The sequence below is a fragment of the Corynebacterium sp. CCM 9203 genome (genome assembly GCF_041357675.1).
Lineage (GTDB): Bacteria > Actinomycetota > Actinomycetes > Mycobacteriales > Mycobacteriaceae > Corynebacterium.
Genome location: NZ_JAUERY010000001.1, coordinates 1 through 57,671, shown reverse-complemented (window position 1 = coordinate 57,671; position 57,671 = coordinate 1). Strand labels below are relative to the sequence as shown.

At 58.5% G+C, this 57,671-nt stretch carries 49 protein-coding genes (1 of these 49 running past the window's edge); 25 read left to right on the top strand and 24 right to left on the bottom strand.

Going from position 1 to position 57,671, the window contains the following annotated elements; genetic code table 11:
• From QWU44_RS00245 to QWU44_RS00225, 5 genes are all read right to left on the bottom strand, one after another.
• On the bottom strand, window positions 1-286 hold the 5' portion of the coding sequence (locus QWU44_RS00245) for a hypothetical protein (RefSeq protein ID WP_370913716.1). 8 nt of this gene lie to the left of the window's left edge; only the first 286 of its 294 coding nucleotides appear in the window; its start codon is at window positions 284-286; the stop codon falls past the left edge of the window.
• Window positions 287-445: 159 nt separating this feature from the next.
• Complete coding sequence (locus QWU44_RS00240) at window positions 446-1,702, bottom strand: hypothetical protein (RefSeq protein ID WP_370913715.1); 1,257 nt, start codon at window positions 1,700-1,702, stop codon at window positions 446-448.
• Window positions 1,703-1,912: 210 nt separating this feature from the next.
• On the bottom strand, window positions 1,913-2,137 hold the full coding sequence (locus QWU44_RS00235) for a hypothetical protein (RefSeq protein WP_370913714.1): 225 nt from the start codon (window positions 2,135-2,137) through the stop codon (window positions 1,913-1,915).
• Between the two features lie 43 nt (window positions 2,138-2,180).
• A complete protein-coding gene (locus QWU44_RS00230) occupies window positions 2,181-2,441 on the bottom strand; it encodes a M3 family metallopeptidase (RefSeq protein WP_370913713.1) in 261 nt (86 codons plus the stop codon).
• Window positions 2,442-2,878: 437 nt separating this feature from the next.
• Window positions 2,879-3,418 (bottom strand): hypothetical protein, encoded by a 540-nt coding sequence (locus QWU44_RS00225; protein WP_370913712.1) that lies wholly within the window; start codon window positions 3,416-3,418, stop codon window positions 2,879-2,881.
• A gap of 306 nt (window positions 3,419-3,724) precedes the next feature.
• On the opposite strand from QWU44_RS00225, the gene QWU44_RS00220 reads away from it, so the two are divergent.
• Genes QWU44_RS00220 through QWU44_RS00210 form a run of 3 tightly spaced genes read left to right on the top strand, consistent with a single transcriptional unit; the run spans window position 3,725 to window position 8,220 of the window.
• Window positions 3,725-5,110, top strand: coding sequence for a carboxylesterase family protein (locus QWU44_RS00220; protein ID WP_370913711.1), 1,386 nt, complete (start codon window positions 3,725-3,727; stop codon window positions 5,108-5,110).
• A 45-nt stretch (window positions 5,111-5,155) separates the two neighbouring features.
• Window positions 5,156-6,946 carry a maltose alpha-D-glucosyltransferase gene (gene treS, locus QWU44_RS00215; RefSeq protein WP_370913710.1) on the top strand — a complete coding sequence of 597 codons (1,791 nt, stop codon included), beginning with the start codon at window positions 5,156-5,158 and terminating at the stop codon, window positions 6,944-6,946.
• An 11-nt stretch (window positions 6,947-6,957) separates the two neighbouring features.
• Complete coding sequence (locus QWU44_RS00210) at window positions 6,958-8,220, top strand: hypothetical protein (protein ID WP_370913709.1); 1,263 nt, start codon at window positions 6,958-6,960, stop codon at window positions 8,218-8,220.
• Here the strand turns inward: QWU44_RS00210 and idi are convergent.
• Window positions 8,213-8,770 carry an isopentenyl-diphosphate Delta-isomerase gene (gene idi / locus QWU44_RS00205; protein ID WP_370913708.1) on the bottom strand — a complete coding sequence of 186 codons (558 nt, stop codon included), beginning with the start codon at window positions 8,768-8,770 and terminating at the stop codon, window positions 8,213-8,215. The genes QWU44_RS00210 and idi overlap by 8 nt on opposite strands.
• Window positions 8,771-8,817: 47 nt before the next feature.
• Here idi and QWU44_RS00200 point away from each other — a divergent pair, with 47 nt between their 5' ends.
• Window positions 8,818-9,903, top strand: coding sequence for a polyprenyl synthetase family protein (locus QWU44_RS00200; RefSeq protein WP_370913707.1), 1,086 nt, complete (start codon window positions 8,818-8,820; stop codon window positions 9,901-9,903).
• Window positions 9,896-10,774, top strand: a complete 879-nt coding sequence (locus QWU44_RS00195) for a phytoene/squalene synthase family protein (protein ID WP_370913706.1) — start codon at window positions 9,896-9,898, stop codon at window positions 10,772-10,774. The genes QWU44_RS00200 and QWU44_RS00195 overlap by 8 nt, the downstream gene beginning before the upstream one ends.
• Window positions 10,775-10,794: 20 nt before the next feature.
• Here the strand turns inward: QWU44_RS00195 and QWU44_RS00190 are convergent, their stop codons facing one another.
• Window positions 10,795-11,346, bottom strand: a complete 552-nt coding sequence (locus QWU44_RS00190; protein ID WP_370913705.1) for a hypothetical protein — start codon at window positions 11,344-11,346, stop codon at window positions 10,795-10,797.
• A gap of 146 nt (window positions 11,347-11,492) precedes the next feature.
• On the opposite strand from QWU44_RS00190, the gene QWU44_RS00185 reads away from it, so the two are divergent.
• Together QWU44_RS00185 and brnQ are read left to right on the top strand one after the other, a co-directional pair.
• On the top strand, window positions 11,493-12,620 hold the full coding sequence (locus QWU44_RS00185; RefSeq protein ID WP_370913704.1) for a MalY/PatB family protein: 1,128 nt from the start codon (window positions 11,493-11,495) through the stop codon (window positions 12,618-12,620).
• Between the two features lie 171 nt (window positions 12,621-12,791).
• Entirely contained in the window at window positions 12,792-14,420 is a 1,629-nt protein-coding gene (gene brnQ / locus QWU44_RS00180; RefSeq protein WP_370913703.1) for a branched-chain amino acid transport system II carrier protein, read from the top strand.
• A gap of 583 nt (window positions 14,421-15,003) precedes the next feature.
• Here brnQ and QWU44_RS00175 read toward each other — a convergent pair.
• Window positions 15,004-15,336: a hypothetical protein gene (locus QWU44_RS00175; RefSeq protein ID WP_370913702.1), complete on the bottom strand. Its 333-nt coding sequence runs from the start codon at window positions 15,334-15,336 to the stop codon at window positions 15,004-15,006.
• On the opposite strand from QWU44_RS00175, the gene QWU44_RS00170 reads away from it, so the two are divergent.
• Both QWU44_RS00170 and QWU44_RS00165 read left to right on the top strand, forming a co-directional pair.
• The gene (locus tag QWU44_RS00170; protein WP_370913701.1) at window positions 15,335-15,958 is read left to right on the top strand and encodes a hypothetical protein; all 624 of its coding nucleotides are present in this window, start codon (window positions 15,335-15,337) and stop codon (window positions 15,956-15,958) included. The two genes, QWU44_RS00175 and QWU44_RS00170, sit on opposite strands and share 2 nt — an antisense overlap.
• A 111-nt stretch (window positions 15,959-16,069) precedes the next feature.
• Window positions 16,070-17,662, top strand: a complete 1,593-nt coding sequence (locus QWU44_RS00165; RefSeq protein WP_370913700.1) for a hypothetical protein — start codon at window positions 16,070-16,072, stop codon at window positions 17,660-17,662.
• 49 nt (window positions 17,663-17,711) lie between these two features.
• Here the strand turns inward: QWU44_RS00165 and QWU44_RS00160 are convergent, their stop codons facing one another.
• The gene (locus tag QWU44_RS00160; protein WP_370913699.1) at window positions 17,712-19,541 is read right to left on the bottom strand and encodes a BCCT family transporter; all 1,830 of its coding nucleotides are present in this window, start codon (window positions 19,539-19,541) and stop codon (window positions 17,712-17,714) included.
• 170 nt (window positions 19,542-19,711) lie between these two features.
• On the bottom strand, window positions 19,712-20,635 hold the full coding sequence (locus QWU44_RS00155) for an AEC family transporter (RefSeq protein ID WP_370913698.1): 924 nt from the start codon (window positions 20,633-20,635) through the stop codon (window positions 19,712-19,714).
• A 94-nt stretch (window positions 20,636-20,729) separates the two neighbouring features.
• Here QWU44_RS00155 and QWU44_RS00150 point away from each other — a divergent pair, with 94 nt between their 5' ends.
• From QWU44_RS00150 to QWU44_RS00135, 4 genes are read left to right on the top strand one after another with little or no spacing between them, the layout of a single operon-like run.
• Window positions 20,730-22,286 carry an ABC transporter substrate-binding protein gene (locus QWU44_RS00150; protein WP_370913697.1) on the top strand — a complete coding sequence of 519 codons (1,557 nt, stop codon included), beginning with the start codon at window positions 20,730-20,732 and terminating at the stop codon, window positions 22,284-22,286.
• The gene (locus QWU44_RS00145) at window positions 22,286-23,227 is read left to right on the top strand and encodes an ABC transporter permease (protein WP_370913696.1); all 942 of its coding nucleotides are present in this window, start codon (window positions 22,286-22,288) and stop codon (window positions 23,225-23,227) included. The genes QWU44_RS00150 and QWU44_RS00145 overlap by 1 nt, the downstream gene beginning before the upstream one ends.
• A 50-nt stretch (window positions 23,228-23,277) precedes the next feature.
• Window positions 23,278-24,072 (top strand): ABC transporter permease, encoded by a 795-nt coding sequence (locus tag QWU44_RS00140; protein WP_370914269.1) that lies wholly within the window; start codon window positions 23,278-23,280, stop codon window positions 24,070-24,072.
• Complete coding sequence (locus QWU44_RS00135) at window positions 24,069-25,688, top strand: dipeptide ABC transporter ATP-binding protein (protein ID WP_370913695.1); 1,620 nt, start codon at window positions 24,069-24,071, stop codon at window positions 25,686-25,688. The genes QWU44_RS00140 and QWU44_RS00135 overlap by 4 nt, the downstream gene beginning before the upstream one ends.
• Before the next feature lie 1,559 nt (window positions 25,689-27,247).
• Here the strand turns inward: QWU44_RS00135 and QWU44_RS00130 are convergent.
• From QWU44_RS00130 to QWU44_RS00120, 3 genes are all read right to left on the bottom strand, one after another.
• On the bottom strand, window positions 27,248-28,171 hold the full coding sequence (locus QWU44_RS00130) for a hypothetical protein (RefSeq protein WP_370913694.1): 924 nt from the start codon (window positions 28,169-28,171) through the stop codon (window positions 27,248-27,250).
• 1,728 nt (window positions 28,172-29,899) lie between these two features.
• On the bottom strand, window positions 29,900-30,472 hold the full coding sequence (locus tag QWU44_RS00125) for an HAD-IIIA family hydrolase (RefSeq protein ID WP_370913693.1): 573 nt from the start codon (window positions 30,470-30,472) through the stop codon (window positions 29,900-29,902).
• Window positions 30,459-31,352 (bottom strand): hypothetical protein, encoded by an 894-nt coding sequence (locus QWU44_RS00120; protein WP_370914312.1) that lies wholly within the window; start codon window positions 31,350-31,352, stop codon window positions 30,459-30,461. Before QWU44_RS00120 ends, QWU44_RS00125 begins: the two co-directional genes overlap by 14 nt.
• Here QWU44_RS00120 and QWU44_RS00115 point away from each other — a divergent pair.
• Together QWU44_RS00115 and QWU44_RS00110 are read left to right on the top strand one after the other, a co-directional pair.
• Window positions 31,293-32,213, top strand: a complete 921-nt coding sequence (locus tag QWU44_RS00115) for a glycosyltransferase family 9 protein (protein WP_370913692.1) — start codon at window positions 31,293-31,295, stop codon at window positions 32,211-32,213. The two genes, QWU44_RS00120 and QWU44_RS00115, sit on opposite strands and share 60 nt — an antisense overlap.
• Window positions 32,189-33,199, top strand: coding sequence for a hypothetical protein (locus QWU44_RS00110; protein ID WP_370913691.1), 1,011 nt, complete (start codon window positions 32,189-32,191; stop codon window positions 33,197-33,199). The genes QWU44_RS00115 and QWU44_RS00110 overlap by 25 nt, the downstream gene beginning before the upstream one ends.
• On the opposite strand, the gene QWU44_RS00105 is transcribed toward QWU44_RS00110, so the two are convergent.
• From QWU44_RS00105 to QWU44_RS00075, 7 genes are all read right to left on the bottom strand, one after another.
• Entirely contained in the window at window positions 33,157-34,203 is a 1,047-nt protein-coding gene (locus QWU44_RS00105) for a Gfo/Idh/MocA family protein (RefSeq protein WP_370913690.1), read from the bottom strand. The genes QWU44_RS00110 and QWU44_RS00105 overlap by 43 nt on opposite strands.
• Window positions 34,200-35,144 (bottom strand): NAD-dependent epimerase/dehydratase family protein, encoded by a 945-nt coding sequence (locus QWU44_RS00100; protein ID WP_370913689.1) that lies wholly within the window; start codon window positions 35,142-35,144, stop codon window positions 34,200-34,202. The genes QWU44_RS00105 and QWU44_RS00100 overlap by 4 nt, the downstream gene beginning before the upstream one ends.
• Window positions 35,144-36,505 (bottom strand): adenylyltransferase/cytidyltransferase family protein, encoded by a 1,362-nt coding sequence (locus tag QWU44_RS00095; protein ID WP_370913688.1) that lies wholly within the window; start codon window positions 36,503-36,505, stop codon window positions 35,144-35,146. Before QWU44_RS00095 ends, QWU44_RS00100 begins: the two co-directional genes overlap by 1 nt.
• Entirely contained in the window at window positions 36,489-37,091 is a 603-nt protein-coding gene (locus tag QWU44_RS00090; RefSeq protein WP_248095472.1) for an SIS domain-containing protein, read from the bottom strand. Before QWU44_RS00090 ends, QWU44_RS00095 begins: the two co-directional genes overlap by 17 nt.
• On the bottom strand, window positions 37,078-37,875 hold the full coding sequence (locus tag QWU44_RS00085) for an aldo/keto reductase (protein ID WP_370913687.1): 798 nt from the start codon (window positions 37,873-37,875) through the stop codon (window positions 37,078-37,080). Before QWU44_RS00085 ends, QWU44_RS00090 begins: the two co-directional genes overlap by 14 nt.
• A gap of 107 nt (window positions 37,876-37,982) precedes the next feature.
• Window positions 37,983-38,864 carry a hypothetical protein gene (locus QWU44_RS00080; RefSeq protein WP_248095478.1) on the bottom strand — a complete coding sequence of 294 codons (882 nt, stop codon included), beginning with the start codon at window positions 38,862-38,864 and terminating at the stop codon, window positions 37,983-37,985.
• Between the two features lie 1,136 nt (window positions 38,865-40,000).
• A complete protein-coding gene (locus QWU44_RS00075; protein ID WP_370913686.1) occupies window positions 40,001-43,348 on the bottom strand; it encodes an exonuclease domain-containing protein in 3,348 nt (1,115 codons plus the stop codon).
• A gap of 115 nt (window positions 43,349-43,463) precedes the next feature.
• Here QWU44_RS00075 and QWU44_RS00070 point away from each other — a divergent pair, with 115 nt between their 5' ends.
• The 4 genes from QWU44_RS00070 to QWU44_RS00055 all read left to right on the top strand — a co-directional run bounded on the left by QWU44_RS00070 (window position 43,464) and on the right by QWU44_RS00055 (window position 47,418).
• Window positions 43,464-44,174, top strand: coding sequence for a 6-carboxyhexanoate--CoA ligase (locus QWU44_RS00070; RefSeq protein WP_370913685.1), 711 nt, complete (start codon window positions 43,464-43,466; stop codon window positions 44,172-44,174).
• The gene (locus QWU44_RS00065) at window positions 44,175-45,338 is read left to right on the top strand and encodes an aminotransferase class I/II-fold pyridoxal phosphate-dependent enzyme (protein ID WP_370913684.1); all 1,164 of its coding nucleotides are present in this window, start codon (window positions 44,175-44,177) and stop codon (window positions 45,336-45,338) included.
• Between the two features lie 93 nt (window positions 45,339-45,431).
• Window positions 45,432-46,409: a sugar-binding transcriptional regulator gene (locus QWU44_RS00060; protein WP_370913683.1), complete on the top strand. Its 978-nt coding sequence runs from the start codon at window positions 45,432-45,434 to the stop codon at window positions 46,407-46,409.
• Window positions 46,410-46,500: 91 nt separating this feature from the next.
• The gene (locus QWU44_RS00055; RefSeq protein WP_370913682.1) at window positions 46,501-47,418 is read left to right on the top strand and encodes a Rib/alpha-like domain-containing protein; all 918 of its coding nucleotides are present in this window, start codon (window positions 46,501-46,503) and stop codon (window positions 47,416-47,418) included.
• 56 nt (window positions 47,419-47,474) lie between these two features.
• Here QWU44_RS00055 and QWU44_RS00050 read toward each other — a convergent pair whose 3' ends face one another.
• The 3 genes from QWU44_RS00050 to QWU44_RS00040 all read right to left on the bottom strand — a co-directional run bounded on the left by QWU44_RS00050 (window position 47,475) and on the right by QWU44_RS00040 (window position 51,210).
• Window positions 47,475-49,307, bottom strand: a complete 1,833-nt coding sequence (locus tag QWU44_RS00050; RefSeq protein ID WP_370914268.1) for a flavin-containing monooxygenase — start codon at window positions 49,305-49,307, stop codon at window positions 47,475-47,477.
• Between the two features lie 234 nt (window positions 49,308-49,541).
• Window positions 49,542-50,756 (bottom strand): NupC/NupG family nucleoside CNT transporter, encoded by a 1,215-nt coding sequence (locus QWU44_RS00045; protein ID WP_198737008.1) that lies wholly within the window; start codon window positions 50,754-50,756, stop codon window positions 49,542-49,544.
• Between the two features lie 40 nt (window positions 50,757-50,796).
• On the bottom strand, window positions 50,797-51,210 hold the full coding sequence (locus tag QWU44_RS00040; RefSeq protein WP_370913681.1) for a cytidine deaminase: 414 nt from the start codon (window positions 51,208-51,210) through the stop codon (window positions 50,797-50,799).
• A 175-nt stretch (window positions 51,211-51,385) separates the two neighbouring features.
• Between QWU44_RS00040 and QWU44_RS00035 the strand changes: the two genes are divergently transcribed.
• The 6 genes from QWU44_RS00035 to QWU44_RS00010 all read left to right on the top strand — a co-directional run bounded on the left by QWU44_RS00035 (window position 51,386) and on the right by QWU44_RS00010 (window position 57,143).
• Window positions 51,386-52,678, top strand: coding sequence for a thymidine phosphorylase (locus tag QWU44_RS00035; RefSeq protein WP_370913680.1), 1,293 nt, complete (start codon window positions 51,386-51,388; stop codon window positions 52,676-52,678).
• Between the two features lie 24 nt (window positions 52,679-52,702).
• On the top strand, window positions 52,703-53,365 hold the full coding sequence (deoC, locus tag QWU44_RS00030) for a deoxyribose-phosphate aldolase (RefSeq protein ID WP_370913679.1): 663 nt from the start codon (window positions 52,703-52,705) through the stop codon (window positions 53,363-53,365).
• A gap of 39 nt (window positions 53,366-53,404) precedes the next feature.
• Entirely contained in the window at window positions 53,405-55,123 is a 1,719-nt protein-coding gene (locus QWU44_RS00025) for a phospho-sugar mutase (RefSeq protein WP_370913678.1), read from the top strand.
• A 175-nt stretch (window positions 55,124-55,298) separates the two neighbouring features.
• Window positions 55,299-56,207, top strand: a complete 909-nt coding sequence (locus QWU44_RS00020) for a fumarylacetoacetate hydrolase family protein (RefSeq protein WP_370913677.1) — start codon at window positions 55,299-55,301, stop codon at window positions 56,205-56,207.
• 50 nt (window positions 56,208-56,257) lie between these two features.
• The gene (locus QWU44_RS00015) at window positions 56,258-56,608 is read left to right on the top strand and encodes a MauE/DoxX family redox-associated membrane protein (RefSeq protein WP_370913676.1); all 351 of its coding nucleotides are present in this window, start codon (window positions 56,258-56,260) and stop codon (window positions 56,606-56,608) included.
• Between the two features lie 25 nt (window positions 56,609-56,633).
• Window positions 56,634-57,143: a hypothetical protein gene (locus QWU44_RS00010; protein WP_370913675.1), complete on the top strand. Its 510-nt coding sequence runs from the start codon at window positions 56,634-56,636 to the stop codon at window positions 57,141-57,143.
• A gap of 122 nt (window positions 57,144-57,265) precedes the next feature.
• Here QWU44_RS00010 and QWU44_RS00005 read toward each other — a convergent pair.
• The coding region (locus tag QWU44_RS00005) for an LPXTG cell wall anchor domain-containing protein (protein ID WP_370913674.1) at window positions 57,266-57,671 on the bottom strand (406 nt) is incomplete at its 5' end.

The window sequence follows — 57,671 nt, the reverse complement described above, 5'->3', positions numbered from 1 at the left end:
CCGGCACCTCCGGCTCCGACGCCGACACGATCCGAACGCCACCGGAGGCCCTCGATCCTGAATACGGGACAAGCTGCGACGGTGCCACACCCCCATCTCCACGGCCGGTCACCAGCTCCACCATGTTGGCCGTCATATTGACGAACTTGAGCAACACCGCAGCAAGTGGCACACAGATCAAAATCGCCGCAAACATCACCAAAGGCGTCTGTACCCACAATGGTGCACCGGTGAGCCACTGACCAACCTGGTCCAGCACCGAAGTGACAGTCGTCTGAATGTTCATGATGATGTGGAGTCTAGTGTCAACAGGAAGATAGTTATAGAACCTTCACCAAGCCTGCACTTTGCCAACCCCTGCCCCCACTGAATCGACGGATGACCCCGATAGCGGGCAATTCTACACTCCGCTGTCGAGGTATTCGTCGATCAAAAGACCATACAGTCAGGTCCGGTCCTCTACATGAAGAGAGAAGTTCGGAAGCACGCTACGCATAGCGCCAGTCAACCATGCGAAGAAACCTCCAAGAAGGCCGAGTACACCCAGCAAACCAACAACCATCCCAACCCCACTAGAGGAACCATCTGGCGTAGACAGTACATTCAGTTTTCCGGCGGATCCCGCGCTCGATCCGCTGGAACTTCCTCCGGAATTCAACGAACTTCCGTCAACACCAGGCGAGGGGTCCGAGGGATCCGAAGGTTCCGAGGGGTCCGAGGGGTCCGAAGGTTCAGAGGGGTCCGAAGGTTCAGACGGTTCCGAGGGTTCAGACGGCGGTGCGTCATCACCCAGTACCAGGTACGGAAGTGAATCCTTCAGAGACACCGTACCGGCGTCACCTCCGTAATCTTTCAGTCCATCGGCAGTTATGCTGCCATCGAGCCACAAGTTGCATGTCCCCTGCAAGTCATACCACTCATAGCTGCCAAGAGGTTGCTTGTCTTTTGCCGCAGCCACTTCGCCCCAGGAACGCTCCTGAAGATCTTTGACATAAGCCGGGAATTCGGGGAACATCTCATCAAAAAGCTCCCTGTCTTTCGCCGTACCAACTAGAGCAAAATCATTAATCAAATCATCCAAGTCCCTGGACTTGAATTCTTTGAATGATTCCTCCGATTCCAGCCATTTATCCAGCTTGTAACGAATCGTATCCGGATACTCCAAGACATAGATAGAATCGTAGCTTGGATAGTCAATCAGATCGTACCACTTGAACAGTAGGACATCTGTCAACATACCATTTCCATCAGCAAGGTATCGAGCCTTGTTTGAACTATCCCTGGCCGCTTCCACAAAATCGGGTATTATGACAGATGATTTGATGATGGTATCTGCCCACTTCGGAGAAAAGCCTAGATCGAGAAGATTGACCTTAGCCTCCTCCTTCTGCCTATTGAACCTACTCTGGATACCATATCCACCACTTCCGTATCTATTCGCCGATCTGCGTAAATCACTCAGGAGTTGCTGAGTCCGCACATTTCCGATTGGACGATCGCTGATCTTGAGTGGCACTTGTCGGGACACCATCATCAGGCCAGACAGGGTAGCGTCAACCCCGGTCAGCTCCATTACACAGATAGGTCGACCATCAGAAGCAGTACCGGTTTTTGTAACAACACCAGCAGAAGCCGGAGCGACAGCAGTAGAAGCCATTAGAGCCACGCCAGCAGAAACGACAGTGAAACGACGGAAATTCATGAAAGACCCCCCTCCGTTTAGAATGGTATGACTTGTAGACATTTGCCGACCCAATCTTCATTAACAGTCAGCACTTGTCACTAATAAAATAAGTGATTCTTCTACAGAACTCCAGCCAACGGAAAGCAATCACCCCCTCCAAATACACCCAATACCCTCCATTCACCAATTTGCTCCGCATTCTAAATGTAGGCGACCTTACATTATTGTTTACAGAACCATTCCATTGAAACTTTCCAACAAATCACGCCGGGACAAAAGCAGCGAGACATCCTTCCGACATCCATGGAAAGCGGCGAATGCGATCCCGAAGTCGTCGACATCAACATGGGGCAGAACGAGATCTGTCACAGCGGCCAGGTACTCACCGGCGGCGAAACCCCGACCGAGCCGCTGGGCGTCGCTGATCGCGGTGAGCAGACGCCCCAAAGTCACCTCACCCGTGTCAACGTTGCGCGCGTACTTGATGACCGTTGGCTCAAAGGCCCAATTCTCGTTTATCTGAGACGGGATCACCCCAGTCGCGAGGTATGTTTGTGTCAGAAAACATCGGATAGCGGACGTCGGCGAGTAGTCCGTACAGCCCATGCCCAAACTCGTGAAAGATGGTGATTCCCTTGTCGAGGGTGAGCAGTGGTTCGGATCCGTCGATCGGGCGGACGATGGACATCACGTTGATGTTGGTAACGACGGGGTGCTCCCGGACAGTCTGGACTGCTCGGTGAAGCTGGCCATCCACACTCCACCACGTTTACCGGCCAAGCTAAGTAGTCAGTGATGAACAGGCCAAGACTGGCCACGTCAACGTCCCGCGCCTCCCAGACATCGGCACCCGGGCGGTACTCCTCCAGACCAGAGCGATCGGTCACCGTAACGTCGTAGAGGCAGTTCACCACGAAGAAGACGCCGTCGTGCAGCACCCGGCCCAGCGGGAAATGGCGGCATAGCCTCTCCTTGTCGAGGTTCGTAGTCACGTACCTTTAGCTTCGCTCCTCAGAAGGCCAGTCCACACCGGTGACCTCGGAGCCAGCGAGTTCGCTGAGGATGTTTGCGCATCGCCGCCGCGTTCGCTGCAGCAGCAGGCTCAAGAGCTGTGAGCATTCGACGGACGGCATCCGCAGTTCCAGCGGCCCCTTCCTCGATAACGTAGTCGGAGTGCGGATCGCACCCAAGAGGTTACGCGCGGTGCGCCCCGAGTTTCACCATCTCCAGAAGGACGGTCGGATTCACCGCCCAGCGGCGCTGTCTGACCTCGTGGAGCGCAGCCCGGGTCATTGGATCGGTGAAGTCGATCATCATGGACTGCACCGTGAGCAGTTCGCGGGTCAGGAGGTATCCGTTCTCCACTTCCACTTCAACGGCGTTACGGGAGGCGCAGATCCGAGCCACGGGTAGAGCACCCTTCGGGTATCGCAACATCGGCGACATAGAGGGCGTGTGCGCCGGGTCGGCGAGTAGGTTGTTGCCAAAGGCGGCTGAGAGCACGGACAAGCGCTCGTTGATAGACGCGAGTTCCCGCTGGCACCGCGGCGGGCGAACCGGCGCAGCAGGAACGGCGGAGCCGCAGGCTTTCCCTACCCCGTCAGGTGCGGTGACCGCCCTGAGCCGGGCATCCATAGCGGTGTCGGTGTACAACACATTACTGTGCGCGGAAAATTCCTGGCTGACCTGCTTGGTGGTCTTCTGCCCGGTCCCCGTCGAGTCGGTGCCAAGCATGTTGAACAACTATGCGGTGCGGCGGTCCACCTCTTGCCGGAGGCCTCGAGCACCTCGACGGTGTTCTACCAGGTGGGATAATCCACGTTGTCGGCGATCGCACGGATTTTCTCGCGGTGCCTGCGCAGAGCTTCAGGAAAGGCGTCCCAGACCAGGTCATCGTCGATGTTAGCGAACCGGGACAATCCGTGTTCTAGGGTCGGCGGATTGAGGATCGGAGATGACTGCTGGGCTCGAGTACATGGGGAGCAATCCTGGCGGCACAGCGCGGGGCACGACTCCCCTCTGGTTGCTAGCCTGAGAATCATGCATTCCTCCCCAACTCTGAAGGTCCAGGCTCCTGATACGGTCGCCACTGGTGTAATCAGTTCCCCTTCAGGTGGAGGACGACAGCGGGACCGGGACATCGTCACGTTCTATTCGCTGCCCTACTCGCACATCCCGTCCCCCTTCGCATCCCCGGAGCCGTTGCGGGAACGGGTCACCGTCGATGCGACGGTTCCGAAGACGCGCCAGGTGGGTCTGACGGTCAGCGCCCCGGTGTCGGCTGTCCGGGCGGCCTCGGATACCTCATCACTGCCGCCGGATCTGCCCGTGATCGCTTTTCTCCACGGCGGGCGCTACGAGTCGGGGCACCATGACGGGTCCTGGTACGGCGGTCAGGCCTTCGCCCGGGATGAGGTGGTGTTTGTCTCCATCGGGTACCGGATGGCGTTCGAGGGGTTCGCTCATTTCGATGATGAGGAGCCGTCGCACTACCGGGGCACCGATGACGCCATCATGGCGTTGGAGTGGATTCAGCGGAACATCGAGGCTTTCGGCGGTGATCCGACGAATGTGACGTTGATGGGTCAGTCCGCGGGTGGGGGTATGGCCGTGTGGTTGGCCCGCCGGGACCACTACCGGGGTGCGTTCCGCCGGATCGTCGCACTGTCCCCAGGGTATCCGCGCCGGTCCTTCAATCAGCGGTGCCGCGTACTGCCCTTCCTCGGTGGTTCCGCAACCCGGAAGAAGCTGACGTCCCTCTCCCCGAAACAACGCTCCGCTCTCTATCGTCGCTACCGTACGTGTTACATCACGGACCCGGCGGTCGGGCCGAGTCCTTTCGATGGTGGCCAGCTCGTCGACGTTCCTATCCTGCTGACGCACACCTCCGATGAATTCTATCTCGAGCCTGTCGGTTCCTGGTGTGACGCCCGGGGTATGGGGGCGGGTTTCGCCCGTTTGTTCGCTCGTCATCTTGGGGCAACTCTTGATCCCGGCGCGTACATCGACGCCTGCCGAGAGATCGACGCGGGCCGCATCGCGGGCCGGTTGATCGGTGATTCAACGATTCGACGGTGGGTGAGCTCCATCGCGGAGACCGCACCGGGGCCACTGTGGATGCTGGAGTTCACTGGCGACGGCAACCAGCCAGCACTGCATTGCGCGGAGTTGCCGTTGGTGTTCGATTGCCTGGGTACGCTTCCCGCGCGTGTCGACGCTCTTCTGGGTGTCGGTGCCTCCGGGCGCCTGCAGCCGGTTGCTAACCGGGTACATCGGATGGTTCTGGATTTCGCCGCCTGTAAGCGCCCGGGGTGGCGGGAGTTCGACACCGACGGCGACAGGTACAGTCGTACTCTCGACATCACCACCGGTGAAACAAGTTCCACGGTGGACCCCCTGGGGTATGTCCGGAGGGCATTTCCTTGACCCCGGTTCTGCACGGGGGGCATAGGGTTTTCTAGTCTGGTGGGCATGGCTGACGATCCCTTGAAACTGCACACCACTGAAGAAGCTCCCGAGCCGGAGATCAATGCGGAGGGTCTCGTTGTCGAGCATTCTTCCGACGAGTTCGATACTCCGGCACCGGCGCCGGGTGATGCACCGAACGAGAAGTCCGAACCCGAGTGGTACAAGCAGGCCGTGTTCTACGAGGTTCTGGTCCGGGCGTTCAATGATTCGACGAACACCGGATCCGGTGACCTGAAAGGTTTGACGGAGAAGCTCGACTATCTCCAGTGGCTCGGTGTGGACTGCCTCTGGCTTCCGCCGTTCTACGATTCCCCTCTGCGGGACGGCGGCTACGACATCCGTAACTTCCGTGAGGTTCTCCCCGAGTTCGGTACGGTCGACGATTTCGTTGAGCTCATCGACCAGGCGCACCGGCGTGGTATTCGGGTGATTACGGACCTGGTTCTCAATCACACGAGTGATCAGCACCCGTGGTTCGTGGAGTCGAAGCGTGACCCGGATGGCCCCTACGGTGACTTTTACGTGTGGAGCGACTCGGACAAGAAGTACGCGGACACCCGCATCATTTTCATTGACACGGAGACCTCGAACTGGGCGTGGGACGCTGAGCGTGGCCAGTACTACTGGCACCGTTTCTTCAGCCACCAGCCTGACCTGAACTACGACAATCCGGACGTGTGCGAGGCGATGCTCGATGTCCTCCGGTTCTGGCTTGATCTCGGTCTGGATGGGTTCCGTCTGGATGCCGTGCCTTATCTCTATGAGCGGGAGGGCACGAACTGTGAGAATCTGCAGGAGACCCACGAGTTCCTCAAGCGGTGCCGCGCTCTCGTCGAGGATGAGTACCCGGGCCGGGTGCTGCTCGCGGAGGCAAACCAGTGGCCGGAGGATGTCGTCGAGTATTTCGGGGAGAAGACCACGGGCGACGAGTGCCACATGGCGTTCCATTTTCCACTGATGCCCCGAATCTTCATGTCGGTGCGGCAGGAGTCACGAGCCCCGATCAGTGAAATTCTGGCGGCGACGCCTGATATCCCGGAGACCGCACAGTGGGGCATCTTCCTGCGCAACCATGATGAGCTCACTCTGGAGATGGTCACCGACGCGGAGCGGGACTACATGTACGCGGAGTTCGCGAAGGATCCGCGTATGCGCGCGAATGTCGGCATCCGGCGCCGCCTGGCTCCGCTTCTCGACGGTGACCGCAATCAGCTTGAGCTCCTCACCGGTATGTTGCTGAGTCTCCCGGGTTCCCCGGTGCTCTATTACGGTGACGAGATCGGAATGGGCGACAACATCTGGTTGGGTGACCGTGACGGGGTACGCACCCCGATGCAGTGGTCCGACAACCGTAACGGTGGTTTCTCGGAGGCGGATCCTGAGCGTCTTTACCTTCCCGCGATCCAGAACGCCCAGTACGGCTACTCCGCGGTCAACGTGGAGAGTCAGCTCGTGCAGGAGAATTCGCTCCTGCAATGGAACCGTCGACTGATCCAGGTCCGGAAGCAGCATCCGGCCTTCGGCCTGGGTAGCTACCGTGAGGTGGATTCCACGAACGGTGCTGTTTTGAGTTATCTCAGGGAGAATGGTGGTGACGTGATCCTCTGCGTGAACAACCTGTCCACCCGCCCGCAGGCCGTTTCATTGGATCTGTCGGAGTTCGCTGACCGCATTCCGGTGGAGCTCACCGGTGGTGAACGGTTCCCCGTCATCGAATCGGGTCGTGACTGGGTGGTCACTCTCGCCCCGCACGGTTTCTTCTGGTTCGACCTGTCCTCCCCCAACAACAAGTAGGAGACCCCGACGTGAAGCCCGCTGCTCTGGCCGCCACGCTGTCCACCAGTCGCTACTACGGAGCGAAATCCCACCCCCTCGATACCGTCGAGGTGGTCGCCGCCGCGGAAGCCGTCGGTGGGCGATGGCTCGTGGTGCGAACCCCGGACGGGCTGTACCAGATGCTCGTCGATGAGTCCGATGAATCACTTCCCGATGTTCTGGGAACCCCGGAGGTGGCAACGGCCCTCGGTGCCGCCATCGCGGAGGGCCGCCCAGCCGGTGGAGGGACGTTGCACGTCGTCGGTGGCTGCTCCGGAGGCGGTTCCGACGGGGTACAGGAGCCTGGCGAACTCGCCGGGCGCGTCATGCCTCCCGGTCTGCGTGGGCGTCGGATAGCCGGAGAGCAGTCCAATACGTCACTGGTTTTCGGGGACGCTGACGGGGACAGCCTGATGGTCAAGTACTTCCGGAAGCTCCAGCCAGGGGTCAACCCCGATGTCGAATTGCTGGAAGGTCTGTCCCGGGTGGGCTGCCCGAACATCGCCCCATTGCGTGGTTGGGTGACCGTCGATATCGACGGGTGGGAATTCACCACAGCGATGGTCCAGGACTTCGCCAGTGGCGCGACCGACGGCTGGAAGCTCGCCCTCGATCATGCGGCGGAAGGACTGTCCTTCACCGAGGAAGCACGCGAACTGGGGCGTGCGGTACGCCGTGTACACGCCGATCTCGCATGCGCCTTCGACACCGGTGTCACCGGGGTCGGCGAGGTGCGGAACCATCTCACCGAGCGGCTCGCAGAGCTCGCCGGTGATGTACCAGCAATAGGTGCCTACCAGGATGCGGCACGGTCCGTCTATGACGGGCTCGATGCCGACACGACAACACCGGTGCAGCGGGTCCACGGAGATCTGCACCTCGGCCAGGTTCTGCATACTGATTCGGGGTGGCTGCTCATCGACTTCGAGGGGGAACCCGCACGCCCACTCGCTGAGCGTCTTCAACCCGACAGCCCGTTGAAGGATCTCGCCGGTATCATCCGTTCCTTCGACTACGCCGCGCACTTCCACTCCCAGAGTGACTCAACCGCTCTGGGACCGACTGATCCGGCTGCGTGGGCGCGTGACTGCGTCGATGCCTTCCTTGAGGGCTACGACACCGGGAACACGGCACTCCTTGAGGCCTACCGTCTGGACAAGGCTCTCTATGAGGTGGCCTATGAGGCCAACAACCGACCTGACTGGCTCGAGATTCCGCTGACCGCGGTCAAGCGCCTGACCGGGATCATCTGACCCCGAGAGCGGTACGCAGTTCACGGTACGCAAGCTGTTGTCCCATCCAGGGGCTGAACGCGAACGGTGCACTGCGTACCGCATCGACCAGACGGGTGGGAGCGATCCACGCCGTGTGGTCGACTTCAGCGGGCAGGGGGTCCAGTTTCGCCCCGGGCGCGAGCAGAGCGGTGTAAACGGGACAAATCTCGAACTCGACGATTCCCGAGGAATCGACCGCACGGTACCGGAACTCGGGTAGGACGCAGGTGATGTCAGTCAGGTCGTCCGCTGCGAGCCCGAGTTCCTGGGTACCGCGCCGCAGCAACGCACGGACGGTGTCCTCTCCTGGGCCGGGGTGTCCGCACATGGTATTCGTCCAGACCCCCGGCCATGTCTTCTTCCCGAGAGCACGTCGGGTCAGCAGAATCTCTCCGGCTCCACCGATGAGGTAGCACGAGAAGGCGAGGTGGAGCGGGGTATCGGCGCTGTGCACCGTGGCTTTGGGTGCAGTTCCGATCGGCCTACCCGAGTCATCGGCGAGGACCACGAGTTCAGGTGCGTTGCTCATGCGACCAGCTTAACCGCAGATCCCGGCGCCATGAGACAATGGGAAACATGATCTCCCCGACCACCGCCCCGATGTTCCGGGAACGTAGCAGGCGGTCCGTCGATTTTCTCCACTCCAGGTTCTCCGCCATTTCCGGGGCACTCACCGAGATCGACCCGTACGCAGTCATGCCGCTCGTCGACACGCGGGATATCTGCACGGGTGGGAAACACCTGCGTTCTCTCCTGGTCCACATCGGTGCGGACCGGCCCGATGGCCCGGTGCCACACCCCGACATCGCGGTGGCCGCCGCCTTCGATCTGCTGCACGGGTCATTCCTGATTCTCGACGATGTGATTGACGCCGATGAAACCCGACGCGGGCAGCCCACCATACATGCCGCGGCGAGGGATCGGGCGGTGCGTGAGTACGGTACGAACACTCCCAGCGAATCGCCTGACGCCTCGCACTACGGACGTTCAGTGGCGGTACTCTCCGGTACTGCGGCTCTCACCGGAGCGATCCGGTTGGTCGCGGACTCTGGGGCCGGAGACTCGACCACGGTGGATCTGATCCGGCTCCTCACGGATGCTGCGGGGTTGTCCATGGTGGGTGAATTCCTGGACGTGCACTATTCGCTGCCGGGGGTCCATCCCGGCGGCGACGCCGTGTGCACGGCGAGTGGCCTGAAGACGGCGCCGTATTCCTTCGGTGCTCCGCTCGTTGCCGGTGCACTGCTAGCAGACCGTGACGGGGACTCCGCTGCGCTGCGGAGAATCGGGCACGAGGCCGGGGCCGCATTTCAGCTCGCCAATGATCTGCAGTCCGTTTTTTCTCCGAGTTCCCGTACCGGGAAGAGCACCGCCGGGGATCTGATTCTGGGGCGCGCAACTCCGCTATTGACCGCAGCCGGGGCTACTGATGTCAGAGACGAACTCGAGAGCATTCTCCGAAGCGATGACAACACCAGATTGGACAGGATCCGGGATCTTCTGCGTTCCTGTGGTGCCGTGGAAGACATCGTGAACCGGGCTCGGCGGAATCTCACCGATGCCCGCGCCATCCTGTCGGAATCCGGGGCGTTACCCTCCCCAGAGGCGCGGGCCGCTTTCTCCACCGTCCTTGATGGCATCGAGGAGAGTCTCGATGTCTGAACGCAGTACCTCGATGGCTGACTACGATGCGATGTCCACACGGGCCTCCGCACGTGTCATGGAGACCTACTCCACCTCCTTCTCACTGGCGACCAGATTGCTCGATCCCCGCACACGCGCAGACATCCGGAACCTCTACGCGGTGGTACGTATCGCGGATGAGATCGTCGACGGAACTGCGGCCGACGCAGGACTCACCGGCACCGAAATACACCGGGAACTCGACGCATTCCAGGAGGAGGTGATGCGCGCGATCGATACCGGGTTCTCGACCAATCCCACCGTCCATGCCTTCGCCGGTACCGCGCGACGCACGCACATCGACTCGGAGCACCTGACGGCGTTCTTCTCTTCCATGCGCCGGGATCTGAACCGATCCGCGGTCTATGACGAGGTGCAACGCGACGCCTACGTGTACGGATCAGCGGAGGTAATAGGCCTTATGTGCCTGACTATCTTCGTGTCCGGACGTGACCTTCCACCGGAGCAACTCGCACGCTGCGCCACGGGGGCGCGTCGGCTTGGGGCGGCCTTCCAGAACATCAATTTTCTGCGGGATCTCCACGAGGACACGACAGAACTCGGCCGGAGATACCTCGGTGACGGCCGACCGCTGACGGACGATATCCGGGATTCCCTCATCGCCACTGTCCGTGCGGACCTCGCCGTCGCCGAGGAAACCGTGCATCTCCTCCCGACACGGGTACGTGCCGGGGTGCTCGCAGCGCTCATCCTCTACCGGGAGTTGACGGAACGGCTCGCAGTGACACCCGCGACCGAGGTCATGCGGCGACGGGTATCCGTTCCCACTCGGGTGAAGGCCACAATCCCGGTTCGTGCACTCATCGGGGCCACTCGTCTGCGTTCGTGACGGGCGGCATGCCGGGGAACTCAGTTGCGGGGCAGAGACCCCTTGAAGATCACGTTGCCGATACGGAACTCAGCGTTGTACAACGTCCCGTAGGAAGTCTGGAAGGCATAAGCCAGATTGGTCGATGCCCCTGGACCGAGCGGCAGGTCAAGTTCGGAAACAAGCCCCGGGTACTGCTCCTCCGTCATCTGTTGGACCGGAGTGAGGTTGCCCGCGTAGTCGGAGATGGACAACTTCGGGGAACTGAAAGCATCAGCCGGAAGTGCTACATCGTTGCGGTTGGTCACAAGAACGTGGATAACCACTCCCCCATAGTTTCCGTAGTTCATCGACATCAGTTGCCAGTCGACGTTCAACCCGGGGTCATGGGCCGGTTCGGAGAGGTTCTGATCGACCAGAACCGGATCAACCTTCCGCGGGGTGAACGGGGTTGTCTCCTCGGCGATGGCCGTGGTGGGGGCTGCTTCTTCCATCTCCGGTGCGGGTGTGTCTTCACCGGAGCAGGCGGCGAGGGCCGCGGCGGCGACGGTTGCCGCTGTGATTCGGGCAGCGTACCGGTTCCTGGTTCTCATTCTTGCACCACACCTTCCACGGGGAGGTCTCTGCTGGACGTACCACCGGGTATATCCCGGCAGTGACGGGCTACCTCAGTCTAGTATTCGTCAGCTACACCGGTTTCTCCGACCCCTCGGCAGATTCGGGGACTAGATTCGGGTACATGTATTTCCCTCCCCTGGATCAGCTCCGCGGACGTGACACCCAGAAGTGGACGCGCTACCCGGATGGTGTCCTGCCGCTGTGGGTCGCGGAATCGGATTTCGGAACGTGTCCCGAGGTTAAGCAGGCGCTTGCCGACGCCGTACGTCGCGAAGCATTCGGGTATCCTCCGGAGCCCTCCGCTCTGCGTTCTGCGCTGGTCTCGTTCTACCTGTCCCGGTACGGAGTGACACTCGACCCAGAGGGGATCTTCGCGGTACCCGATGTCCTCCGTGGACTGGAGCTTGCGATCAACCATTTGACCCGACCCGGATCACCGGTGATCATCCCGGTTCCATGCTATCCCCCCTTCCTGGACCTGCCCAAGGTCACGGAACGCGACGTCGTGTTCGTCGGTGCAGAAGGCGGTCTCGATCCCGGGGAAATCGAACACGCTTTCCGCGGTGGTGCCGGTTCACTCCTGCTTTGCAGCCCGAACAACCCACTCGGCTACACGTTTGACGCGGAATTTCTTCGGGCCCTCGCGGAGATCGCCGCCCGATACAACGGTCGGATTCTCGTCGATGAGATCCACTCGCACCTCGTCTACGACGGATCCCACACGATGGCCGCAATGGTCGGCACCACCGCAGCCCGGGTGTGTGTCACGGTGACTGCCGCGTCAAAGGCCTGGAACGTCGCGGGGCTGAAATGCGCGCAAATGATCTTCACCAACCCGGATGACATCAGGGCATGGCGAAAGTTGAATCCTCTGCTCCGCGGTGGGTACTCAACCCTCGGTCTCATCGCCGGTGAAGCCTGCTACCGTGCGCGGCAATCCTTCCTCGACGAGCAGCTCACGTACCTGAGATCAAACAGGGACTGGCTGGTGGCGGAACTCCCGGCGCGGGTACCCGGAATCAGGACAACTGTGCCGGATGCCACATACCTGATGTGGCTGGACTTCCGGGACACCGTAATTCCTGAGCATCCAGCGGCATGGTTACTCACACACGCACGAGTGGCCCTCAATGAGGGAACGGACTTCGGCCCGGGTGGAGCCGGACATGCACGACTGAACTTCGCCTGCTCGCGGGAGACACTGACTGAAGCTGTTTACCGCATTACACAGGCCATTGATCAGGCGTGATGTTCACCACTGCACCGAGGCTTAACTGCGCATCGGCTACGAACCGGAGCGCGTCAGACAGTAGTGTTCTTGCGTGAGAACCACCCGAATCACTGTGTTCGTTTCCGAGCGGAACCCTGTCTCCGTGCATCCTGCGACCCGAAGCCGGGCGCATCTGTGTGAAAGGTAACCATGGGCACATCAATAACAACCCGTCCGACAAGCACCACGAGCGCCATCGCAGTAGCATCCCTGATGTTGTTCTCGATGTTCTTCGGGGCCGGTAACCTCATTTTCCCGCCGATGCTGGGCGCGGAATCGGGACAGGGGTTCCCTTTCGCCATCGCAGGTTTCCTCGCGGCCGGGGTCCTTCTTCCGGTTCTCAGCGTCATCGCCGTCGCCATCACCGGCGATGACATCTACGACCTCGCACAGCGGGGTGGCCGCATGTTCGGCCTACTATTCCCCGTTCTGGTCTATCTCGCTATCGGGGCATTCTACGCACTGCCCCGCACAGCGGTCGTGAGTTTCTCCACAGCAGTGACACCCCTGACAGGTTTCGACTCCACCGCAGCAGCAGCAGCCTTCTCCGCAGTATTCTTCGCAATCTCCCTGGCACTCGCATTCGACCCATCGGGGCTCGTCGACAAACTCGGCAAATATCTCACCCCCATGCTGCTCATTTTGCTCATTGCCCTCGTGACCTTATCCGTCCTCACGCTGCGCAGTTCCCCCACCCCCGCTATCGAGAAGTACGCAGGACACCCACTGTCAGCAGGCCTCATCGAGGGTTATCTGACGATGGATTCCCTCGCTGCACTCGCCTTCGGCATCATGGTCATCTCATCACTCCGATACAAGGGTGTACCCAGCGGTCCAAAACTCGTCCGCAGCGTCGGAACAGCCGCGATCAGTGCCGGGGCACTTCTCGGTGTCATCTATATCGGCCTCGGCATAGTCGGACGACGCATTCCTGACGCACTGAACTACGAAGACGGAGCAACGCTGCTCTCCCACGCCGCGCAATCAACGATGGGGTTCGCCGGAATGGTCGTCTTCGGACTCATCGTGTTCCTCGCCTGCCTCTCCACCGCAGCAGGTCTCATCGGCGCAACCAGTGAGTTCTTCCACCGGATCATGCCCGGCATCTCATACCGGGCATGGGCGATCCTCTTCGCGGTGATCTCTCTCGCCGTGTCCACCCTCGGTCTCGAGACCGTTCTCGCTATCGCCGCACCAATCATCGGATTCCTCTACCCCGCCGCGATCACCCTCGTTTCCCTTACCCTCATCGAACCTGTCTTCCGCCGGAAACTCCACTACACATTCCTCTTCTCCCTGGCAGTCGCTGTTTTCTGGGCCGCACTGATGACGGTGTCCTCCATAGGCTGGGCCACCACCGTTGTCGATCCACTGATCGACTGGGCACCCATGCACGGGCAGAAACTCGGGTGGGTCGTGCCCACCCTCATCGCAATCATCGCGGGCTACACAGCCGATCTCATTCTCCGCCCCACCCGTGCCGTACCCGTCGGCGGCGAACACCAACTCGAAGCTGAACTACGAAGCGGGCACTGGGATTCCGAAGCACTCGAAGAAGCCGTGATCACCCACCATCCGGACGACATCGCCGCGGTGAATGCCCCAGACGCCAACCATGCCCTCGACGTGATCTCCCACCGAATCAACGTCATCGAACGCGAACGCACCGAAACAGCCGCACGCTTGGAGGCACTCGACGAAGCGAAGGAACTCGCAGAACAACATGCCGAGGAACTACGAGACGCAACCGACAAACAACTGAAACCCAACCAGCACTGATCCACCACACGGATCACGCCCACACAAATCCAGTCGTTTCCCGACAGATGGAGGCCCGGCACATTGATGTGCCGGGCCTCCATCTGTCTAAAGGAGCCTTCTCCCCGCATCTCCGGAAAAGCAGAGATCGGCACCACGTGTCTTCCTCCGCAATAACCGGTACCTCGCCACACCAGCACCACCCAGTGCACAACCACCTGTTCCCTGAGCAATCACACCAACCCATCAGAAACGCCGTCACCAGCCCAGACCTATCCGCACAAGCGTCGAACGAGACCGGATTCATACACGACCGCACACCACCATGGACGAGGCTAGACCGGCTCCAAAAGGAAAACGGGCACACATCACGCCCCAGCACTCAACACAACGCCACCAAGATTCCCCGATACGAACAATGTCGAGAAAGACTGAGCCGAAAACGATATCGCCCTGAGTGGAAAATCGGCATCACCTGCCCCATCAGCCCTCTCCCCCGAGTTTGAACCGGATCAGCGCCCATACCGGCCACCGCAATCTGAACCCGATAGCTGCACTCAGGTGAAAAACAAGGAAGATTCCGTACCGTGCTGAAATTATTCGATCAACAAACATGTGGGTAACCGGAAAACCGCGAGGAATCCCCCCATTCCCGGACACCGTTCGGGAAATTTTCGGAGAGCCCCATGGCGCGGCTCGCGCCACGATCCCCTAACAACCCCAAGGGGTAGCGATGTACTGGCATTTCATCCACAAACCACCCCCGCACCCGACCAATCAGCCACGCAATGGAACCTTTCCACCACACAGGCAGTCTGATGCTGATGAACACCACCAACCCACCCCGACACACCACCTCCATCAGAGAAAGCCAGAACCCATTGACCAGAACCACAATCATCACCACCCTCACGCTATGCAGCACAATCGCAGCCATGATCTTGAGCGCCTGCCAAACACACCCCAACACACCGGCAATCACGGAAGACGAACCGGCAATCTCAACAACAAACCAGCCCCCGGCCAATGACAGAGAACCAGCAGATATGTCATCCGCGACCGCCAACGCAGATGGCAGCCCCATCATCTTCGACCCCTGGGAAGCAGGACGTAACCTCCCAGACCCCTGCAGGGAGCTACCGAATGAACTACTTCAAAAAATAGGGTTCACCGGAAAACCATACAGATTAACCCATGGACTGAATGACGAACTCCCCGGAAAAGGAATAACCTGCGACCTTGATCTAGCCGACAATTATGACGGATACAGAACCTCCGCAATCTATACCGACACACTCAGTAGAGAATATCTAGAAAAACAGGGCCTCATAATCGGAGACGCCCCCGAATCTATAGTTCCAAATTCCTACTACTACACTTTTTCCCCAAGCCACCCGAGCGTCTGCTACATCGGAACTTCAACACACCGAGGAAGAATTAGCTTGAACATGGCAGGAAGAACCGACTGGCCACAAGAAAAAGCCTGTCAAGAAGCCCGTAAATACTTTGACAAATTTTATATAGAAACAAGTGAATTCTCCTGGATAAAGGGGAATTAACCAAAGGCGATCCAAGCCCCTATTTCAAACATAAAAAGGAGATCCACCATGCCAATTAATTTCAGCCCGATTCAAGTTGTCAATATTGTGAATAAACTAAAACAACAGTATATGAAAAGCGTCCGCATTGGAGAAATAGTAGGATTCGGGCCACATATCAGCGCATATTCCTCGGCCCCTGGGTTGGGTGATCTCGGGCGGCAGCATGCACAGATTTTTGCCGGAGCGACCGGTTCAGCCGATGATGTACTCGCTGTCTTCCGTGAGCAGGCCCAATGGTTGGCCGAAGCATTGCATTCAACGGCACGGGCAATGGAGACCATCGACGGAGTCACCCATATCCAACTGGTCACCGGCGCACCGGGGCCAGACCTCGCACCAGCAGACCTGCCCTTTCCTGATCGGCCCGCGGCAGACTACCGACCTTTCACCTTCAATATTCCTGCCATCGGCGGCGGGGGAACACTTGCTGGCTTGGCCGCCGCGTTTTCCACAACCAACACCGCGGCAGCAGACCGGGCGACTGATACCTGGAATCAGATAGCCACCCACACCGGGGAGATAGCCGATGAGCTTGATGCGATTGCCGCACAAATCCGTGATCTCACCGAGGGGGAGTCATTCGAGCAGGCTGCACACACCATCACCACCGTCGCAGACAGTGCTCGGGTGTTTTCCGGTAATGCCCGGATCATGGGGAACAGTATTGCCGGTCTCAACCCGATCAATTCCTGGGCTCAAGCAGAAATCGCCCTCGCGCAGGCGGAGATAGCACTGATCGAAGAACCTACCGAGCGTGCCGTCGCCGAAAAGGTATGGGTCTCGTCGTTTCTCGGAGGTAGGTTGCCTTCCGTCGTGTCGAGTGCGGTTCCACCGATCAGTCACTTGATGGAACCAGCCGCCGTCGGCCACTCCGGGAATACCGGCACTGGTAGCCGCCCAATCGGGATACCGGATGCGGCGCCATCGATCACCGGTGGTGCCGTCGCCGGTGCTGGTGGTGGGACAGCAGGACAGATTGAGTCTGCCCAGGCCAGTGGTGCCGGTGTGTTACACCCCAGCGAGGTTGGAACCTCTGCGTCCGGGCAGGGAGGGACCCCACCGGTGAGGGCTGGTTCTATGGCGGGCACTGCTGGCGGTTCCGGTGGTGGGTTGTCTCCGGTGGTGTCTGCTGCTCACAGTGGCACCGGTACCGGTACAGGTGTGAGCACGGGCGCGGGTACAGGTGGTGGGACCGTTTTATCGCCAGGCCATACCGGTACTGGTGCTGGTGTTGTCAACGCTCAGGGTGCTGGTGTGGGGACTGGTGGTGCAGTTCGATCGGTGAGCGGTCCGGTCGGTGGGTACGGCACAGGTGTTGGCGGTGGTTCCTCCCGAGGCGGTGCCGGGGTCGCTGGCGGTGTGTCGCCTCGTTCTGGGGTGCCTGGTGGGTTGGGTGGTCAATCCACGGGGACGATTTCAGGCGGACAGGGCCAGACTGCAGGGGGTGCACAGTCTGCTGGTGTGGGACGTGGTGGTGTTGCCGGTGGCGTGCCGATGGCTGGTGCGGGTGCTGGTGGTGGCCGGGATCGGAGGAAACCGTCTGCGGTGTTGTCTCAGGTGGAGCGGTCGGGGAATCTGGAGAAAATTCTTGGCCCTGCGCCATTGACGGTCCCGCCTGTGATCGGGGACTGGGCACGCACCACCCCACCAGAGACACAGTGAGAAACGTCCGGATCCGCTTCCCGAGAAGTGGATGTTTCAGCACTCCGGGTCAGCGTCGGCCCGGAGTGGAGGATTCCGCAGAATTATTCCCGCCTGTGACGTCGAGTTCCCCGTCGACGACGACGTTTCCGGAGATGACGATACTGCCGTCCCCGTCATATCCGTAGACCAGCGGAGGCAGTGGGTTGCCGTCCGCGTCATATCCGGGTGCGGGACGATTCTCCTGCTCAGCGAGCTTCTCCGGAGAGTCCGTCTGTTCCCATTGCCGGGTGAGCATTTTAGGTTTCGCGGCGGCGTCATCGATCATTCCCTTCAGCAGGGAGTACATCATCACGAACTGCATGATGAAGAACGGGAGCGCAACGATGATGACGACCTGCTGCAGGGTCTCGATTCCGGTGTCGGGGCTCATGAGAAGAAGTGAACCGGCAACCGAACCGATGCTGCAGGCCCACATGATTCGGTAGTAGACGGGAGAGGAGTCTTCTTCACCGGTCGCGAACATGTCGGTGACCATCGCGGACGAATCAATCGAGGTGATGAAGAAGATCACGACGATCGCCAGTGCGAAGATGCTGACGACGCCGGTCGCCGGGTAATAGTCGAGGAAGGTGAACAGTGCGGCAGCCGTGTTGCCGTCTTCGACCACCGGCTTGACGAGTGCACCGGGATCAAGTGCCTCGATCTCGAAACCGGCACGGCCGAAGACGGCGAACCAGATGACGGAGAAGATCGCCGGTAGACAGATAACCCCGGCGATGAACTCGCGGACCGTGCGCCCCCTGGAAATACGGGCGACGAACATGCCGACGAACGGGGACCAGCAGATTGTCCACGCCCAGTAGAACACCGTCCAGGAGCCCTGCCAGCCGGGGTTGTTGGCGAAGGCGTCCGTGTAGAACATCAGGCTGGGAGCGCGGTCAACGTAGATGCCGAAACCCTGAACTGTGGAGCGGAGCAGCGTGAGCGTGGGCCCGGTGATCAGGACGAACACCATCAGGAGCACTGCCATGGCGATGTTCACGTTGGAGAGCACCTTGATGCCCCGCTCCAGGCCACTGGCAACCGAGATGGAGGCAACAACGGTGATGAACACGATGATCCCCAGTTCAACGGGTCCGATGACCGGGACGTCCCAGAGCATGTTCATCCCCGCGTTGATCTGCAGGGTACCCAGGCCGACGGATACGGCGATACCGAAGACGGTGCCGACGATCGCCAGAACATCGATGAGCTTTCCGGGCCACGAGTAGATCCGGGCACCGAGGACGGGCGCGAAGACGGAACTCAGGCGCGGAGGCAGTTTTCTCTTGTAGATGAAGTATCCGAGCGCCAGACCGGGGAGAGCCATGATGACCCACATGTGTGCACCGAAGTGGTAGAAGGTGAACGCCATCGCTTCGATAGCCGCCGCCTGGGAACCGGGTTCGACGTCAGCCATCGGTGGATTGGTCATGTGGTGCAGCGGCTCAGCGACACCCCAGAACATGAGGACAGCGCCGATGCCGCCGGCGAAGAGCATCGCGAACCAGGCCGGCAGGGAGTGTTCGGGTTCGTCGTCGTCATCGCCGAGGCGCATCCGACCGAAATGGGAGACGAACACACCGAGCAGGAACACCACACAGATGGATACGCCACCGATGTAGAGCCAGCCGAGATCCGTCAGGAGCCACGTCGCCACGCCTTCAAGGGTGACGCGGGCGCGTTCCCCGAAGATGACGGCGGCCGCGACGAATGCGACGATGATGCCCCCGGAAATGAGGAAGATGAACGGATCGGTGCTGAGGCTTCCGAGGAGGCCGCTACGCCGTATGTCGTCCTTCGGGGCATTTTCAGGTGGGGTGGTCGGTTCTGGGCCGGAATGTCCGGGCGACTTCATGGATCACGCCTTCATGGGGTGGCTGTCAGGGAACGCGATCCAGATTAGAAACACCAAACACCATGTACCGAATCGGTACGGCAGACACCCCCAGACGCGGCTAACAGATTTCACCACAGCATAAAGCGTTTTTCCAGGCCCCTTTTCCCTGCCCGAAAGAGATGTGACCACTAGCCGAAGAACGCGGAGACGAACACCATCACCGGAATGGAGAACAGGGTGGAGAGAACGGCTGCGTCACGCGCGAGAGCCGTGGTGACGCCGTACCTGTCGGCGTACACGAACACATTCTGTGCAGTGGGCAGTGCAGCCAGGACAATGACCGTCAGCAACGCATGCCCCTCCAACCCAAAAACGACCGCGAGTACACCGGCGACGATGGGGTGCAGAATATTCTTGCCCACCACCGCAACCGCGAGCACTTTGCGCGGTACCTCATCAGAATCGAGAATCCGCGTCGCTGCAAGCGACATGCCGAACGCGATGAGCGCCACGGGAACCGCCGCAGCAGCGAGTGTCGTCACCGCCGCAGCAGCGGGCCCGGGGATCGTCCATCCGGTGAGATTCCAGCCACCTCCGGCGACGGCGGCGATGACGATCGGATTCGCGAACGCCGCCTTGGCGAGCACGAGCGGCGACAGTGCGCGACCGCCAACGGAGGCTTCGAGTAACGTCAGGGCGAGGGGACCGTAGAAACTTATCTGGAAGAGCAGCAGCGGCACGACGGAGGTCGCGTCACCGAGGATGTGTACCGCAAGGGGCAGTCCCAGGTTTGCGGCGTTGCAGTAGGAACCGGCGAGTCCGGTGATGATCGCTCCAGGACCCGCGCCACCGGGGATGAGCCTGCCGATCAGAGCGACACCACCTCCGACGAAGAGACCCGAGGTGACGATCACAGCCAAGGGCGCGGCGATAATCGTCGACCAGTCCGCCACCGCCACCCGCCCGAAGACGAGGGCCGGCAGCGCGACGAAGAAGACAAAGCGGTTGAGTACTTGCGGGGCGTTCTCCCCCAGAACCCGGAGTCTGCCGACGAGCGCGCCGACGGCGATGACGCCGAACACCATGCTGAATCCAGCGGCCACGTCAGTCACCTGCCCATTGTTGCACCGGCACCCCGAGATACATACCTGTCCTGCAACAGGGGCGGTATCGGTTGCCCGGAGCGGAGGCGCTACCCTGTTCGTCATGGATGTGACCCACCTCAATGATCGGATTCGTCACGGGGCGGCGACGACCCTGGTGGCAGCCGGGACGACGCTCGCGCTCGCGGGGTGTTCCGCCGGTTCGACGGCCACCCAGACCGCGGCCATCGAGGACAGCGGCGCCGTCGTCGTCGCGGTCTCCGGAACGCCGGCGACGCTCGACTTCACCACCACCGGTGGTGCGGCGATTCCGCAGGCGATGATGTCGAACGTCTACGAGACGCTGGTGCGTATCGACGATGACGGCCACATCATCCCGTGGCTCGCCACCGGGTGGGATGTGTCCGATGACCGCACCGTCTACACGTTCCACCTGCGCGAGGGCGTGACGTTCGCCAACGGGTCCCCGTTCACCGCGGAGACCGCGAAGTTCTCCATCGACAGGGTGCTCTCCGATGCCTGGACCAATGGCCTGAAGAAACTCATGTCCCCCGTGACGGACACCCGCGTCGTCGACACGCACACCCTTGAGGTAACGCTGAGCGCGCCGTCGAATCAGTGGTTGTTCGCCATGGGTACCTTCGTCGGGGCAATGATGACTCCCGACGGTGTCGATGCCCTGGCGACCGACCCCGTCGGCACGGGCCCGTACACCGTCACCGACTTCGCGCTCGGCCAGTCCATCTCCTTCGCCGCTCGTGATGACTACTGGGGTGAGCCGCCGAAGAACGCCGCCGCCGCGATCCGCTACTTCGCGGACGCCGTGGGAGCGACGAATGCGCTCCGCTCGGGTGATGTCGACGCCGTCTATTCCATGCAGTCCCCCGAACTGCTGGACACGATCACCGCTCACGGCGGGTACACCGTCGAGGTGGGCACCACCAACGGTGAGGTGCTGCTGTCGATGAACAATCGACGGGCCCCCTTCAATGATGTCCGGGTCCGTCGCGCCGTCATGTACGCCATCGACCGGCAGGCCGTGATCGACACCGCGTGGGACGGGTTCGGCACCGACACCGGCGGGGCCCCGGTCCCACCGACCGACCCCTGGTACCGGAAATCCGAGCGCTACCCCTACGATCCCGACAAGGCTCGGCAACTGCTCGCGGAGGCCGGGATCGACGGGACGAACAACCGGGTCGTGATCTCGGTGCCGTCGCGCCCCTACGCCAACGCCGTGTCGGAGATCATCGTCTCCCAGTTGCGCGACGTGGGGCTCGACGCCCGGATCGAGTCCACCGAGTTCCCGGCCGTCTGGCTGCAGAAGGTGTTCAAGCAGCACGACTACGACATGTCGATCATCCTGCACATCGAGGCCCGCGACATTCCGGCCCTGTTCGGTGACCCCGAGTACTATCTCGGCTTCGATTCGCCGGAGGTCCGCGAGAACATCGCGCGGGCCGACACCGGGACCCCCGAGGAGTACATCGAGGGGATGCGCGCGGCGGTGGACACCATCATGGAGGAGGCTGCGGCCGACACTCTGTTCAACTATCCGAACATCGTCATCACCGCGCCCGGGGTGACCGGTGTCAACGCCGACGCGGTCGACGATGCACTGGAACTCGCGACGATCAGTGTGGAAGAGGAGCGGGACTGATGCTCATCACCCTCGGCAGGCATGTCCTGCGCTACCTGGCAGCGATCTTCATCGCCTCCGTCGCCGTGTTCACGCTCATGCGGGTCATCCCCGGCGATCCGGCGGCCGTCGCCCTCGGGGTGAGCGCGACCCCGGAACTCATCGCGGCGAAACAGGCTGCCCTCGGCCTGGATCAGCCGTTGATCAGTCAATATCTCTCCTGGATCGGTGGCCTGCTCCGGGGTGACTTCGGGCTGTCCCTGACCAGCGGGCAGGACATCTCTCCCCTGGTGATCGACCGCCTGCAGGTCAGCCTCATCCTCGTGGGGACAGCGATGCTGCTCGCCCTCGCCGTCGCGATTCCGCTCGGCACCTGGGCCGCGCTACGCCACCGGCACGCCGACGGCATCGCCATCACCGCCGTCAGCCAGGTCGGAATCGCCGTCCCCAGCTTCCTCGCGGCGATCCTCCTCGTCAGCGTGTTCGCCGTGCACCTCGGCTGGGCGCCCGCCAACGGCTGGGTACCCCCCGACCAGGGCGTCGGGTTGTTCCTGCAGCGGCTGGTGATGCCGGTGTGCGCGCTCGCCGCAGTGCAGAGCGCGATCATGACGCGCTACGTCCGCTCCGCAGTACTGGAGATCCTCTCCGAGGACTTCATCCGCACCGCCCGCGCCAAGGGGCTGTCCCCCTGGCAGGCACTCACGCGCCACGGCCTGCGCAACGCCGCGCTACCCGTCATCACCGTCACCGGTGTGCAGTTGGCGACGCTGGTGATCGGCGCGGTCGTCATCGAGCAGGTCTTCGTTATCCCCGGCCTCGGATCGATGCTTCTCGACGCCGTGAGCACCCGCGACCTCACCACGGTGCAGACCATCGTGATGGTCCTCGTGCTGTTCACCCTCGCCGTGACGATGCTCGTCGATCTCCTCGCCACAGCACTCGACCCCCGGACAGGACGGTGAACACCGTGAACGGACTCACCCGCACCCTGCGCAGACTCCCGATCCCCGGAATGATCGGACTCGGCATCGTCACCCTCGTCGTGGCCCTCGGCCTCATGTCCCTGATCTGGACGCCCTACGATCCGATCCACGCGATTCCCGCCGACCGCCTCGAAGGCCCATCCCTGCGGCACCTCATGGGCACCGACCGCTACGGGCGGGACGTGTTCTCCCGGATCATGGCCGGCTCCCGCATCACGCTGCTCGTCGGGCTCGTGGCCGTCGGTATCGGCGTCCTCGTGGGCACGCCGCTCGGCGTCCTCGCCGGAATGCAGCGCGGCTGGGTGGAAACGATCGTGCTCCGCGGGGCAGATCTCCTTCTCGCCTTCCCCGCGCTGCTGCTCGCCATCGTCGCCGGCGCCATCTACGGCGCCTCGACGGTCTCAGCGATGGTCGCCATCGGCATCGCCACCGTCCCCGGATTCGCCCGCGTCACCCGCGCCGGAACCCTCCAGGTGATGTCCCGCGACTTCATCGCCGCAGCCCGCACAGCCGGACGCTCCGGCCCCGCGATCGCGTGGCGGCACGTCCTACCCAACATCACCGGCATGCTCATCGTCCAGGCATCCGTATCCTTCGCCCTGGCGATCCTCGCCGAAGCCGCGCTCTCCTTCCTGGGCCTCGGCACCCCACCCCCCGACCCGTCCTGGGGCCGGATGCTCCAGTCCGCCCAAGCATCCCTGGGGTCCGCCCCGATGCTCGCATTCTGGCCCGGTCTCGCCATCGCCGGAACCGTCCTCGGATTCAACCTGCTCGGTGACGGCCTCCGCGACGTGTTCGACCCGAAGACAAGGAAACGCTCATGACCCTGCTCACCGTCACCGATCTCGGCGTCGACACGCGACGCGGGGAAACCCTCATCGAACAGGTCTCCTTCACCATCGACTCCGGCGAACGCGTCGGACTCATCGGGGAATCCGGCTCCGGGAAATCACTCACCGCCCTCTCCCTGATGGGTCTACTACCCGACGAGCTCTCCGCGCATGGTGAGATGACACTCGACGGGGAAACCGGGAACCTCATCGACTACCCGGACCGCCGGATGCGCACACTCCGCGGCAGGCGGGTATCCATGGTGTTCCAGGAACCCATGACCGCCCTGAACCCGCTGATGACCGTCGGTGCGCAGATCGCAGAGGTGATGACCCACCACGGCACCGTCGACTCCGACGCCGCAGCACGCGACCGGACTCTCGAGCTGCTCGCCGACGTCCGCATCACCGACCCCGAACGCATCTACAGCGCCTACCCGCACCAGCTCTCCGGCGGGCAACGCCAACGCATCCTCATCGCGATAGCCCTCGCCAACGATCCCGACCTGCTGATCTGCGACGAACCAACCACCGCCCTCGACGTCACCGTGCAACGCCAGATCGTCGAACTGATTCTCGAACTCGTCGCGCGGCGCGGCACCGGCCTGTTGTTCATCACCCACGACCTGGCGCTGGTGTCCGGGGTGTGCGAGCGAATCCTGGTCATGCGCGACGGCAACCTCGTCGAAAGCGGCACCACCGAGCACATCCTCACCGACCCGGCCCACGATTACACGAGGGGGCTGCTCGCAGCCAGTGACCTCGACGCCCGCGACCCCGACGGCCACCTCTACACCGTCGAGACCGCCACCACCGGCGACTACCGGCCCGGCCACGTCCACAAAGCGCCCACCGTGCCCCCCATCGGCGACGTCGTACTGTCCGCTACAGGAGTATCCCGAATCTACGTGGGCAAACGGCGAGGATTCCTCGCCCCCCGGCGGCACACCGAAGCACTCAGGGACGTGTCCCTGGAACTCCGACGCGGACAACGCCTAGGGATCGTCGGCGGCTCCGGCTCCGGAAAAACAACCCTCCTCCGGATCCTCGCGGGCCTGGAATCCCCCACCACCGGCACAGTCACCCACGCCGAACGCGCACAGGTGGTGTTCCAGGACCCCATGGGCTCACTCGACCCCCGCATGCGCATCGGGGCGATCGTCGAGGAACCACTGCTCGGACTCGGGCTATCCGGTGAGGAGCGACGGACCAGGGTCGCCGAGGTGCTCGGCGAGGTAGGAATCGGCGCCGACGCCGTCAACCGCTTCCCGCACGAGTTCTCCGGCGGGCAACGCCAACGCATCTCCATCGCCCGCGCCCTGTCCGTGAAACCCGACGTGCTGTTCGCCGATGAGGCGGTCAGCGCCCTGGATGTTTCCGTCCGCGCCCAGGTACTCAACCTGCTCAGCGACCTCGTCGCCGACTACGGGCTGGCCCTGTTCTTCGTCTCCCACGACCTCTCCGTCATCCGCCAGATGTGCTCCGACGTCCTCGTACTCAACCACGGGGACGTCGTCGAGGCGGGCCCGGTGGATCGCATATGGGCTAACCCGCAAGCTGACTACACACGGGAACTGCTCGCGGCCGTGCCGAGACTGGTGGGGAGGTGATGAGAGAGTCTACGTAACGACGAGTTCAGATAGCATCTGGTGTACCAAAGTCTTGAGACTCGGGCGAAGGCGATTTTGTTGCGGGCATCGGTGGCATCTGGATGCCAAAGCCGAAAAGTTGGATGGGACGCCTAAACCCTGGCATAACGATCCAACGGGAAAAATACGTAGCACCCCAAGGATTTCGATGTCCTATCGATCCCGGACATCGCCTCCCTTCATCAAGTACCGTACAGACCCAGCTAAGCAACCTCGGCCTCGGCGATACAGGATCGTCCCAGGTTTGAGCGCTGTGGCACCACAACGAGTTGCACCAGCGCGCAATCTACGTATCGGGCTTGGCATCCCGTCCTCCGGCTAAGGCGCACGTTCCGAAAAGCTCTCTCCTCGCGTGTCAGCGAGTTCACTGCCGCGCCGCTCACCGGGCCGGTCGTGGGACACCGGATCGTTAACAACGCCCATCAGCCGGGTCACCGCTGATATCCGTGTCACTATTACTGACGCTGGAGGACCGAGACGCAACCGCGTGAACACATTAATCGATACCTCGACAATCCTCCAGCCCGGAGGCGGATACCAGATCGCAGAACCGCTGATGCGGTACAACTTCCGGCTGAAACGGCGCCTGTCGCCGAATTCGCAGATCAACAGCCAATGTTCAATATCCAGCATCTCTATCCGTAACGCTCACAAATATCCAGGCGCATCTGTCTACGAACGAACCGATCTGCCACCCGTCCAGCCTCGGCCCGTCGATCCAATTCGAACTTCCCTGAACCTATAGCCCCAAATCACCAAAAGCACGATCTGTCCTTCCGCAATCACAGATAGTGATTCAGCCAGATCTCCGGCTTATGAACAACCCAAAAAACGAAACCGAGAACCCGTTCGGCGGCCCAGACAATACCGTAGCCAGGCTTTAAACCGGTACCTCGCCGGTTGTTTGAGCGAAACCTGTCCAAAACAATGTAGTCACTGCTGCTCGTCGGCCAGCGGCGTGTGACCCGCCACCGACAGGTGAATGACCCACTGCGTAAGATCAGAGAACATACCCTCACCAATAGGGGTGGTTTGAACTACCACCAGCCGAAACCTGCTACCGCCAGCAATAGAACGCAAGAGACAAAGTGTACATTGGGATAACAACCTGAACGGATCGTGCGTGACTAGTATCGATGCCATCGCTACGAAAGTCTTCGAAGTTCGATCAGCGCGGGATTAGCGCAAACAAAACTGCAGCCGCTTAGCCTGTATCACCAAGTAGCCCCTTACCCCGGCGAACCCAACGAAAAAATCCATAAATAATCGTGCCTAACGTAATAAAAATAATCGGTGAAATAACACAACGGAACTACGAGCCCTTGACACCTGATCAGTTCCCGTGAACACAAAAGGAACAGACCACCTCAACCGAGCGCCTTGTCGAAAAACACCCGAACTACCATGCTCCTTATATGCACTCCGACCTAGAAACAATCAAATCCGCAAAAAGCCCATGATCAAGATGTCCACGTTTAACCCTACCTACGAAACAGTAAAACTTTACCTTTTCCAAATATCTAGTTATTCAGCCCACCATACCAATCCGGCGGAAAGATACTCTCATCCAAGAGAATATCTGGATACTCTTCTTCGGGTAAATATGAATCTTCAACTATCCGATACATCTCATACTTAAAATGAAAAAACCAAAAAGCATTTGGTGAGTTTGGGGAAAGGACAACGTAAGGCGCATTACACGTTTCTTCGCAATAAAACTCATGATCTTTCGGCCGGTCGCCACTCCGCCATTCACGGTATTGTAGAATTAAAGATTCTTCTTCTTTTCTATTTTTAGTATAGTGGAATGTGAAACCTGGGCTGGTCCGAAATAGGAGAATATTCAACTCGCCAGGATTTTCAACTCTCATATTTTTCTCGCGATTTGCAGACAAGAGATCACGCACATTACGCCATATACGCGCAGCTTGCCAGTCAGGTTTACCAATCGGCTTGCCTCGGTTAGAAATATCGGAAACCATTGGATCCAAGAAGACCGCTGTTAACTTTTGGTCAGACCTTAGCGGAAGTGAGGCTCGAATATCACGGGAAAGTCGAGGGAGAGAACCTCCAATAATAACAATCTCTTTAAAATCACCTAACCCCTCAGCCCCGCCGCGTTTTGACCCACCAGTATCAGGCGCCCACTGAAAGACACCTTCATTCTGACACCTAATTAGACTGGTAACCTTGTTAGTTAATTTTTCGTTGGCATTATCCTGATCTTTCTGGCGATGACATTTCGCCTGAGTATCGGCGAAACCAATAAAAGCAGCGGTCGCCGGCACAATAAGAAAACCGAAGACATTTGGAAGGGTAAAATCGACACCGGCGAAAGCCCACACAACGACGACAAATCCGAGCCAAAACCATTTGGCCCAGTTACCAGCATTCTCCCAAAAAGCTGCCCACCACCTCTCTTTAAACTCGGTGGCGTTACGCATTTTCATTCCTCGTTTCTGTCGACAATATAGAAAACAAACGAAAGTCTAAAACAACAACACCAAAGTGAAATGGCATACGGGAAAACCTAAAATGACTAACCTACCCGAAAAGAGCAACATCGACCCCAAAACCTCCGCCAGAAAATAATACCGTATTATCAGGCCTGGTAAAGGATTTACATCAGAAATGTATACAGTTACAAAATATTTGCCGTCCTCATTGACGATCGACTCAGCGACAAACTCAAAATAGCAATAAAACAACGTAACAAAATAGAGGAAGTCCATTACGAATTATGAGACCAGTATACGGAAAACATTGCCTACGTTAACCTAACAACGCTCAACTTATCTCTCGAGCGATGCCCCCGGTATAACTTATAAACATTTCGGATACAGTCTTCCGCAACCCACCAATTCTCGAAAACTATCGTACGAAATACAGTACGTCTAAATTACCGAGAGCCTAATTAAATTAACGAGAGCTTGCTCGAGTCACCTGAACGACTGGGTGGTATACCTTCCACCAACGGAACCTTATCATACCAAGACCTAACGAGTATGCGCGGTACATCCGGAAAAACTACCTGTCGCCCAAATAAAGCTCGACGACCCACAGCTTATTCCCCACATCATGGAAACGCCACGGGTCACTCGATGCCAGCTCTTCATACGAAGGCGCGAAGATTTATAGCCAGAGAATCAGAAAAATCGCAACTAAAAGAGCATGCTGAAATGTGACTTCCCGACTACCGACCGACACGACTTCCAAATCTAACCTTGGCAGGATCTGGAGCCGCCACGGACAAAGCGATTATTCCATAAAAGCTATCCTCGACCGTCATGGTGAGCAAACAATTTAGAACCTTCAGCAATTGCGAATAGATAGATCCGGTATTAAGCTCCACCCAACAAACGCATTTCTCAAAAAGCGCGCCAATTGCCAAAGACTAGCTTACCCAGGAAGAGCTACAAACTCAAACTATTTCTGATACTTAAAATACTGATGACAGCCCTACAAAATAAGCCAATCTCGATGGTATTATCACTCAATCTGGCATAGTCCTGAGAACTACCTGCGCGTGAAATATTTCTTTTCCTTTTCCGTCCGGAACCCTCCGACCGCAAAATGCTTGCCATAGATTATCACGAACTAGTTGAATTTGTTCCTTTTAAAATACAACCTAATATTGACTCGACGGACCGATACTTCGGCGAAGACCCGACATGTCTTTACGAATGCTAGTTGGTAACGCACTTAGTATAGACCGTAAAACTGTATAATAAATGTGTTCGCCGGCGGAAGGACGGTCTTACTTTTTAACTTCAATAAAATTGCCGACCTCCCCTACGGACACACGTACTTTTTCCGTTAAAATACGGACCGAACGAATGAGCGGAAGTTGGCCTAAATCGCCAATCACCCTTCTCCACCGAGACTAATAGTCGACGATGCGGTTGAAAGGTTTTTTGACTAAGGTCTAGGTGTTACAACCCGACAACTTGCTTCCCGCCTATGAAGAATAGGGGCGAAAATAGTTAGCGTATCAGTATCCACAAGGGAATAGCATTAATTATCAACCGGCAATGAATAAGATCACAGCAAGTTTACGAATAACGTAGCGATGTGGAATGTCGGAAAAGAAAGTCTTTTTAAGAAAATAGGATTTTGCGAATATTAAAGATCAAGTAAGTGACTAAATTTACTAGTCTATTCAAACTGCCAAACTATAGAAGCTCCAGAATCTCCTCAAATCGGTCGATACACACGGAATCCGGAAAATGCTGTTTGACGAGTTGAGAATCACGCAGACCATGCCCGGTCCGAATATGAACAGCCCTCGCACCAAGATTTGATGCGCACGCAATATCCGACATCTGATCTCCGACGAAGAAACAGGTATTAAAGCTTGCGAATAGTTGACAATGAGCTAGAATATGTTCAGTTTTAGGCTTCCTACACTCACAGTTATCCAACGGCGAGTGTGGACATATTAAAGAAAAGCTAATTACCGTACGCCCGGGATCGAGGGTTTCTAAAATTAAATGGTGCAAATTCAAAACGTCATGTTGCGAAACCAATCCCCGCCCGATACCGCTCTGATTGGTAACGATTGCTGCCCTTAATCCTTTCTTTGCAAGAATCATCAGGGTATCTGCTACAGTTGGAAGAACGGTAATTTGATCTGTACAAGTCGCGTAACGAGAAGATAAATCTACAAGAACACCATCACGGTCGAGAATTAGCGAAACAGGTATATCTGAATTACAGCCCCCCTGAGCCCAGTCAAGAAAAATCAATTTTATCACCTATTAACGAATAGATACGCCGTGCCCAAAAAGTCCTATATACAACGCTATTCCAGTCTGAAACCAACCTCCTCACTGCATCCAATATCAAACTTAGCCGATCGCTACTATCCTCGAAACAGTACTCACAAAGTCTACCGAAACCATCATTTTTATGTACGGAATGTATCCACCGAGACTTCTGCAAACGACGAATTGTATAGCCACCAGCGGCGTAGTCTACAGGAATAATTTGTCCATCAAACTTTAATACGTTACTTATAGACGGATCTCCGTGCCCAAGAACTGCAACCCAGGGCTCCTCAGATCCGCGGTACAACAAACGCCGTAGTATACTCCGATCAATAGCGCCGGAATCGGACAACTTGATAAGCGCTCGCCGATAGTTTGAAGGCAACACCGCTGCGTCTGTAATCAAAGGGCCTTCAAACAAGCACGGGAACGTTCTGCAAACCTCTTTCCGGGAAATCTCATTTTCACCAGCTATATATTTAGTAACAGTCGCCGTCACAACGAACTTTCTCTTGATTTCCGGCAAAGAAACCAAAACCATTCCAATACTACCAGGACTAGTCGGTACCGTCCATGAGAGATTGTCAAAAACATACTTTTCCCGTCGAGCTCTCGTTAAACTTGTCACCCGTACAAAAATTCGGTCGCCCGAAAGACAACCCATCACATACAAAGCTGCACCAGAACGACCACTAGTAATCTTCTCGTTTAGGAAATACTTTACTCCCATGTAATCGGAGACTTTTACGATAAGATACTGTAACTCTCGAGGTTGAAGCCTGATAGGATTAGACCAGTCATGATCAAAAACGTAGCGATCCTTCTGGGGCACCTTGGTGATGTTTGCCTTCTCAGCCAATTATCTCAACTCAATTCCAAAGAGTTTGGTCTCATAACAAATCGGAGCTTTGTAGACTTCGCCAGCGCATACGGTTCTTTTAGCTTCGTAACCGATCCTACCAGCACCCGATGGGACGAGGTGAACGCATTAGATTTACATAATAGATCATGCCGAGATAGCGAATATCGTGCTATCATTCAGTCAAACCTACCGCGAATACGCGCGACGAAGTTCCGCCTTAGCTGGCTCGGGGTTCCGGGGCAGGTCATAGAACCACGCCAAGTCGAAAGCGAACCGCTTTTCTCTTACTGGGGAAGTCTCCTCAACCTATCCGAAACTTTAGAGCATCACGGGAGGTCTCACGCCTTAATGCCACCATGCAGAAGAGGGATCTCCACTTGTAGAACTATTCTATGCCTACAATCGACGACTAGACACAAGTCTTTAGACCCGATAGTCGCATCTAAGATCGCTAGCGAATTGTTTCGATTGACGGGCGGCAAAGTCACGATTATAAACGGGCCCGGCGAAAAGCCTGAGTTCGACTCATTGGAGTCTAGGATTCCCGAGAAAACCATCCGGAGTCCGGCGGAGTTCTTGGAGATTTGCCACCGTTCCTGTACCGTCGTATCCGTCGACTCCGGACTACGCCATCTCGCAGCGTTTGCAAAAATACCACGAATCGTAATCTACGGCCCCACATCACCCCGAATATGCGGTTCGGGCATGGGTGAAATTCCGGTGTTACCGGAAGCATCATGTACCGAGTGCGGAAATACCGAAATATGCACCTTCTTTAAACCGTACTCCTGTCTCAGCGAAACGACAGGAATAATAGAAAAGGTAACAAGAGAATGGCAAATGCTACACCAAAAGTAGATGCAATTTTCATGGTAGATGGGCTAACTTCCTCCCGTGATCGTAAGTCACATCTTCCGATTGCCGATTCATTGACTAAGTTTGGGTACCAGCAATCTTGGATCAACTACAATCCGTTTTCCGCCGATGGACAGTACGTCGAAACAATAGATGTATTTCCATCCCTCTTCGGTTTTATACCCGAAGCTAGCCCGGGGAGAAGCGGTTTAGAGCGCATCCTTGACGGCGACTACCATCGTCGCTGCAATTACTATTTTACTTTCCACACCTACAAAGACTCCCGACTATTCTACCCAACCGCCTCCTCCGTTAATCTTCATCTGCGTCGCAGTAGATACTCTTCGGGTGGGAGGACTTGGATAGCCTGCACCGAGACAAGAAGCTCAGAAGTACACGCACTTGAGTATCTGACCGCGAAGCTCGAAGATATCGAAATCTCGCATCGTCGATACTCGCCCTATTTACAGCGACCAATGGAAAAGCCGAAACAAAACTATGAACTTCTTGGATGGTGTCACGGTGCTTTACTTTCGGCGCTGCTTTTCTCGGAGGTAGCCTTTAACAAAAATAGACACTCAAAATTATCACGACCGTCATTCTCGCGAGCAGAAAGAATGAAAAGTGTTGATCTTGATATCAGAAATATTCTCGAACGCGGAAATATTCCGGTTATCTACTGTAAAGATCCAGCCTGGAACGCGAGAAAAGGCAGTTCGAAAAGCGAAGCTATTGCCTACTGCGCCGCAATGGCCAAAAAGATAGCTCAAGGTATCGATTTTGGGAATCTATTGATTGTCAGCGACCATAACTCCGAAAACAATTGTCGGCAAACGCTAGCAGGACCGACCAAACTAGCTTTCATGTCTCGAGATAGCCGACTACTACAAGATTGGAAATCAAGCTGTATAGCGCATGCGGCATTTGATTTCAACGGCGTAATTAATCAAAAAGAGCTGTTCTCTTTCATTCGCCGTGCTTGGCTGTAGCATTCGTCAATGACGCTAAGACTCTCTAAGCCTATCCACGGATCAAATTTTCCAGCGTGCTTGAAATTCTCGGGTCTATCAGAGTTAAGAAACCTCCCAACACCGTTAACAAAGAGTTCCTTCCGGTAAGAGCGCTCGGCAAGAACGGAACTTTCACCTTTTGATATTTTCCGACAAACCCAATTACTCGATCCGCCTTTCTTCTCAACATTTAGGGTTAGCGTCCCATCATCAAACTCTACAATCACATCGGGTCGTCCTTCTAATGAATCGAGGTTCCAACCCGCATCAATAATTACGTCACAGTGGTATCCTTCTACTTTGAATTTACACCTCGTAAGTAGGGTACGGTTTCCAAATCGCTCCCAGTCAGACAAAACAACGGCCGTCGTCAAATTTGATTTGAGTGCTGGTTGAATAAGGGAGTTCAAATATGAAACCAGGCCGACTGAGTGTACACCCCAGTCGTGAAGCACTTCGCCTCCCAACCGACGGTCGCCTCGCCAGCCAGAGTTGAGTTCGGAGGGATAGTTTCCTTTTACCGCCAGATCTATCGAACGAACTTTGCCAAGCTCCTTGTTGCAAATATACGTCTCGAGAACCTTTACAGCGTTTGAATGGAGAAATGTTTCCATATAAAATAGGGAAGTCTCCACAGGTAGTAAGCCTAAGATCCGTTCTGAATCTTCTCGATTGACGCCGAACGGTTTCTCAATGAGTATCCGAGATGGTTTGAATCTATTTCTTTTAATGCTACGAGCTACTTCGATCAGCGCTGCAGGCGGGACGGCAACAATCCAATCGTTTGATGCTTCTTCCAAACGATCAATCGACGGAAATATATCTGAGGAAATATCTAAGTTTGCGAGATCAATTTTCGCTTGTTTTGCAGATACCGGGCTAGGGTCAACTAGCTGTACATTCTTGACACTGTTATGCGCGAAAGCGGGGATATACCCATCCCTAGCTATGCCGCCACAACCAACTAGTACTAAGTTGCTCACTTTAAACTCCTACTTAGAAGGGAATATAGATTAGAAATGCTATCAAATATATCACATTTCTCGAGATGCTTGAGCGTAAAAGCCTCTTCTAAATCGCTAACATTTAAAAGAGTATTGTACTGGTATAGGGCTTTATGTGGATTTTCAATTAGTTGCACCTCGGAAGCTCCTTGCTCGAAACCAGCGATATATTCAACAACTTCTCCAAAAGACAACGCAGTACCCGAACCAAGGTTATATACGGGATTATCATGAACCTCTCGCATTATAATTGCTTGGACCATAGTGTGGCACACGCGATCGACCGGGATATAATCTCGTTTCGCCGTAACCGAATCCTTGAACAACTTCATCTTTCTCTTTGAGATATGTTGCAGCGCTAATTGACTCAAATAAGATGCCATTCTTCCTTTCCGGAGTTCACCGTATCCGAACACATTACTAAACCGAAAACAAACGTATTCCAAGCCTGCGATATTGGTTAGGCCTTCCTCCGCTAATTGCTTCGATTTTCCGTAAGGATTTAACGGACCCGTGGATTTGTCCGGGTCCCATTCGTCCCCAACAGACAAGCGACCCTTCCTAATTTTTTGACCATAAATACTACAAGAGGACGCAAACACCATAAAAGTCCCGGTGTCAGCGCACACTCGAGCCAACTCCTTAGTTCCCTCAACGTTGTTTGTGTTCAGCAAACCTTCATTGAAGCAAAGCGTGTCCGTGATCGCAGCCAAGTGAACCACCGCATCGAAGTTACCCGAACGTATCAAGTCAACTTCCGATTGATATGGTCCATGTACGAAATAGGTTGTAGGCGTCTTTTTTGAATTTGTACTATTAATGTCGACACCAACTGTTTCAAATTCTGGATAGAAACTCGAAACATACTTGCACAAATTGCTGCCGATAAACCCATTTGACCCGGTAATTAAAATCTTCATCAGTAATCCAATTCTTTCTGAATTATCTTCGTAGTTGATTGAGGAATTCTTCGCGGAAGAAATTCGACTTTGACACCGAGTTTTTGAAGACAGTCAAACTCCACTAATGTATCGGCAGTGTAGTCGTCGCCTTTTACAAAAAAATCTGGAACTATTTCACTAACCAACTCGCACGGAGTCTTTTCGTCGAAGACGACAACCAGGTCGACATAGCTCAGCGATTCGAGCATCATTTTACGTACATTCTGATCGAGAATCGGACGCTGATTCCCTTTGTTTTTTCTTATGCTCGAGTCGGAATTCAAACCTACTATCAGAAAATCACCGAACGACCTCGCACGTTTGAGCAAGTCGATATGGCCCGCATGTAACATATCGAAACAGCCTGTGGCCAAGACCACCCGCCTCCGACCAAGGCGCAACGCATCTTTGAGTGATCTTAGCGAATCCCTGCCGACATCTAATTGCGAAATAACTGAGTTTTCCACAGCGAGAAATAGTGTTGTAGTTTGGACTGCCAAGTTTGCGGCTTCTTGCGGAGGTTGTTCCAGCAAGTAATAAGCCCACATTGCTGTAGTAATATCCCCGGCTCCTATAGAGCTAGATAGAGATAGCCTTAAATTCCCAGGTGTGATCTCGCTAACCGAGTCTGTGCTTACAAAATAGGCCGGACAGCCTTTCCTCGTGATAAGCAGACCAGACCAATTCCGGGAGCGAACGGTTCGAATTAAATCGATATCGCTAAAACAGGAAGATCGAGGATCTGCCGTAATGGAAAAGTATTCCTCCTCGTTCATCTTTACTAAGGCACCACTTGGTGGGATAGTTTCCGAACTAGCGTGATAATCCCACACAAGTTGGCCGAGCCGCTGATCTGAAAAATCCGAAATATACGCCGCAAACCTTGGAATAACATAATTCTGGCCGTAATCATTTACTAGCAGGACTTCAGATTGTTCCAAAATTTCCTGAAACCGTGACTTCAACTTAACGTCTAACAATCCGTCTTGATCTTGATGCACTTCATCAACCCGAAGTAGGATCGATGACCCGCTGCTATATCGCGTTTTTCTGGGGGTTATATAATTCTGGTTGAAGTTAAATACATTAGAATGGTTCTCACCGTTAAAGCAATTGTCATTAATCAAACTCCCAGCGGAGCATAGGTAGGTGTTGGGATATAGTGTCTTCAAGCTAGTATAACTATTTGCAACTCCCCCGGCCTGCCGCGCGGTTTTTTTTGCATCAAAAACTATGCACGGTGCTTCAGGATTAGTTCGTGAAACATGGCCCGAAATAAATACGTCCTCAATCACATCACCGATTACACAAATGGGCCTGGTATTACTGGTTGAAGTCATTTTTCTCCTGTGGTCGATTGCAAAGATATATTTCAAGCTGTTTTGCTAGAAGATGGATAATAGTAAGATGGCACTCCTGAATCGTCGCAGTATTGTCGGAAGAGATAGCGATTGAATTAACAGCGAGCTTTTGTAACGTACTGTTTGAATGACCAACTAACGCTACTACATAGTCGCCATTCTTCCGAGCCTGCCGACAAAGCTCGATAAGGTTGCGACTTTCACCAGAAGTGCTAAAAAGTACAAGAGCGGTGTTCGGTCGTTTTACTGCAGCGTAACTTCGTTGAAGTACATGAAGGAAACCATAGTCATTGTTAATTGCTGATGTCGCTACCTGATCAATACCAAGAGTCATAGCCGAAAACGGTTCCCGATCGGTCTCGAACCTACCGACGAGTTCGCCAACAAAGTGCTGAGCCTGCGCTAGGGAACCACCGTTGCCGGTACACAGTATTATACCTTCGTCGCACAATATTTCAGCCAATTTTCTGGCAACAACCTGTAGCTTTACTACATCAATCTCCTTAAGTGCGCGTATCGTCTCATTTATTTTCATCGTAATTTCATTCATTTCAGAATTCTTCATGGCTCTCGGGATCTCCGCCCCTCCTGGCCTCCTTACATGTTGCGGTGATATCGGTCAGGCGTTTCAGATCCATCGGCTCCCCATTCGCGGCCAGAAAATTCTCTAACAAATGTACCTCGGACGAGGAACGGACGACCGGAATCACGTTTCGAGACAGGTGCCACTTAATTATGGTTGCTGCAGGTGTAAGGTTTAGGTCTCTCGATATATTTAGAATATTTTCGTCGTTTAGTATGTTACCCTGCGCTTTGCGGAGAGGACTCCACGCGTACATCTTTATTAGATTTTTTTGACAATAATCCACTAGCTCCGCCTGCGAATACCAAGGATGACACTCAAATTGAATAACATCCGGTTGAACTCCTGTTCTAGTCCGTAGGACTTCGAGCATCTCGATTGTAAAATTCGACACACCTATTTGCCGAACGTCCCCTCGGTTCTTTGCGTCTATCATTGCATACCAGCTATAAACATATTTGTTCAAACGCGGCAAAGGCCAGTGTATTAGGTAGGTATCCAATGTTTTTCCACCAAGGTTGTATTTTTGCTGTTTTATCATGCTATCGGTTTGATGGTACCCATGGGCTCGTCCCGGTAGCTTGGTTATAATTTCGACATCGTCATAAGACCGAAGTACTTCCCCGACCTCGCGTTCGTTTCCGTAGGTATACGCTGTGTCGAATTCCCGATATCCTATTTCGTAGGAATACTGAAGCAAATACCTAAGATCTTTCTGTTTGACACCACCCGTTCCTAGCACGATATTGTTGCGAAAGTTTGACATCGGTCTTTCCTTTCTCGTTTCTAGTTGTACTACTGTGTCTACTGAGTGATAAGTCTGCTTTTTAGAAATGTCTTTTTACTTTGAACTTCAAAGTTACGGTCAGGTTTCTAGTTTATGGATTTCGACGAAGCCCAAATACGCTCGGCTTCGAGTTGAAAATGAGTAAACCATAATCCGTCTGTTTTTTTAAGAATTAGTGTTGGCGCGTTCGCCGATATATGTTGGGCTTCGTTCTCGCAGTACATCGAACCCCTATTTCGGAAATCCCACTCCCTATACTGCGCCAAGTATTCTATGGGCTCATCTTCCCTATAGCAGAGTGTAACTGCAAAAGCGGGGTTATGCGGAAACAAGCGAATTTCTATACCTCCAGGTAAATCTGCATTTGCTTCTTTAAGTCTCTTAATCCGTTCAATATTAAATCGAATTTTCGTGGCTTGCACAGCCCCATCCCCAGGATTAGGTACTTCACATTGTTGAGCAATGTTCGGATCGAAGAATACGATTTGAATTTGGTGCCCCTGTTGAAGTTTTTCCTGTCCATAGTTATCGAGAATAGTTACTATGCCATCTTGGGAACCGCCAATCATTAAAACTTTCGACGAATCTCGTATTTTTTGCTCAAGACCGGCAAGTCCGGACAACCCAAATCGTGGAAGTCGAGCTTCCTGGAAGATGTTATTAACTCTTGTAACAATGTGATCTTCCTGATACTTTAGGTTCTTTGATTTTAATACGAAAAAATTTTGAGCTATGGAGAGAAATCCGCAAAAAACTAGATAGAATATAATATCTAAGGTGACGGGAGTATCGTCACGAAATTTATTGTATAAGACTGTTAATGCAATCCCCGAGAAACCGAGTAACCCCAGTTGCTCAAGAAAAAGAAATACTGATTTGGCAACAAAGTCGCCAAATCGCACGCGGACACTATTCTTTATCCACGAATATCTATTTTGCGCTTCTCTCAATTCTGTATCGCTGTTCATTTCCTTGTCCGGTTCGGGAGATATTACGTTACCGCTATTGATGGCGTTCTCAGTAACAAGCGTTTGGTTTAGAGTATTTTTGGCGATATACTTTTGGAGCTTGATCAGTTAATCGATCGTTAATCATACTTTTCCACGGCATAGAGAGCCGTTCAGAGTCTTTCATGGGGACACGATATCACTGATACCTGGGAGAGGTCTAGAGGTAGAGCAACGCTTTATGACACTTACCAGGCACACTCATGGAGGGGTCAATCGAATTCCAGCCTTTAAGATGATTCGCACGTGGATTGGTGACTCTCTTCGGACTACACTGAGTACTGTTTCGGGCATGGGTTCGATTGTGGAGGTACCTTTGCGCTCTTCGGCAGCCCGACGACGCTCGCGTTGTATCCGACCTGCTTATTGTTTAACTTCTCGGCACATCTAGATTATCGAACGGAATCGCGTTTTATCCCGGATTATACCACCCGATATTACCGGACCAGGACCGCAGTCGCCACTTAATCATTGTAATTGTCACACGGTTTAAAAGAAGTGCTGCAAGATCTAGTTCTCTCGCAAATATTTGCGGCTTTAATGGTACGCGTTAGACAGACTTAAGAGTCTCCGTAAAGTTACGCCGGGTTACGATTCCCAGTCGCGAGTTACTATCTTGAGAGCATGTTGGTGCTGAAAATACCATACCTCGAGGAGGTTTCCCCTATCTTCGCAGCCGATGGTACTCCGTTCCTCGATAGTCTGGTGTGGTACGGGTTCCCGCGGTACAAATTGCGTTGGACTACCCTGGGCTTCGTTGATTGGACTTGTGGAGTTGTCGAGAGGCCCTCTAAACAATTTCTAGTCGATCTCTAACAGTTCATATGCGGGGCGTTGACAGCATGGCTTAGGTCGAGTCTATAATTCTGAGTTTTCCTGAGGATCTAAATCCAAGGTCGACCCGGAGGGAGTAGTTGACTGTTATTCACTAGCACGATACCTAAGCGATGGTTTCGTTCGCAGGTTTCCTGATGATTTCACGAATTGACAGTAGCTTCTCGCTTGGAAAATAAGCTACCACACGGCGACGCCCTTTCTCATTCTCCGGGGTACACCGGAGACACCACTTCCTCTCCCCCAACCCGGCACCAGTTCTGTCACTCGTACGCAATGAGCCCCATGACCTCAGCGGCGGCTTCCTCCTCCCGCCTGTGGTTGAACATCGCGACTGTGCGACGTACTGCGGCATCCGGGGAAAGCCCGAGGGCTGTGTTGATGATCTCCAACGCACTTCCGGCAGACACCTGACCGATCTGATCCGGCCCTCCGGGAACCCGGTCGTCGAGTCCGAGGGTGTTAAGTAGCCCGGCCCATCCGTCGAGGTCCTCTCTGAGTGGGGTGGCGCGGCGGATGTCGAAGCTGCCGTCGGCGGCGAACACCAGCCATACCCGCTGCCCTTCCGTGAGGTCGAGATCGAGTATGAAGTCGCGGATGCTGCCTATCGTGGCGCTGGTGCGGTTCCATGCGATGATCTGGTCGCGTCCCAGGCGTGTCGGCATCGCGACTTTGCCGAGGAAGGGCACCTCTTTCATTGCCGCGACGCCACGGGGGACACCGCTGCCTGAACCGCGGACGTGATCAGCGGTGAGGGTGACCAGCAGCTCCCTGTCTGTTCCCCGATGGTAGAGGCCTTTGACGTCGTTGGGGTCGGCGTTGTTTTCCACGGTGTCGTCGTTGCGCCGGACGGTGCCGTCCTCGACGATGAACTCACCGCTGGCGCAATACGTTCGTACCGAGCTTTCCGCGAGTCCCAGGGCTCGGGCACCCTCGATGAGTTCTGTCAGCGGTGCGCTGCCGTCTGCGTCGACGCGCGTGGCTATCCAGTGGGCGAGGCTCTGGAATTCCTCCATGCCCCATTCTTCGAGTGCCCAGGTGTCCCGGCCGACCCGCACGATCCGGGGATCGGCGGAGAGTGCGTTGGACATGGAGCGGATGTTCCCCGTGCCGAAGGTTTCGAAGATGGTGTCGGCTGTGAGTGGCTCCCCTGCGATGGCGAGGAGTGCGACGGCGCGGTCGCCGTAGTTGCCGGAGCGGGTACAGAGTTTCCCGCGGACGGGTACTCCGATGGACAGGCCGGTGTCTGTGGTGAATGCCGTGAGTGTTTCCTCGTCGATGCCCGCCTCCTGGCTGATCGCGGCGATGGTGCTCACCCCGTGGTCGTCGGCGGTGTCGACCACCGCCTGCCGGATCGCCTCCACAAGGCCTGCCCGCACGATCCACCCTGACGATAGTTCCCAGGTGGTGGCGAAGGCTGCGATGGTCTGCATCGCCGGGCCTCCCGTTATGGGGCAGGGCTGTGTGAGGGCGGGTATCTCCTTTTCCGCCTCGGTGAGTGGGGTGGCGGGGAGGAATCGATGGGCGAGCGCGGTGATGGCGGTGAGCATGTCGGTGGGTGGTTGTTCGATGAGTGCGGTGACTCGACCCTGGATCTGTCGGACGCGTTCGCGGGTGACCCCGAAGCTCTCGCCAAGGGCATCGAGGGTCTCTCCGCCGATCACGCGGCGTGCGAAGACCTGGGGTAGGCGTTCGTCCGCAGCCAGCGCTTCTTCGACGGCGCCGAGTGCCGCCCGTACTGCGACCGTGCCCGGTGCTGCGAGTTCCGGGTGCTGGGACAGTTCTTCGGCGGCCGCACGGATGTGGGCTGGGGCGGTGTCCGGGAGTTCCGGGATCATTCCCGCCAGTGCCGCCCAGCGGACGACCTGCTGCAGTTCCGTGGACGTCGGTTCGCGCGCGGTGTCCCCGTCGAGGTAGACGGGATCATCCGCGTCGTAGAGGCTGCTCTCGTCGGGTTCCGGTGCTGGGTCGGGGTGGGTTTTCCCTTCTGCGGCGTCGTCAATGGCGGCGAGGACGAGGGAGTAGACGAGGCGGTGGAGGGAGCGTGCGCCGACTCCCCGTACGTATGACAGGTTCGTCAGGGATTCTCCCAGCGGTTCGGTGTACTGGGCGAGGTGCCGGGCGAGGTTCGTGGGTTTAATGGTCACCTGTTCGGGTACGGCGTGGGGGTCCAGCATCGGGGACAGGTGGTGGAGCGGGAGCGTGCTGCCCCAGTCGAGCCAGGCGACGGTGATCTGGTCGGGCTCGACGGTTCGTCGGTCTTCCTCACCGCCGAGGACCTGGTTCAGCCAGGGGAAGATTCGGTGGGTGAGATCCGTCTGGTCTTCGGTGGCTTCGGTGTTCGGTGCGGGCGGAGCGTCGGTCACCGCTTCCTCTGCCCCGGGTTCGTGTTCGCGTGGGGTGTCGTCGGTCAGTTCGCGGAGCAGCCGGGCGAAGGTCGCTTCGTCCACGACGGGGACGTCCAGGTCGCGGGCGCGTCGGGCTTTGCCGCTGCGGGTGTCCGGGTCTGCGGCGACGAGGAGGACGCTGCGTCGGCAGACGCCTCCGACGTCGAGCCCGGCGGCACGGGCCCGCTCTTCCCAGTCTTCGCGGGGTAGCGCCAGTTCCCCGGTGAACGTGACCCGGTCCCCCGGGTTCAGCCGCAGCCGATCGAAGCCCTCCCCCTCGATCGGGGTCGACAACAGGGCTTCGACGAGCGCGCCGTCCACTCCGAGTTGGCGTGCTGCGGTGGTCACGGCGTCCCGTTCTGCGTCGGTCACCACACCGTCGGTCCACGCTTCGACGGCGAGTTGCCGGATGAATCGGGCGTGGATCTCGCCGGCTTCCTCGCGGTCGATGCCGAGTTCCCTGGCGCGGCAGATGAGTTGGCGGATCTCGGAGGTGCAGAGTTTGCCGTCGGCCAGGGCAGCGCGGAGCAGGCGGATGTAGTTGTCGACGTCGCGGTCACCGGTGTCCGGCAGTTTCGCGGCGAGTGCATCGAGCCATTGGCCGTCGGTGGCGCTCAGTGCGTGGTGCCCCCGTTCGACCGGTGGAACAGCGACGAGGTTGTTCAGGGTCTGGCGGTGGTCTACCGAGAAGTCCAGCGGCGTGCGGCTGCGTACGACGTCGGTGGTGCGGAGCAGGTGTTCGAGTAGTTCAGCGGTGGCGACGGCATCGGCGAGCGCGGCGTGTGGGGTGCAGTTCACGGCGCCGATCTGTGCGAGGCAGTCAGCGAGTTTCTGCGGGGACCCGGGCAGCGCCTCTTTTGCGGTGCGCATCGTGCACACGGACCAGTCGTGCGGGTCACCGAGGATGACGCCGCAGTGGGCGAATTCCCGCACCAGGAATTTCGTGTCGAAGGACGCGTTGTGAGCGACGATGATCCGGCCGTCGATAAGGTCGGCGAGCTCTGCCGCGAGCTCCGGGAACAGGGGTGCATCCGCAACGTCGGCGGGCGTGATCCCGTGGATGTGGGTGTTGTCGAAGTGTCGGTCGGGCTGGATGAGGGTCTGCCAGGTGCGTTCCAGGTTTCCGTCGGCGTCGGTGAGGGCAATACCTATCTCGAGTATGCGATCCGTGGGGAGGAATCCGGTGGTCTCGAGGTCGATGACTGCGAAGCGGGGGCGGGTCATGTCGCGGGCCTTTGCGGTGGTGTCGGTGGGAACTGCGCTAGCCTATCGCGCTCGGCGGATTCCGGTGCGTTCCCGTCCGCACAGATGTGCGGCTGAACACCGTACAATAACCCACATGACCACGTATTCCGTGAAGATGCGCGCGAGCGCCGAGGGGCGGCACATCTCTGGTGCCGAACGGATCGTCCCCGGTGATGCGGTGCCGGGCTGCGTCACAGCATTGACGCAGCGGGCGCTGGGCCACCCGAAGGGGACACCGGACGAGGTGACGGTGACGGTTCGTGCTGTCGACGAGTCGCGGATCGAGGTGCTCCCGGTCCTGGCGACCTGGGAGGTCGATGTCGGTTCGCCGGCGGAGGCGCGTGCTTTCGTCGTTGCCGAGCTGGACCGTCTGGGTATCCGGAACCCGGCGCGCATGTGGGAGCTGCTGACCACGGTGACCGGCCTGCGGGGCGCGATGCTCGTCGATGCCGCCTCCGGCGAGCGCCTGGAGCCTGACCCGGAGCGTGGGGTCCGGGTGAGCAACCTGGATCACGTGTCCGCGGACACCGGCGTGGCGGGAAAGCTTCATTATCGGGAGGCGATAGCCCTGGCGACGAAGGTGACGGCGCATCCGCGTATCGTCGCGGAGCTCTGCATCTCCGACGATCCGGAGTACACGACCGGATATCTGGCGTGCGGGGGAACCTATATCCGGATTCCGGCGATGAAGGAACCGGGTTCGCCGGTGGGGACCAGACTGTTCCTGTACGACGGTCCGGTGTCGGAGGTCGGGGAGTGCATCGACTGGCTGGAGAATCACGTCGTGCTGGTGGAGGGTCTGTAGATGCCGTCGTTGGACCGGATCGCCGAGGCCCGAAACGCCGCTTGGGGCGCGGCGGGGTTGTCGCGGACTCTCCGGGAGTTCACGGGGCCGCAGGAACCTGTCGCGCGTGTCGACGGTCGGGAGCTGGTGGTGTTCTCCTCTTCCAACTATCTGGGGCTGTCCACCCATCCCGAGGTGGTTTTGGCGGCCCGCCGTGCGCTCGACCTTTATGGCGCCGGGTCCGGTGGTTCGAGGCTGACCACCGGCACCACCGAGCTGCACGCGAGGCTCGAACGGCGTTTGGCGGAGTTCTTCGGCGGCGACGGACACGACGACGCGGTGTTCTTCGCCACGGGCTACCAGGCGAATCTGGCGGTGTTGCAGACGATCGCGGGGCCGGACGTGACGGTGTTCTCGGATTCCCTGAATCATGCGAGCATCATCGACGGCTGCAGGTTGGCGCGGGCTTCGGTGGAGGTGTTTCCGCACGGTGACCTCTCCGCACTGGACCGGATGCTCGGGTGTCGTTCCACGCCTCATGCGCTCGTGGTCAGTGACGGGGTGTTCTCGATGGACGGGGATGTGGCGGATCTGCCGGGGTTGGTGTCCACGGCTGCGCGACATGGGGCGTGGACGATGATTGATGACGCCCACGGGGTCGGCGTGCTGGGCGCTACCGGGCGTGGGAGTGTCGAGCACCACGGGATCCGTCCCGATCTACTCATCGGTACCGCGAGTAAGGCGCTCGGCGGGGAGGGCGGTTTCGTGGTGTGTTCCTCGGCGGTGGGCACGCTGCTGCGGAATCAGGCCCGTGGGTTCGTCTATTCGACGGCGCCGTCCGCTCCGACTGTCGCGGCGGTGGTGGCTGCGGTCGATGTGCTCGACCGGTCACCGGATGTGGTCGCCCGGCTGCATTCCACCATCCGTGACTGCGCCGCCGCCCTGGGGATAGCCGGGCAGGTGAGTCCGATCATCCCCGTTCCGGTCGGCGACGAACAGCGTGCGGTGCGGGTGTCGGATGCCCTGATGGAGCGCGGCTTCTTTGTCCCCGCAATCCGGTGGCCGACGGTCTCCCGTGGTGCCGCCATTCTCCGGGTCACGGTGGCTTCGGGGCACACTCCGGATCACATCGAGGCGCTCGCCGTCGCGTTGACCGATCTGATCCGGTTGCCCGCCGTCGGCTGATGCCGAACGCGTCGGTGTCGTGGCCACCGGTTACGATGAGTGTGCAGCCCTCAACTTCTTACCAGCACCGACCACAATCCCGAGGAGTTTCCCGTGGATGCACGCGACGAACAGGCATTGACAGCGGTCAAACTGTATTTCGAGCGCGGCATGTCCCAGGCGGAGGTCGCTGCGGAACTCGGGGTGTCGCGGCCGACTGTTGCCAAGTTGATTCAACTGGGTAAGCAGCGAGGTTTCGTGACCATTGAGATCCACGATCCCAGGGAAGCTGATTCCGCATTGGCGCAACAGTTGACCTCCCGCTTCGGACTGGTGGATGTGCGTCTCGCACACCTACCCAGGGAGACCGACGCCGATCTACTGCGGGAACTGGGGAAACTCGGAGCTTCCATGCTGCAGGATCTTGTGGCGGATGACATGAGTGTCGGGGTGTCCTGGGGAAACACGATGTACTCGGTGTCAGCGCATCTGTCCCGCACTGACCGACACGGCGTCGAGATGGTGCAGTTGAAGGGCGGTACATCCCATTCAGAGCGTTCCACCTTTGACATCGAGACGATCAACTCCTTTTGTCTGGCGTTCAACGCCACTGCGCGGACGCTCCCACTGCCGGTGATCTTCGATTCGGTGGCCACGAAACAGGTTGTCGAGCAGGACCGGCACATCGCCCGGATACTCCGGGCCGGTCGGGAAACCGATCTGGTTATTTTCACCGTGGGTGACGTTCAACGGAGTTCCCTGCTGCTGAATCTGGGGCACTTGTCGGAGAACGAGATCGACCAACTGCTCGAGCGCGCGGTCGGGGATGCCTGCTCCCGCTTCTTCACTGCGGATGGTGAGGTCGCGGTCCCGAGTATCGATAACCGCACCGTGGGAATCGAGTTGAAGGAACTCGCCGCCCGACCGATCCGCCTGCTCATCGCCGGTGGCGCAGCGAAAACGATCGCCATCGCGACGGCGCTGGACATGGGGTTGGCGACACACCTGGTGATTGACCGGCCAACGGCACTTCGGGTGCTGGATGCAGCGGAACAGGGAAATCCAGCCTCCGCACCACCTGACACTAAATAGAAACAACAACCAATAAAGTTGTTGATAATTACTTTCATTTAGTAAGCTTTCGTCTGTCTCACTCCTCCGAGAAGAACGGAAGTATCCTCCCGTGAACACCTCACACATCCGCAGCCGCCGCGCACTGTGCTCGGCCGGTCTTGCACTCACCCTCATCGCCCCGATCACCGCCACGGTGGCCGTCGCCGACGAAGGCACGAACACGACGTTGACCGACCGCTTCGAACCGCTCTTCGGTGAAGCTCGGGCCACCGTCGGAAAGCCCTCCCCCAGCACGGCACCGACCTTCGACGACAGCACCACCACGAATCTCGATGAGGCACCGGCTCCCGACAACACCACCTTCACACTGGGTGACGGGGCACCGAAAAACGCCGAGATCAATCCAGCCACCGGAGTGATCACCTACACCCCGACCCACGATGACGCCGGCAAGGTCATTGAGATCCCGGTCACGGTGATCTACTCCGACAAATCAACCGACCAGGGCGCCGTCTACTTCGTGGTGTCCGATCCTCACGGCGGTACCGCGAAGAAGTACACGGTGAATTACACCCTCACCCACGCCCACACGGGTGAGAAAGCCGTCTCTAAGGCGCCGACGTTCGACGACACGTCAACCGATGAGATCGAGGCCCTCGCCGCACCGGAGGGCGCGGTGTTCAAGCTCAGCAGGAAGGCCCGGGACGCCGAGATCGATCCAGCGACGGGCGTCGTCACGTTCACCGCACCGGAATCGGACGCGAACACGACGGTCAACGTCCCCGTCGTGGTGTTCTATCCGGACGAGAGCCACGCCCACGCCGACGCCCCGTTCGAGGTGTTCCACCACGATCACGGGCACCACGGCGACGAACCGAACACTCCCACCCCCGGCTTTTTCGGTAGCAGTGGCAACACGGGCTCCGCCATCCTCGGCGCCGGTGCCCTGATCGCCCTGGTCGCCGGAATCATCCACTTCTTCAAGACCCATCCCCTGACAATTCCGGGTCTTCCGTTACCGCGCTGACCGACAGGCAACGCACCCCGGCGCACCGGCACTCCGGTGAGCCGGGGCACCACACATCACTCCGGATGATGGACCTCAGCCAGGGCATACACCGGAGTGTCCATCCCCTCCATCCGGGCTTTGAGCTGCAGCGCCAGATAACGACTGTAGTGGCGCGACTGGTGCAGGTTCCCGCCGTGGAACCACAGGTGGGGTTGCCGGGTGGGTTTCCACATATTGCGTAACTCCCCCTCCCAGGGCCCCGGATCACGGGTCGTTCCCGATCCCAGACCCCAACAGCGCCCCACCAGCTCCGCGACCTCCGGGGAGATCAACTGGGCGGCCCATCCGGTCATGGAGCCGTATCCCGTGGCAAGGACGATGACGTCGGCCGGAAGTTCGGTGCCGTCGGTGAGCACGACCGAGTCGCGCTTTACCTCCGCGATCGTCACCCCGGAGTGCAACTCGATGTCGCCGTCGATGATGAGCTGGCTCGCTCCGACGTCGATGTAGTAACCGGACGCACGGCGGAGATATTTGAGGAACAGGCCCGATTCATCCTCCCCGAAGTCGAGGAGGAATCCGGCATCTGCGAGCTGCCGGTAGAAGTCGGCGTCCTGTTCCCGGATGCGGTCGAATACCGGTTTCTGCGCGTCGGCGAGATGCCGGTACGGGATGGAGGCAAACAGCAGATCAGCGGTGTCCGTGTCGATTCCCGCTTCCAGCGCGTCCTCCGAGTAGAGCGGGCCGAAAACCTCACGCATCAACGATTCGGAGCGCACGATATGCGTCGACGAGCGTTGGATCATCACCGGGTGCGCCCCATGCGCATGAAGATCCGCACAGATGTCGTGGGCGGAGTTGTTCGATCCGAGCACGATCACGTTCTTTCCCGCGTCCATGCCTCCCCCGGGATGCTGTGAGGAGTGCCGGATCTCACCCGCGAAGTTCTCCTGTCCGGGTAGCGTCGGCACATTGGGTACGCCCGACATGCCGGTGGCCAGGACAAGATGCTCGGGACTCAGCGTGAGTGTTTCCCCGCCCCGATTCACCGTGACGCTCCACCGGCCCTCCGACTCGTCGAACCCGGCCGAGATACATGACGTGTCCGACCAGTAGTCGAGATCCATGATCCCGACATAATGTTCCAACCAGTCCCCCATCCTGTCCTTGGGGGTGAATACGGGCCAGTGGTCGGGGAACGGCAGATAGGGCAGGTGGTCATACCAGACGGGGTCATGCAGGCAGAGCGAGTGGTAGCGGCTGCGCCACTGGTCGCCGGGGCGCGGGTGCCTGTCGATGATCAGTGTCGGTACGCCGAGTCTTTTCAGCCGTGCCCCGAGTGCGATTCCGCCCTGTCCCCCGCCGACGATCAGGGTGAAAGGCTGTTCGGTGATCCCGAGAGCAGCCCGCCGGTCCGCCCGACGGTCAGCCCAGTTGCGGGTGTCCGTCCCCGGACGTCCGTGTTCGGCCCCCGGCTCACGCCGACGACCAGCCGGTTCCGGGTGATTGATCAGCTCCTGCGCGGAGGTTGTGAGCATGGCCGCGCGCCCGTCGCGAAGCCGGACCACGCCGCGACAGTGGAAGTCTGCGGTGTCGAAGGTGAGGAAGGACCAGTCGTTGGCTTCCCCAGGGTCGACCATCTTCACATTGCGCAGCGCACAGCGGGGCCAGGTGTCCCGGATCATCTCGGTGATCGCATCCACCCCTTCGGCGGTGTGTATGTTCCAGGTGAACGCAGCCAGATCACGCCAGCAGGCATCCTCGGTGAACAGCGCCGCAAGTTCCGTCGCAGCGTTTTCCGGGCCCAGTTGATCTGCCCTGGCGGTAACTGCGGCCAGGGACTCGACCCATGCACAAACCACCTCCGGCATCAGGTCACCGGGGTCCTCCGTCATTCGGGTTGTCATGGTTGTCACGAGATCGCCTCCTCATTCGGGTATGGGGCGAACACCGGCCCCGCAGTGTGTTTCCACCACAATAGCGCCCAGGATAGTGCCTTGCGTCACATTTTAATTTTCTCGGCAAAATACTCACCGCCACAACTATTTTCCGACGGGCAGAGTCGACCACGATCCCGAATAGGAAAATGCCCACACGGACTGTTAGCCGTGCAGGCATTTTCTGATTCAGGCATTCAGGTGTCAGAAGGCAACCACACCGACGATGGCGGCATTGAGCATGTTGACGGTGAACCCACCGAGGAGCGCCCAGGGGCCGAGCTTTGCAACCTCACCACGACGCTCCGGCACGAGGCCGCCGATCGCGCCGATCTGGATGGCGATGGAACTGAAGTTCGCGAATCCGGCGAGCGCGAAGGTCGTGATCATCACGGTCTTCGGGGAGAAGGAATCGACCTGCGGGCCGAAGGAGGAGAAGCCGACAAACTCGTTGATCACCGTCTTCTGCCCGATGAAGTTGCCCACGTCGAGGGCCTCCGACCAGGGGACACCGATCAGCCAGGCGACAGGAGCGAAGAACACTCCGAACATTGCTTCGAGCGACCAGTTGTCCTGCCCGAACCACCCCCCGATTCCACCGATGATCGCCGACAGCATGGTGATCAGGGCAATGAAGGCGATGAGCAGGCAGCCAACGGCGATGGCGATCTTGCCACCCGCCATCGCGCCGGAGCCAATGGCGTCGATGATGTTCTTGGATTCGGTGTCACGGACGTCCCGGATGCTGGCGTCAAGATCAGATTCCTCGGTTTCGGGCATGAAAGCCTTGGCCACAATCAGGGAGCCCGGCGCGTTCATCAGGGACGCCGCGAGCAGGTATTCCAGCGGGGCTCCGAGGAGTGAGTAGCCGATGAGGGTGGAGCCAGCGACGGATGCGAAACCGCCTGTCATGCACGCGAAGAGTTCACTGCGGGTCAGCTTCGGGAGGTACGGGGACACCACCAGTGGCGCTTCGGACTGGCCGAGAAAGATCACCGTGGAGGCGAAGACACTCTCCACTTTGGAGGTCCCGAGCAGCCATTTCAGCGCACCGCCGAGAATGTCGACGAAGTACTGGATGACGCGGAGATAGTAGAGGGCACCGATGATCGCCCCCAGGAAGATGATGACGGGCAGGACGTTTAGCGCGAAGATGAAGCCGTTGTCTCCGCCGAACAGCCCACCGAACACGAACTCGGTACCGACATTGGTGAACTCGGTGAGTTTCTCCAGCCCGTGCGCGATGGATTTCAGGACATTGAATCCCACGTCCCATTTCAGGACGAGGAGCGCGAAGGCGATCTGGAGGAGCAGCCCGACCCCCAGAGTGCGCCACTTGATGGCGGAGCGATGTCGGGAGAACAGTATCGCCAGGCCGAAGATGAGGGCGATGCCCAGCAGTCCCTGGAAGCGGTCCATGGAGGCTCCTAGTTGTCAGAGTGGTTTTTCGTGGGGAGAGTCAGAGGGAATCGGGACCAAATGCGTGGGGCAGCAGATCCGCGAAGGCGATGCTGACCGGTCCGCCGGAGGGCCCTTCGACGATCACGCGGTGACAGCTAAATTCCCCCAGCACCTGGCGGCACGCACCGCAAGGATGGCAGGGAGCGGCTTTCAGCCCCACGACGGCAGCGACGACGATGTGTGGCCGCGTGGCCCCGCCCACTCCTTCACGCTCGGCGATCATCCGGCCCACGGCGGTACGTTCCGCACAAACCGTCAGGCCATAGGATGCGTTTTCGACGTTGCAGCCGGTGACGATGCGACCGTCATCGAGCAACAGTGCCGCGCCCACCGGAAATCCGGAATAGGGCGCATACGCACCGTGTGCGGCACTGCGCGCACGATCAAGGAGTTCTGCGTCGGAGACAGCCATGTCGGACCCTTCGGGGTGGGGACGGAAATCACATGAACAGTTGTCAATATTTTCATTGACATTTGTTCACCGCCTCATGATAATCGGGCTGTGCACCACCGCACAAGAGTTTTTCGGATTTAATCCAGGTCACACCACCACAGATCGGCCCCACAGTCAGCACGAGGAGAAGTACATGGCAACGACGTTCGACACCGTGGACATCATCCGGACCAAGCGGGACGGTGGTGAACTCAGCGGAGCACAAATCGACTGGATCATCGACGCCTACACCAAAGATCGTGTCGGGGACGAGCAAATGGCCGCGCTCGCCATGGCGATCTTCCTCAACGGAATGACCACCGATGAGACCAGCAGGTGGACCCGGGCAATGATCAACTCCGGTGACCGCCTCGACTTCTCCGGGCTGGGGAAACCGACAACGGACAAGCACTCCACGGGTGGCGTGGGCGACAAGATCACCCTGCCTCTCGCCCCGCTCGTCGCTTCCTTCGGCGTCGCTGTCCCGCAACTGTCCGGGCGTGGTCTCGGGCACACAGGCGGCACCCTCGACAAGCTGGAGGCGATCCCCGGCTGGCAGGCGGACATCTCCACGGAACGCATGATGGAGATCCTGCGTGACCCGGGCTGTGTCGTCTGCGCCGCCGGGACGGGGCTCGCCCCGGCCGACCGCAAGCTCTACGCGCTGCGTGACATCACCGGTACCGTCGATTCGATCCCGTTGATCGCCAGCTCGATCATGAGCAAGAAGATCGCGGAAGGAACCTCCGCGCTAATCCTCGATGTCAAGGTCGGTGACGGGGCCTTCATGAAGGATCTGGACACCGCCCGCGAGCTCGCCCGCACCATGGTCGACCTTGGGTGCGCCGCAGACGTCGATACGCGAGCCCTGCTCACCGACATGTCCACTCCCCTCGGCCGCACCGTGGGCAACGCCCTGGAAGTGCGGGAATCCCTGGAGGTTCTGGCGGGCGGCGGACCGTCGGATGTCGTCGAACTCACCGTGGCACTCGCCCGGGAGATGCTCGACGCCGCAGGTGTCCGGGATGCCGACGTCGAGGCTGCACTGGCCGACGGCCGGGCCATGGACACCTGGCGGAAGATGATCCGCGCACAGGGCGGCGACCCGGACGCCGAACTCCCGACCGCCACCCACACCCACGAGATCACCGCCGACAGAGATGGCGTTCTGGAGCGCCTCGACGCCCTACCGGTGGGCATCGCGAGCTGGCGTCTCGGCGCCGGACGTGCCCGTAAGGAGGACAGTGTGCAGGCTGGAGCCGGTATCGAGATCCATGTGACACCCGGAGACCGAATCACCGCAGGTCAGACACTGTTCACCCTGCACACCGACACTCCGGAACGCTTTGACCGAGCCATCGAAGCCCTCGCCGGTGGCTACAGCCTCGCGCCTGTGGGACAGGACGTCCCGCCCCGCGTATCCGCCATCCTCGACCGCATCAACTGACCCTTCCAAGGAGAACTGAAAGACATGACCGCACACCCCCGCACGGAGATCGCCCGCCTCATCGACCACACCCTGCTCAAACCGGAGGCCACCGCGGACCAGGTCGCCGCACTTGTCGCCGAGGCGGACCGGCTGGGCTGCTACTCGGTCTGCGTCTCCCCCTCGCAGCTCCCGGTCGAGGTTCCGGCGGGACTGCACATCGCCACCGTCGTCGGGTTCCCATCGGGAGCCGTCAAGCCCGAGATCAAGGCAGCCGAAGCAGCCCGTGCAGTCACGGACGGCGCCGAGGAGATCGACATGGTCATCAACATCGCCCTGGCGAAAGAGAAGCGCTTCGACGCCCTGGAGTCGGAGATCCGCGCAGTCCGCGGGGCATGCCCCTCCCCCGTCGTGCTCAAGGTGATCATCGAGTCCGCCGCACTCGACGACGATGAGATCATCGCGGCCTGCGCCGCTGCGGAGGCCGCCGGTGCCGACTTCGTCAAGACCTCCACCGGCTTCCACCCGGCCGGTGGCGCCAGCGTCCACGCGGTGAAGCTCATGGCTGACACCGTCGGTGGTCGTCTCGGGGTCAAGGCCTCCGGCGGCATCCGCAGCGCCGAGGATGCGGTCGCGATGGTTGAGGCCGGTGCGACCAGGCTGGGTCTCTCCTCCTCTGCGGTCATCCTCGACGGGCTCGAAGACTGACACGAACCACCCCCATTTCGCCAGAAAGACGTGACCTGAATGACCTTCATCGACCGTGCCCGCACTTGGGCGTCCCATGATCCTGACCCGGCGACGCGGGAGGAGCTCACCCAGCTCATCGACGCCGCGACGAACGGTGACTCTGACAGTGCCGCCATTCGGGAATTGGAGTCCCGGTTCTCCGGTCCCCTCACCTTCGGCACCGCCGGACTACGGGGCAGAGTAGGTGCCGGGGAGACCCGGATGAACCGGGCCGTGGTCACCCGAGCGACCCACGGGCTGATGACCTGGTTGCGCGAACAGATCGGTGATTCCCCCACGGTGGTGATCGGCTGCGACGCCCGCCACGGTTCCGCCGACTTCCGGAAGGCCGCAGCGGGTGTGGTCGCCGCAGCCGGAGGTCGGGCACTGGTCTTGCCCGCTCAGTTGCCCACCCCGGTCACCGCATTCGCTGTCCGGCACCTGGGTGCCGACGCGGGAATCATGGTCACCGCCTCCCACAATCCCCCGGACGACAACGGCTACAAGGTTTACCTGGGTGGTCGCGTCGCCCGGGGCCCCGCCAAAGGTGTCCAGCTCATCAGCCCCGCCGACACCGAAATCGCGGAGGCCATCGCCACTGCGCCACCTGCGGATGAGATCGCTCTCGCGTGGGAGAAAGTGGAACACGTCGATGTTCTAGACGAGTACCTGGCGCGCGCGGCGAAGATCGGGCGGGCGTTCCCGGCACCGGACAAGGCCCGTTCGGACCTCAAGGTGGTGATCACCCCGATGCACGGCGTCGGTGGGTCCACCGCTATCCGCGCCCTGGAAGCGTCCGGGTTCACGGACGTGCACCTCGTTCCCGGCCAGGCTGAGCCGAACCCCGACTTCCCCACCGTCGCATTTCCGAACCCGGAGGAATCTGGGGCACTCGACCTGTCGATGGAGCTGGCCCGGGAGATCGACGCCGACATCATCATCGCGCTCGACCCGGATGCAGACCGGTGTTCCGCCGCTATTCCGGACGCGGAGGCCCTCGCCGGGTGGCGGCAACTCACCGGCGACGAGATCGGGGCTCTCCTCGGCGAGTTCCTGGCGGCCCGGCGGGAAAACGGTAGCACCGGGGAAGACACGGTGCTGGCGAGCTCCATCGTCTCCGGTCGTCTGCTCGCCCGGATCGCGGAGGCCCACGGTCTGCAGCACGAGGCGACCCTGACCGGATTCAAGTGGATCGCCCGAACCCCGGGCATGATCTTCGGCTACGAGGAGGCCATCGGATACTGCTGTGACCCCGACTTCGTCCGCGACAAGGACGGGGTAACCGCCGCGGTGACCCTGTGTGCCCTGGCGGCGGAGGTGAAGTCCCGGAGTAGAACGCTCCGCGATGAACTCGACGATCTCGCTCGCGCCCACGGTCTCCACGCCACGGCCCCACTGACGTTCCGGGTGGCGGACACGTCGCTCATCACGGAGGGCATGCGCACGCTGCGTTCCGCACCGCCGAGCCAGCTCGCGGGATCCCCCGTCGTCGAGTGCGTGGATCTCCTCGACGGCTACCGGGGATTGCCTCCGACAGACGGCATGCTCCTGGTCACCCGCGACGATGATCGCGTCATCGTGCGCCCCTCCGGAACCGAACCGAAGCTCAAGTGCTATCTCGAGGTGGTCTTGCCGGTAGCGGCCAACGATGGTGTCCCGCACGCAGCCGCTGCCGCCCGTCTGGAGCGGCTCAAGGCAGATGTGGCCGTTGCAAGCGGAATGACCTATCCCGCGTGACGGTGACGAGGCAGCCGTTCTCAGCCACTCGCCGCACAAGACTTCCTCCACTTCTCGACATTGAAACTGGGACTCATTCATCTCGTGTCCGGTGCTCGTCATGCGCGTCGCCCCGGCTTTCCCGGCGCCTCAAAAACTGTCACTCCACCAGCCCCTTCTGATATACGATCATCAAATGAAGCTGTTGACGTACCTCGGGCAGGACGGGAGAACTCACCCGGCTTTCCTCGCGGAACCAGAGGCCGCCGAAAAAGTACTGGATGAAGCACTCACGTCAGGGATGGCCCGGGATGCGGTTTTCCGAATCCATCCCATCGCAGACATCCGATTGAGAGACGTCGGGGATCTTCTCAGGCACGAGCACCGCCGCGATCTGGTTGCCACGGCACTCGGGGAAACCACCGAAATCATGGGGTCTGATATCCGCCCCGTGATCACCTATCCCGGCAAAATGCTCTGCACTGGCTTGAACTACGCAGATCACATCACCGAGATGGGCCACGACCTCCCCGACGTACCCACGCTCTTCGCCAAGTTCGCTGATGCACTGACCGGCCCCTTCGACGAGGTCCACGTTCCGCGTGCGAACGCGGATGCTCTGGACTTCGAGGGGGAACTCGCAGTGGTCATCGGCAACCACGTCCCCATGAACAGCTCACCGGACGAGGCCACCGCCGGTGCTGCGGTTATCGGCTACACGGTCTTCAATGACTTCACGATGCGGGATCTCCAGTATCGGACAGCACAATGGCTTCAGGGAAAGAACCTGGGTTCCGCATCCGGGTTCGGCCCCTGGCTCACGACCACTGACGAATGTGATCCGTCCGAAGCTACCTTGATCACCCGGGTGAACGGAGAGGTGAAACAGCGGGCGAATATCCGGGAGCTTGTATTCGACCCCGCAGCCCTGGTGCAGTTCATCAGTACATTCATCGATCTCCATCCCGGTGATGTGATAGCGACGGGAACGTCAGGCGGGGTCGGTTGGGCGCGGTCTCCCCGGGAAATGCTCATCCACGGAGACACCGTCACCGTGCAGATCACCGGAATGGGTGGCATAGCAAACCGGATCAGGGTCAACTGAGCCGTCTCCCGGCTCAGCCGTAGTTCCTGCCGTCGCTAAACTGAGATTCCATGAGACGTTTCCTGATCGTGTTGTTCAGCTTTGCCGGATTGATGCACTTCCTGCGACCCGATGGATTCGACAGGCTCGTCCCCGAGCAGCTTCCCGGCGCTCAACGAGCCTGGACCTACGGATCCGGCTACCTCGAACTCGCGACCGCACTTCTGTTGGCGATCCCGGGTACCCGCCGTATCGGCGGACTGGTGACCACCTTCCTCATGCTCGGTGTGTGGCCGGGGAACATGAAGATGGCGTGGGACTTCCGCCGAAAATCACCCTGGCTGCGCTCAATAGCGTTTCTCCGACTCCCGCTCCAAATTCCTCTTATCCGGGCCGGACTACGCATATGGCGGGAGCAGTAAGCGAGTCTTTTCCGAACGTCAATTCATGAGCCGCTACTTCATTGTCGACGTGGAGGCAACTTCCGCCACCCCCTACTCCGGTGTGATGACGGAGTTCGGTGTGGTCCATTTTCGTGACACACCGGATGTGAACCGGGAGACCGACACTTTTCACGGTGTCCTCGTCAGAACAGCCTCCAGGAATGGTCCGATTCCAGTTCCGGCTCCCGGCACCCCATCGATCGATCCATTCCCGGTGGCCCGAGTATTCGAGCACTGGTTGACGAGCCGCACAACTCAGCGCCCCACCCTCGTCAGCGATAATCCGGCCTTCGATTTCATGTGGATCACGTGGTTCTTCAATTCTCTCGGAAGAGAGAATCCGTTCGGGTTCTCCGGCCGACGCACCGGCGACTTTCACGCCGGTCTGAACGGTGATTTCAATGATGCACACCGATGGAAACGTCTGCGCCGTACGCCACACACCCACCACCCGGTGGAAGATGCGGTCGGTAATGCAGAAGCCCTCTACGAACTGATCCACCATCGCCTGTAATCAGCCCCAGTAGTTGCGGTACACCGGCAGTCAAATAAGACGAGGAAACCCCGGTGGTTCCCACTCAAAGCGGGAATCACCGGGGTTTCACTCACCAGCTCCGGTTATAAGGCGTTACCGGGTCAGTTCCTCTTTCGCTTCGAAGCGACAATCGCAGCACCGATCAGAAGCAGGATCAATCCAGCCAGTACCGGCAGGAGAACATCTGCCCCTGTCGCGGCGAGAGTACCTTCTCGTTTCGGCTGAGTGGTAGTGCCCTGTTCGGTACGGCCTTCCGCGTTGTCGCCCTGGGTCCGCGTCTCGGTTTCGCCGGTGTTGGCAAAACCAGCATCCGAAGCGGCGGTTCCACTTGAAGCAGAGTTGCCGACCAGCCCAAGGACAACGGCCACTGGCACCAAGGGAACCAGAAGGGCAGCGCCCAGAAGTCCGAGGACGAGTCCGCCGTCAGATAGGTTGATATTGTCGAAGATTCCGTCCGATGAACCATCCGTCGTTGCTGGGCCACCATCTGCGGAGTCAACATCCACG

Bases quoted from the DNA above. Each gene is read 5' to 3' on its own strand.
- QWU44_RS00050 (WP_370914268.1), bottom strand. From the start codon at position 49,307: ATGACAACCCGAATGACGGAGGACCCCGGTGACCTGATGCCGGAGGTG.
- QWU44_RS00090 (WP_248095472.1), bottom strand. From the start codon at position 37,091: ATGAAGAATTCTGAAATGAATGAAATTACGATGAAAATAAATGAGACG.
- treS (WP_370913710.1), top strand. From the start codon at position 5,156: ATGGCTGACGATCCCTTGAAACTGCACACCACTGAAGAAGCTCCCGAG.
- QWU44_RS00080 (WP_248095478.1), bottom strand. From the start codon at position 38,864: ATGAACAGCGATACAGAATTGAGAGAAGCGCAAAATAGATATTCGTGG.
- QWU44_RS00195 (WP_370913706.1), top strand. From the start codon at position 9,896: ATGTCTGAACGCAGTACCTCGATGGCTGACTACGATGCGATGTCCACA.
- QWU44_RS00135 (WP_370913695.1), top strand. From the start codon at position 24,069: ATGACCCTGCTCACCGTCACCGATCTCGGCGTCGACACGCGACGCGGG.
- QWU44_RS00225 (WP_370913712.1), bottom strand. From the start codon at position 3,418: ATGCTTGGCACCGACTCGACGGGGACCGGGCAGAAGACCACCAAGCAG.
- QWU44_RS00040 (WP_370913681.1), bottom strand. From the start codon at position 51,210: ATGGCTGTCTCCGACGCAGAACTCCTTGATCGTGCGCGCAGTGCCGCA.
- QWU44_RS00175 (WP_370913702.1), bottom strand. From the start codon at position 15,336: ATGGCTGCGATTGTGCTGCATAGCGTGAGGGTGGTGATGATTGTGGTT.
- QWU44_RS00015 (WP_370913676.1), top strand. From the start codon at position 56,258: ATGAGACGTTTCCTGATCGTGTTGTTCAGCTTTGCCGGATTGATGCAC.
- QWU44_RS00100 (WP_370913689.1), bottom strand. From the start codon at position 35,144: ATGAAGATTTTAATTACCGGGTCAAATGGGTTTATCGGCAGCAATTTG.
- QWU44_RS00160 (WP_370913699.1), bottom strand. From the start codon at position 19,541: ATGAAGTCGCCCGGACATTCCGGCCCAGAACCGACCACCCCACCTGAA.
- idi (WP_370913708.1), bottom strand. From the start codon at position 8,770: ATGAGCAACGCACCTGAACTCGTGGTCCTCGCCGATGACTCGGGTAGG.
- QWU44_RS00200 (WP_370913707.1), top strand. From the start codon at position 8,818: ATGATCTCCCCGACCACCGCCCCGATGTTCCGGGAACGTAGCAGGCGG.
- QWU44_RS00185 (WP_370913704.1), top strand. From the start codon at position 11,493: ATGTATTTCCCTCCCCTGGATCAGCTCCGCGGACGTGACACCCAGAAG.
- QWU44_RS00190 (WP_370913705.1), bottom strand. From the start codon at position 11,346: ATGAGAACCAGGAACCGGTACGCTGCCCGAATCACAGCGGCAACCGTC.
- QWU44_RS00115 (WP_370913692.1), top strand. From the start codon at position 31,293: ATGATCAAAAACGTAGCGATCCTTCTGGGGCACCTTGGTGATGTTTGC.
- deoC (WP_370913679.1), top strand. From the start codon at position 52,703: ATGACCGCACACCCCCGCACGGAGATCGCCCGCCTCATCGACCACACC.
- QWU44_RS00020 (WP_370913677.1), top strand. From the start codon at position 55,299: ATGAAGCTGTTGACGTACCTCGGGCAGGACGGGAGAACTCACCCGGCT.
- QWU44_RS00165 (WP_370913700.1), top strand. From the start codon at position 16,070: ATGAAAAGCGTCCGCATTGGAGAAATAGTAGGATTCGGGCCACATATC.
- QWU44_RS00065 (WP_370913684.1), top strand. From the start codon at position 44,175: ATGCCGTCGTTGGACCGGATCGCCGAGGCCCGAAACGCCGCTTGGGGC.
- QWU44_RS00075 (WP_370913686.1), bottom strand. From the start codon at position 43,348: ATGACCCGCCCCCGCTTCGCAGTCATCGACCTCGAGACCACCGGATTC.
- QWU44_RS00240 (WP_370913715.1), bottom strand. From the start codon at position 1,702: ATGAATTTCCGTCGTTTCACTGTCGTTTCTGCTGGCGTGGCTCTAATG.
- QWU44_RS00035 (WP_370913680.1), top strand. From the start codon at position 51,386: ATGGCAACGACGTTCGACACCGTGGACATCATCCGGACCAAGCGGGAC.
- QWU44_RS00150 (WP_370913697.1), top strand. From the start codon at position 20,730: ATGGATGTGACCCACCTCAATGATCGGATTCGTCACGGGGCGGCGACG.
- QWU44_RS00045 (WP_198737008.1), bottom strand. From the start codon at position 50,756: ATGGACCGCTTCCAGGGACTGCTGGGCATCGCCCTCATCTTCGGCCTG.
- QWU44_RS00095 (WP_370913688.1), bottom strand. From the start codon at position 36,505: ATGACTTCAACCAGTAATACCAGGCCCATTTGTGTAATCGGTGATGTG.
- brnQ (WP_370913703.1), top strand. From the start codon at position 12,792: ATGGGCACATCAATAACAACCCGTCCGACAAGCACCACGAGCGCCATC.
- QWU44_RS00145 (WP_370913696.1), top strand. From the start codon at position 22,286: ATGCTCATCACCCTCGGCAGGCATGTCCTGCGCTACCTGGCAGCGATC.
- QWU44_RS00220 (WP_370913711.1), top strand. From the start codon at position 3,725: ATGCATTCCTCCCCAACTCTGAAGGTCCAGGCTCCTGATACGGTCGCC.
- QWU44_RS00085 (WP_370913687.1), bottom strand. From the start codon at position 37,875: ATGTCAAACTTTCGCAACAATATCGTGCTAGGAACGGGTGGTGTCAAA.
- QWU44_RS00170 (WP_370913701.1), top strand. From the start codon at position 15,335: ATGATCTTGAGCGCCTGCCAAACACACCCCAACACACCGGCAATCACG.
- QWU44_RS00010 (WP_370913675.1), top strand. From the start codon at position 56,634: ATGAGCCGCTACTTCATTGTCGACGTGGAGGCAACTTCCGCCACCCCC.
- QWU44_RS00140 (WP_370914269.1), top strand. From the start codon at position 23,278: ATGATCGGACTCGGCATCGTCACCCTCGTCGTGGCCCTCGGCCTCATG.
- QWU44_RS00025 (WP_370913678.1), top strand. From the start codon at position 53,405: ATGACCTTCATCGACCGTGCCCGCACTTGGGCGTCCCATGATCCTGAC.
- QWU44_RS00070 (WP_370913685.1), top strand. From the start codon at position 43,464: ATGACCACGTATTCCGTGAAGATGCGCGCGAGCGCCGAGGGGCGGCAC.
- QWU44_RS00130 (WP_370913694.1), bottom strand. From the start codon at position 28,171: ATGCGTAACGCCACCGAGTTTAAAGAGAGGTGGTGGGCAGCTTTTTGG.
- QWU44_RS00110 (WP_370913691.1), top strand. From the start codon at position 32,189: ATGGCAAATGCTACACCAAAAGTAGATGCAATTTTCATGGTAGATGGG.